The 45,197-nt window shown below is 73.7% G+C and carries 40 protein-coding genes; 15 read left to right on the plus strand and 25 right to left on the minus strand.

Going from position 1 to position 45,197, the window contains the following annotated elements; genetic code table 11:
• Positions 1-70: 70 nt before the first annotated feature.
• Together tmk and topA are read right to left on the minus strand one after the other, a co-directional pair.
• A complete protein-coding gene (gene tmk / locus VE546_RS04895) occupies positions 71-3,226 on the minus strand; it encodes a dTMP kinase (RefSeq protein WP_324918845.1) in 3,156 nt (1,051 codons plus the stop codon).
• Positions 3,227-3,364: 138 nt separating this feature from the next.
• Positions 3,365-6,175 carry a type I DNA topoisomerase gene (gene topA, locus VE546_RS04900; protein WP_324918848.1) on the minus strand — a complete coding sequence of 937 codons (2,811 nt, stop codon included), beginning with the start codon at positions 6,173-6,175 and terminating at the stop codon, positions 3,365-3,367.
• Positions 6,176-6,415: 240 nt separating this feature from the next.
• Here topA and VE546_RS04905 point away from each other — a divergent pair, with 240 nt between their 5' ends.
• The 3 genes from VE546_RS04905 to VE546_RS04915 all read left to right on the plus strand — a co-directional run bounded on the left by VE546_RS04905 (position 6,416) and on the right by VE546_RS04915 (position 7,708).
• Positions 6,416-6,817, plus strand: coding sequence for a TM2 domain-containing protein (locus VE546_RS04905; RefSeq protein ID WP_324918851.1), 402 nt, complete (start codon positions 6,416-6,418; stop codon positions 6,815-6,817).
• Positions 6,818-6,875: 58 nt separating this feature from the next.
• Positions 6,876-7,280: a DUF2752 domain-containing protein gene (locus VE546_RS04910; protein WP_324918854.1), complete on the plus strand. Its 405-nt coding sequence runs from the start codon at positions 6,876-6,878 to the stop codon at positions 7,278-7,280.
• 182 nt (positions 7,281-7,462) lie between these two features.
• Positions 7,463-7,708 (plus strand): TM2 domain-containing protein, encoded by a 246-nt coding sequence (locus VE546_RS04915; RefSeq protein WP_324918856.1) that lies wholly within the window; start codon positions 7,463-7,465, stop codon positions 7,706-7,708.
• Between the two features lie 100 nt (positions 7,709-7,808).
• Here the strand turns inward: VE546_RS04915 and VE546_RS04920 are convergent, their stop codons facing one another.
• From VE546_RS04920 to bldG, 6 genes are all read right to left on the minus strand, one after another.
• Positions 7,809-8,006, minus strand: a complete 198-nt coding sequence (locus VE546_RS04920; RefSeq protein ID WP_324918859.1) for a hypothetical protein — start codon at positions 8,004-8,006, stop codon at positions 7,809-7,811.
• 123 nt (positions 8,007-8,129) lie between these two features.
• The gene (locus VE546_RS04925; protein ID WP_324918862.1) at positions 8,130-9,743 is read right to left on the minus strand and encodes a class I SAM-dependent methyltransferase; all 1,614 of its coding nucleotides are present in this window, start codon (positions 9,741-9,743) and stop codon (positions 8,130-8,132) included.
• Between the two features lie 73 nt (positions 9,744-9,816).
• Positions 9,817-10,383, minus strand: coding sequence for a small secreted protein (locus VE546_RS04930; RefSeq protein WP_324918865.1), 567 nt, complete (start codon positions 10,381-10,383; stop codon positions 9,817-9,819).
• A gap of 251 nt (positions 10,384-10,634) precedes the next feature.
• The gene (locus VE546_RS04935; protein WP_324918868.1) at positions 10,635-13,103 is read right to left on the minus strand and encodes a sodium-translocating pyrophosphatase; all 2,469 of its coding nucleotides are present in this window, start codon (positions 13,101-13,103) and stop codon (positions 10,635-10,637) included.
• A 397-nt stretch (positions 13,104-13,500) separates the two neighbouring features.
• Complete coding sequence (locus tag VE546_RS04940) at positions 13,501-13,935, minus strand: ATP-binding protein (protein WP_324918871.1); 435 nt, start codon at positions 13,933-13,935, stop codon at positions 13,501-13,503.
• 165 nt (positions 13,936-14,100) lie between these two features.
• On the minus strand, positions 14,101-14,442 hold the full coding sequence (gene bldG, locus VE546_RS04945; protein WP_093657489.1) for an anti-sigma factor antagonist BldG: 342 nt from the start codon (positions 14,440-14,442) through the stop codon (positions 14,101-14,103).
• A gap of 186 nt (positions 14,443-14,628) precedes the next feature.
• On the opposite strand from bldG, the gene VE546_RS04950 reads away from it, so the two are divergent.
• Positions 14,629-17,094 (plus strand): DEAD/DEAH box helicase, encoded by a 2,466-nt coding sequence (locus VE546_RS04950; RefSeq protein WP_324918943.1) that lies wholly within the window; start codon positions 14,629-14,631, stop codon positions 17,092-17,094.
• On the opposite strand, the gene VE546_RS04955 is transcribed toward VE546_RS04950, so the two are convergent.
• The 7 genes from VE546_RS04955 to ssd all read right to left on the minus strand — a co-directional run bounded on the left by VE546_RS04955 (position 17,018) and on the right by ssd (position 22,217).
• The gene (locus VE546_RS04955) at positions 17,018-17,395 is read right to left on the minus strand and encodes an Rv3654c family TadE-like protein (protein WP_324918876.1); all 378 of its coding nucleotides are present in this window, start codon (positions 17,393-17,395) and stop codon (positions 17,018-17,020) included. The genes VE546_RS04950 and VE546_RS04955 overlap by 77 nt on opposite strands.
• The gene (locus tag VE546_RS04960; RefSeq protein ID WP_324918879.1) at positions 17,376-17,675 is read right to left on the minus strand and encodes a TadE family type IV pilus minor pilin; all 300 of its coding nucleotides are present in this window, start codon (positions 17,673-17,675) and stop codon (positions 17,376-17,378) included. The genes VE546_RS04955 and VE546_RS04960 overlap by 20 nt, the downstream gene beginning before the upstream one ends.
• 118 nt (positions 17,676-17,793) lie before the next feature.
• Positions 17,794-18,003 carry a DUF4244 domain-containing protein gene (locus tag VE546_RS04965; RefSeq protein WP_324918882.1) on the minus strand — a complete coding sequence of 70 codons (210 nt, stop codon included), beginning with the start codon at positions 18,001-18,003 and terminating at the stop codon, positions 17,794-17,796.
• Positions 18,004-18,089: 86 nt separating this feature from the next.
• A complete protein-coding gene (locus VE546_RS04970; protein WP_324918885.1) occupies positions 18,090-18,887 on the minus strand; it encodes a type II secretion system F family protein in 798 nt (265 codons plus the stop codon).
• A gap of 38 nt (positions 18,888-18,925) precedes the next feature.
• Positions 18,926-19,804 (minus strand): type II secretion system F family protein, encoded by an 879-nt coding sequence (locus VE546_RS04975; protein WP_324918888.1) that lies wholly within the window; start codon positions 19,802-19,804, stop codon positions 18,926-18,928.
• Positions 19,805-19,830: 26 nt separating this feature from the next.
• Positions 19,831-21,072, minus strand: coding sequence for a TadA family conjugal transfer-associated ATPase (locus VE546_RS04980; RefSeq protein ID WP_324918891.1), 1,242 nt, complete (start codon positions 21,070-21,072; stop codon positions 19,831-19,833).
• The gene (ssd, locus tag VE546_RS04985; protein ID WP_324918894.1) at positions 21,069-22,217 is read right to left on the minus strand and encodes a septum site-determining protein Ssd; all 1,149 of its coding nucleotides are present in this window, start codon (positions 22,215-22,217) and stop codon (positions 21,069-21,071) included. The genes VE546_RS04980 and ssd overlap by 4 nt, the downstream gene beginning before the upstream one ends.
• A gap of 407 nt (positions 22,218-22,624) precedes the next feature.
• On the opposite strand from ssd, the gene VE546_RS04990 reads away from it, so the two are divergent.
• Positions 22,625-23,461: an HAD family hydrolase gene (locus VE546_RS04990; protein WP_324918897.1), complete on the plus strand. Its 837-nt coding sequence runs from the start codon at positions 22,625-22,627 to the stop codon at positions 23,459-23,461.
• A gap of 459 nt (positions 23,462-23,920) precedes the next feature.
• Here the strand turns inward: VE546_RS04990 and VE546_RS04995 are convergent, their stop codons facing one another.
• Positions 23,921-24,769, minus strand: coding sequence for an oxidoreductase (locus VE546_RS04995; RefSeq protein ID WP_324918899.1), 849 nt, complete (start codon positions 24,767-24,769; stop codon positions 23,921-23,923).
• Positions 24,770-24,874: 105 nt separating this feature from the next.
• Between VE546_RS04995 and VE546_RS05000 the strand changes: the two genes are divergently transcribed.
• Positions 24,875-25,876: an ATP-binding protein gene (locus VE546_RS05000; protein ID WP_324918902.1), complete on the plus strand. Its 1,002-nt coding sequence runs from the start codon at positions 24,875-24,877 to the stop codon at positions 25,874-25,876.
• 108 nt (positions 25,877-25,984) lie between these two features.
• Here VE546_RS05000 and VE546_RS05005 read toward each other — a convergent pair whose 3' ends face one another.
• Positions 25,985-27,277 carry a hypothetical protein gene (locus tag VE546_RS05005; protein ID WP_324918905.1) on the minus strand — a complete coding sequence of 431 codons (1,293 nt, stop codon included), beginning with the start codon at positions 27,275-27,277 and terminating at the stop codon, positions 25,985-25,987.
• A 256-nt stretch (positions 27,278-27,533) separates the two neighbouring features.
• Here VE546_RS05005 and VE546_RS05010 point away from each other — a divergent pair, with 256 nt between their 5' ends.
• The 5 genes from VE546_RS05010 (at position 27,534) to VE546_RS05030 (ending at position 34,166) form a co-directional block, all read left to right on the plus strand.
• Positions 27,534-29,990: a SulP family inorganic anion transporter gene (locus VE546_RS05010; RefSeq protein WP_324918946.1), complete on the plus strand. Its 2,457-nt coding sequence runs from the start codon at positions 27,534-27,536 to the stop codon at positions 29,988-29,990.
• 238 nt (positions 29,991-30,228) lie between these two features.
• Complete coding sequence (gene acs / locus VE546_RS05015) at positions 30,229-32,193, plus strand: acetate--CoA ligase (protein WP_324918908.1); 1,965 nt, start codon at positions 30,229-30,231, stop codon at positions 32,191-32,193.
• A 275-nt stretch (positions 32,194-32,468) separates the two neighbouring features.
• Complete coding sequence (locus tag VE546_RS05020; protein WP_324918911.1) at positions 32,469-32,930, plus strand: phage holin family protein; 462 nt, start codon at positions 32,469-32,471, stop codon at positions 32,928-32,930.
• A 5-nt stretch (positions 32,931-32,935) separates the two neighbouring features.
• Complete coding sequence (locus tag VE546_RS05025; protein WP_414720405.1) at positions 32,936-33,889, plus strand: alpha/beta fold hydrolase; 954 nt, start codon at positions 32,936-32,938, stop codon at positions 33,887-33,889.
• Positions 33,890-33,971: 82 nt separating this feature from the next.
• Positions 33,972-34,166: a hypothetical protein gene (locus tag VE546_RS05030; protein WP_324918914.1), complete on the plus strand. Its 195-nt coding sequence runs from the start codon at positions 33,972-33,974 to the stop codon at positions 34,164-34,166.
• Positions 34,167-34,219: 53 nt separating this feature from the next.
• On the opposite strand, the gene VE546_RS05035 is transcribed toward VE546_RS05030, so the two are convergent.
• Genes VE546_RS05035 through nth form a run of 3 tightly spaced genes read right to left on the minus strand, consistent with a single transcriptional unit; the run spans position 34,220 to position 36,916 of the window.
• Positions 34,220-35,419: a MarP family serine protease gene (locus tag VE546_RS05035; protein WP_324918952.1), complete on the minus strand. Its 1,200-nt coding sequence runs from the start codon at positions 35,417-35,419 to the stop codon at positions 34,220-34,222.
• Between the two features lie 13 nt (positions 35,420-35,432).
• Entirely contained in the window at positions 35,433-36,164 is a 732-nt protein-coding gene (locus VE546_RS05040) for a CoA pyrophosphatase (protein ID WP_324918917.1), read from the minus strand.
• A gap of 5 nt (positions 36,165-36,169) precedes the next feature.
• Positions 36,170-36,916 carry an endonuclease III gene (gene nth, locus VE546_RS05045; protein WP_324918955.1) on the minus strand — a complete coding sequence of 249 codons (747 nt, stop codon included), beginning with the start codon at positions 36,914-36,916 and terminating at the stop codon, positions 36,170-36,172.
• A 360-nt stretch (positions 36,917-37,276) separates the two neighbouring features.
• Here nth and VE546_RS05050 point away from each other — a divergent pair, with 360 nt between their 5' ends.
• Entirely contained in the window at positions 37,277-37,951 is a 675-nt protein-coding gene (locus VE546_RS05050; protein WP_324918920.1) for a Crp/Fnr family transcriptional regulator, read from the plus strand.
• A 141-nt stretch (positions 37,952-38,092) separates the two neighbouring features.
• Here VE546_RS05050 and VE546_RS05055 read toward each other — a convergent pair whose 3' ends face one another.
• The 4 genes from VE546_RS05055 to VE546_RS05070 form a co-directional block, all read right to left on the minus strand.
• Positions 38,093-38,923, minus strand: coding sequence for an MBL fold metallo-hydrolase (locus tag VE546_RS05055; protein WP_324918923.1), 831 nt, complete (start codon positions 38,921-38,923; stop codon positions 38,093-38,095).
• Positions 38,920-39,885, minus strand: coding sequence for an NUDIX hydrolase (locus tag VE546_RS05060; protein ID WP_324918926.1), 966 nt, complete (start codon positions 39,883-39,885; stop codon positions 38,920-38,922). The genes VE546_RS05055 and VE546_RS05060 overlap by 4 nt, the downstream gene beginning before the upstream one ends.
• 93 nt (positions 39,886-39,978) lie before the next feature.
• Positions 39,979-40,446, minus strand: coding sequence for a RidA family protein (locus VE546_RS05065; RefSeq protein WP_324918929.1), 468 nt, complete (start codon positions 40,444-40,446; stop codon positions 39,979-39,981).
• Positions 40,443-40,598 carry a DUF4177 domain-containing protein gene (locus VE546_RS05070; RefSeq protein WP_100202903.1) on the minus strand — a complete coding sequence of 52 codons (156 nt, stop codon included), beginning with the start codon at positions 40,596-40,598 and terminating at the stop codon, positions 40,443-40,445. The genes VE546_RS05065 and VE546_RS05070 overlap by 4 nt, the downstream gene beginning before the upstream one ends.
• Positions 40,599-40,750: 152 nt before the next feature.
• Between VE546_RS05070 and VE546_RS05075 the strand changes: the two genes are divergently transcribed.
• Positions 40,751-41,728 (plus strand): ArsA-related P-loop ATPase, encoded by a 978-nt coding sequence (locus VE546_RS05075; protein ID WP_324918934.1) that lies wholly within the window; start codon positions 40,751-40,753, stop codon positions 41,726-41,728.
• Positions 41,729-41,805: 77 nt separating this feature from the next.
• Entirely contained in the window at positions 41,806-43,119 is a 1,314-nt protein-coding gene (locus VE546_RS05080; protein WP_414720406.1) for an ArsA family ATPase, read from the plus strand.
• Between the two features lie 199 nt (positions 43,120-43,318).
• Here VE546_RS05080 and VE546_RS05085 read toward each other — a convergent pair whose 3' ends face one another.
• A complete protein-coding gene (locus VE546_RS05085) occupies positions 43,319-43,663 on the minus strand; it encodes a WhiB family transcriptional regulator (RefSeq protein ID WP_324918937.1) in 345 nt (114 codons plus the stop codon).
• A gap of 395 nt (positions 43,664-44,058) precedes the next feature.
• Here VE546_RS05085 and VE546_RS05090 point away from each other — a divergent pair.
• The coding region (locus VE546_RS05090; RefSeq protein ID WP_324918940.1) for a transglycosylase domain-containing protein at positions 44,059-45,197 on the plus strand (1,139 nt) is incomplete at its 3' end.

Raw genomic sequence — 45,197 nt, forward strand, 5'->3', positions numbered from 1 at the left:
GTGGTGGACGGCCGTGGACCGCCGGGGACGGGGCGCGGCGGAGGCCGCCGGGGTGCGGGGGCGGCGGGCCTCAGCCCCGGCGTCCCCGCCCGCCGCGGCGCCGGCCGCTCCCGTCCTCGTCCTCGTCCCCGACGGTGCCGCCGGTGTCCCCGGTCAATTCCTGGTGAGGACCGAGCAGTTCGTCGGCGAGGGTGGGCAGGTCGTCCATCGGCGTCTCCTCCGCCCAGGCGGGACGGCGCCGGGGGCGGCCCTGCTCGTCGACCTGCGGCAGCTCCCGCGTGCGCTCCTCGCCGCCCGGCGCGCCGGCGCCGGGCTCCTCCGGCCGGAACGCCCACGACGGCCCCCGGTCCGCCGGCGGCCGGGCGGGCGGCTGCGCCTGCGGCAGGACGGCGGTCTCCTCGGCGTCGGGCCCGCCGCCGGGCGCGCCGGACGGCGGAACCGGCGGCTGGGGGTGCGGCAGGACGACCGTCTCCTCCGCGTCCGGCGAGACCTGCGGCAGGACCCTGGTCTCCTCCTCGTCGCCGGTCCCCTCGTCCTTGCGCAGCGAGTGCCGGTGCCCCGGTCCGTCCTCGTCCTTGCGCAGCGAGTGCCGGCGCTGCTGCTCCTCCTCGGCCAGGCGGCGGGCCTGCTCGGCGCGGAGCAGCGCCTCCTCGGCCCTGCGCTGCTTCTCCAGGCGGCGCTCCTCGGCCTCGGCCCGCAGCCGGGCCTCCTCCTCGGCGAGGCGGCGACGGCGTTCCTCCTCCTCGCGGCGGGCACGCTCCTCCGCCTCGCGGCGGGCGCGCTCCTCCTCCGCCAGGCGGCGGGCCTCCTCGGCGCGTCGGCGGGCCTCCTCGGCCAGGCGCAGCTCCTCGCGCCGGCGGGCCTCCTCTTCCTCGCGCCGCCTGCGTTCCTCCTCCTCGGCGCGCAGCCGGGCGAGCTGCTCCTGGCGTTCGCGCTCCAGGCGCTCCTCCTCGGCCTTGCGCGCGGCCTCCTCCTCCGCGCGCCGCCGGGCCTCCTCCTCGGCGCGGCGCCGGGCCTCCTCGCGGGCCGCGATCTCGGCCTCGGACAGCGGCAGCATCTGGTCGAGCCGGTGCCGTACGACCGTGGTGATCGCCTCCGGCTCCAGGCCGGCGTCCACCACCAGGTAGCGCGTCGGGTCGGCGGCGGCCAGGGCGAGGAAGCCGGAGCGGACCCGCCGGTGGAACTCCGCCGACTCCGACTCCAGCCGGTCGGGCGCCTCGGTGAACCGCTCGCGGGCGACCTCCGGGGAGATGTCCAGCAGCACGGTCAGGTGCGGTACGAGCCCGTCGGTGGCCCAGCGGGAGATCCGCGCGACCTCCGTCGGCGACAGGTCGCGGCCGGCGCCCTGGTAGGCGACGGAGGAGTCGATGTAGCGGTCGGAGATGACGACCGCGCCGCGCTCCAGGGCGGGCCGCACCACCGAGTCGACGTGCTCGGCGCGGTCGGCGGCGTAGAGCAGCGCCTCGGCGCGGTGCGACAGGCCGGCCGAGGAGACGTCGAGCAGGATCGAGCGCAGCCGCTTGCCGATCGGGGTCGCGCCCGGCTCGCGGGTGACCACGACCTCGTGGCCCTTGGCGCGGATCCACTCGGCCAGCGCCTCCACCTGCGTGGACTTCCCCGCGCCGTCGCCGCCCTCCAGGGCGATGAAGAAGCCGGTCGGCGAGGGGGCCTGCCGCGGCTCGGCGCCGCCGCCGAACGCCTCGCGCAGGTCGTGCCGGAGCGTCACGCCCTGCCGGTCGTCGAGGCGGACCAGGACCAGCGCGGCCACCGGCAGCAGCAGCGCGCCGACGATCATCAGCGTGAAGGCGGCGCCGCCGTGGGCGAAGACGAAGTCGCCGTTTTCGACGCGGTGCGGGCCGATGAGGCCCGCCAGCACGGGCGCGACGACGGCGGCGAGCGCGATGCCGAGCCGTACGACCGCGTGCAGGTGGTCGGTCATCCGGGCGCGGCGGGACTCCTCGGTCTCCTCGTCCAGCAGGGTGTGGCCGGTGTTCGCGGCGATCCCGGCGGCCAGGCCCGCGAGCAGGAGCAGCAGCAGGACGGTGGTGGTGTCGGGGGTCAGCCCGGCGGCGAGCAGCGCCAGGCCGGTCAGGGCCACGGCCAGGGCGAGCAGCCGGCGCCGGGACAGGGCGGGCAGCACGCGCGGCGCCCGGCGGATGCCGGCGCCGGTGCCGCCGGTCAGCGCCAGGACGAACAGCCCGAAGAGGACCGGGCCGCCGCCGAGGTCGGCGGCGTGCAGGGCGGCCAGGGCCACGGCCGCGGCGATGGCGGCGGCGACGCAGGCGCAGGCGAGGACGAGCAGCGGGGCGGCGCCGGTGCGGCCCTTGTCCACCGCCTTGCGCGCGCCCTTGTCGCCCTTCTCCACCTTGCCGAGCCGGGGCCGGCGCAGGCCCTCCAGCGGGGAGCGGGGGCGCGGGGTGTCGCCGGCGGGGAGGCGGAGGAAGTACAGCAGGACGGCCGACGCGGCGGACAGGCCCGCGGCGGCGTACGACGCCAGCGCCGCCTGGTGGGTGGTGAACCACTCCACGCCCGCGCCCAGCAGGTTGCTGACCAGGGTGACCGCGACCAGCGCCGCGGCGGCCAGCGGGACGGCGGCGAAGCCCGTCCGCAGCCACAGGCGGCGCAGCGCGTCGTGGTGGTCCGGCAGGGGGCGCACGGCGGCGCCCTCGGGCGGCGGGGCGGGCAGGAGCGTGGGGGCGGCGCTGTCCTTGGCCACGGCCCGGAAGCGCTCGGCGACCCCGACGAGGAAGACGGTGACCAGCACGAACGCGAACGCCTGGTCGGGGGTCCACTCGATCCACAGCGGCGCGACGACCATCAGCGCCAGCCGCACGCCGTCCGCGCCGATCATGGTCCAGCGGCGGTCGAGCGCGCCGGAGGAGTTCGCGGTGAGGGAGGACAGCGGACCCAGCAGGACGGCGCCGAACAGCAGCGTGGCCAGCAGCCGGGTGCCGAGGACGGCGGCGACGGAGAGCGCCACGCCCCGGTAGCCGCCGCCGAGGACCGGTTCGCCGCCCGTGGCGGGCACGACGACGGCCGCCTGCAGGGCGAGGAGGACCAGGACGAGCAGGGCGAGGGCGTCACCGACGGCACTGGCGAGCTGTGCACCCCACAGCCGCCGCAGGGGAGCATGCCTCAGCAGGGCCCGCACGGCGCGCTCGCGGGAGTCCGCGGCCAGGGCGTCGGAGGTGGGGTTCACGACCGGTGGCTGCTCTGCACGCGTCATTCCGCCAGCCTAGCGGGCGAAGGCGCGGGGGTGACGGACCGCTCCGAACAGGCGAGCGATGTCGCCCGTACGGAGCGGTCCGCGGGGCGTCCGCCGGGCGGTCCGCTCCCGTCCGCCCAGCGGATCACCCCCCGCGGTTCACTCCGCCGCCTTCCGGGCGGCGGTCTTCGCCGCCGTCTTCTTCGCGGCCGTCTTCTTGGCCGCGGTCTTCTTCGCGGCGGTCTTCTTGGCCGCCGCCTTCTTGGCGGTCTTCTTCGCCGGGCCCTTCGCGCGCTTCTCCGCGAGCAGCTCGTACCCGCGCTCCGGCGTGATCGTCTCCACGTCGTCGTCGCGCCGCAGCGTGGCGTTGGTCTCCCCGTCGGTGACGTACGGCCCGAAGCGACCGTCCTTCACCACCACCGGCCGCCCGCTCACCGGGTCGGTGCCCAGCTCCTTGAGCGGCGGCTTGGCCGCCGCCCGGCCGCGCTGCTTGGGCTGGGCGTAGATCGCCAGGGCCTCGTCGAGGGTGACCGTGAAGATCTGGTCCTCGCTCTGCAGCGACCGCGAGTCGGTCCCCTTCTTCAGGTAGGGGCCGTAGCGGCCGTTCTGCGCGGTGATCTCCTGGCCGGTCTCGGGGTCGGTGCCGACCACGCGCGGCAGGGAGAGCAGCTTCAGGGCGTCGTCGAGGGTGACGGTCTCCAGGGACATCGACTTGAACAGGGAGGCGGTGCGCGGCTTCACCGCGTTCTTCCCCGTCTTGGGCGTGCCCTCGGGCAGCACCTCGGTGACGTACGGCCCGTAGCGGCCCGCCTTGGCGACGATGGTGTGGCCCGTCTCCGGGTCGGTGCCCAGTTCGAGCTCGCCGCTGGGCTTGGCCAGCAGCTCCCTGGCGTACTCCACCGTCAGCTCGTCCGGCGGCAGGTCGGCGGGTACGTCGGCGCGGCGGCCGGGCTCGCCGTCGGGGCCGGGCGGCTCCTCGACGTAGGGGCCGTAGCGGCCGACGCGCAGCACGATGCCGTCGCCGACGGGGAAGGAGGAGACGCCGCGGGCGTCGATCGCGCCGAGGTCGGAGACCAGGTCCTTCAGGCCGCCGAGGTGGTCGCCGTCGCCGTTGCCCGCGTCGGCCGCGGAGGAGGCGCCGGAGCGCGGGTCGTCGGTGCCGAAGTAGAAGCGGCGCAGCCACGGCACGGCCTCGGCCTCGCCGGCCGCGATGCGGTCGAGGTCGTCCTCCATCTTCGCGGTGAAGTCGTAGTCGACCAAGCGGCCGAAGTGCTTCTCCAGCAGGCCGACGACGGCGAAGGAGAGGAAGGAGGGGACGAGCGCCGTGCCCTTCTTGAAGACGTAGCCGCGGTCGAGGATGGTGCCGATGATCGACGCGTACGTCGAGGGGCGCCCGATCTCGCGCTCCTCCAGCTCCTTGACCAGCGTGGCCTCGGTGTAGCGGGCCGGGGGCTTGGTGGCGTGGCCGTCCACCGACATCTCGGTGGCGGTCAGCGGGTCGCCCTCCTCGACGCGCGGCAGGCGGCGCTCGCGGTCGTCGAGGTCGGCGGCGGGGTCGTCGGCGCCCTCGACGTACGCCTTGAGGAAGCCGTGGAACGTGATGACCTTGCCGGAGGCGCTGAACTCCACGTCCCGGCCGTCCGCGCTGCGGCCGCCGACCTTCACGGTGACGGACTGGCCGGTGGCGTCCTTCATCTGGGAGGCCACCGTCCGCTTCCAGATCAGCTCGTACAGCTTGAACTGGTCGCCGGTCAGTCCCGTCTCGGCCGGGGTGCGGAAGCGGTCGCCGGAGGGGCGGATCGCCTCGTGGGCCTCCTGCGCGTTCTTGACCTTGCCGGCGTAGGTGCGGGGGCGGTCGGGCAGGTAGTCGGCGCCGTAGAGCTGGGCGACCTGGGCGCGGGCGGCGGCGACCGCGGTGTCGGACAGGGTGGTGGAGTCCGTCCGCATGTAGGTGATGAAGCCGTTCTCGTACAGCTTCTGGGCCACCTGCATGGTCATCTTCGCGCCGAAGCCCAGCTTGCGGCTCGCCTCCTGCTGGAGGGTGGTCGTGCGGAAGGGGGCGTAGGGCGAGCGGCGGTACGGCTTGGACTCCACCGAGCGGACGGTGAAGTCGGTGCCCTCCAGAGCCGCGGCCAGCGCGCGGGCGGCCTCCTCGTCCAGGTGGAGGACCTGCCCGCGCTCGCCCGTCCCGCCCTTGAGCCGCCCGTCGGGGCCGAAGTCGCGGCCCTGGGCGACGCGGCGGCCGTCCACGGCGGTCAGCCGGGCGGTGAAGGAGGACGGGTCGGCGGCGTCGGCGCCCGCGCGGCCGGCGGAGAAGGTGCCGGTCAGGTCCCAGTACTCGGCGGAGCGGAACGCGATGCGCTCGCGCTCGCGCTCGACCACCAGGCGGGTGGCGACGGACTGCACGCGGCCCGCCGAGAGCCGCGGCATGACCTTCTTCCACAGCACCGGCGAGACCTCGTAGCCGTAGAGCCGGTCGAGGATGCGGCGGGTCTCCTGGGCGTCGACCAGGCGCTGGTTCAGCTCGCGGGTGTTGGAGACGGCGGCCCGGATGGCGTCCTTGGTGATCTCGTTGAAGACCATCCGGCGGACCGGGACCTTGGGCTTGAGCACCTCCTGGAGGTGCCAGGCGATGGCCTCGCCCTCGCGGTCCTCGTCGGTGGCCAGGAACAGCTCGTCGGACTCCGCCAGGAGCTGCTTGAGCTTCTTGACCTGGTCCTTCTTGTCGCTGTTGACGACGTACAGCGGCTCGAAGTCGTGGTCGACGTTGACGCCGAGCCGGGCCCACGGCTCGCTCTTGTACTTGGCGGGGACCTCGGCGGCGCCGTTCGGCAGGTCGCGGATGTGCCCGACGCTGGCCTCGACCACGTAGCCAGGACCGAGGTAGCCCTTGATCGTCTTGGCCTTGGCCGGCGACTCGACGATCACGAGTCGGCGCCCGCCGCGTGCGGTCTTGCTGGTCGGGGACAACTTCTTCTCGCTCTTCTCTCCGGTTCCGTGAATTCCCTGGGTCCCGGTCCGTGGTCGGCTCTGGGTGCACTTGCGCTCTCGCTGCGGAGTGTGACGGTACCTCCCGCCCCCGTGTCAAACGGGAAAAGTCCACAACGCCACTCGAACGGTAACCCGACAACCACCATTCCTGCCGCCCGGTGGTGACTGGCAAGATGAGGCGTCTGTCCGTCCCAGCCATCCGCTCCGGGGGAACCGCCGATGTCCGATCCTTACCAGAACCCGTACGGCCAGCCGCAACAGCCGCAGCAGCCGCCGCAGCACAACCCCTACGCCCAGTCCCAGCCGGGCCAGCCCGCGTACGGCTACCCGCAGCAGGTCCCGCCGCCGGCCCCGGGGGGATACACCGGGGATCCGAACGCTCCGTACGGCTACGACCCCTACGGCCGCCCCTACTCGGACAAGTCCAAGGTCGTGGCGGGTGTGCTCTCGCTCTTCCTGGGGAGCTTCGGCGTCGGACGCTTCTACACCGGCCACACCGGCCTGGCCCTCGGCCAGCTCTTCACCTGCGGCGGCTGCGGCATCTGGGCGCTGGTCGACGCGATCATCCTGTTCACCCAGGACGGCGCCACGGACGCACAGGGCCGCGTGCTGCGGAGCTGAGCCGGACGGCGGGAGGACGGCGGTGAACGGTGGGACGGGTGCGGCCAGAGCGGCCGCAGTGCTCTCGCGGCTCCGCGCCGCCCGGGCCCACCCGGCCGCGCCGCCGCTGACCGCGCTCGCCGCCGCGCTGGCCGGGGCCGCCTACCTGTGGGGGACCGACCCGCACCGGCCCGGGCAGTTGCTGCCGCGCTGCCCGTTCAACTGGGTCACGGGACTGCTGTGCCCGGCGTGCGGCGGCACGCGCATGGCGTACGACCTGATGCACGGGGACGTCGTCGCCGCCTTCCACGACAACGCCCTGCTGCTGACGGCGGGCGTCCCGGCGGCCGCGTACCTCGGCGGACGGTGGCTCGTGGCGGGTCTGCGCGGACGCCGCTACCGGCCGTCGCCGGGGAGGTGGGGCACGGCGGTGGTGCTGGGCGCCGCCGTGGCGTGGGCCCTGGTGCGGAACCTGGTGGGCTGAATTCCCCCCTGCCCCTTCCGTCCCTCTTTCCTCATCAGCCTCTCGGATAACCGTTCGATCACGACTCCGGGCAGCGGCACAACCCCCGGCGATCGACGGCGGTCAGGGTCTTCGCCGCACCACGACGGGCATGTTCCAAAGGGCTGCGGTCTATCCCCGATGACGCATCTGAGGAGCCAACCATGGCGTTCACCGGCACCGCGCCCAACGGCCAGCCGTACTCCGACAAGTCCAAGATCACCGCTGGTCTGCTGCAGATCCTCCTGGGCGGCCTGGGAGCCGGCCGCTTCTACACCGGTCACACCGGCATGGCGATCGCCCAGCTCCTGACCTGCGGCGGCCTGGGTTTCTGGGCGCTGATCGACGGAATCCTCTTCCTCACCAGCAGCGACCGCACCGACAAGCAGGGCCGCGTCCTGCGCGGCTGACGACCGGTCCGCCCCGGCAACCGTACGACGGCCCGCGTCCCCCGGCCGGGGGACGCGGGCCGTCCGGGTTCCCGGAGCTCCAGGTGCCGCGCCGGAGGACTCACGGGCGCGTGAACACCCAGGCGCCGACGGCCAGGAAGGCCACGCCGAACAGGGAGGTGAGCACCGTCGCCACGACCGGATTCGTCCCCTCCGCCACGGGCTCGCGCAACCGTACGCGCAGCGAGGTCCACAGCAGCAGTCCGGCGCCGAACAGTGTGAAGGCCGCCCCGGCGAAGGCGGCGGGTCCGCTTTCCATGCGGAGCACGGTGGCACCCCCGGAGGACCGGCGGGCGAACGCCGGGTGAACGCCACCGGGACACCTCCCCGGGCCGCCCCCCCGTACGCCCCCGCTCTCCGCCGCGCACCCCGGCGCCGTCCGTCACGCCTCCCGGACGGGCAGCAGGAAGCCCTGCTCGACCAGCAGCCGGATCGACTGCGGGGTGCGGTCGCGCAGCTCCACCGGCTCCTCGCCGAGGAGTTGGGCGATGGCGTCGACGATGCGGCCCGCCGGCAGCGAACCGTCGCACACGCCCGCGAAGCCCGCGCCGACCGTGTCCACCGTCGTCGCCCGCCGCATGCCGCGGTTCTGACGCAGCACCACGTACTCCGGGTCGTCCGCGCCGGGCCTGCCGATCTGCTCCTGCACCACCTCGTCGGCCAGCCGGAAGCGGGTGGCGAGCAGGGCCGCGTCGTCCACGGCGCGCAGGAAGTCCCGGCGCTCGAAGTGGGCGCGGACCTCCTCGCCCAGCGGCTGCTCGACCGGGTGCGGCCACTCCTCGACGGTGACGGACGGCCGTTCGGCGCCCGACTTGCGCAGGGTGATCCAGCCGAAGCCGACGGCCGTGGTCCCGCGCGCCTCGAACTCCTCCAGCCAGGCGTCGTAGTGGGCGGCGTACGCCGCCGGGTCGCCCAGGTGCTCACCGCCGTCGCGCAGCCACAGCTCGGCGTACTGCGCGACGTCCTGCACCTCGCGCTGCACGATCCAGGCGTCGCACCCCGGCGGCACCCAGGAGGCCAGCCGCTCGCGCCAGTCCTGGCCGTCGACGTGCTGCCAGTTGGCCAGGAGCTGGCAGTAGCCGCCGTCGGCGAGGTGCTCGGCGGAGCGCTGGACGAGGGTGCGGCACAGGTCGTCGCCGCCCATGCCGCCGTCCCGGTAGGTGAGCCGGGCCCCGTCGGCGGCACGGGGGGAGATGACGAAGGGCGGGTTGGAGACGATCAGGTCGTAGGGCGCCTCGCCCTCGACCGGCTCGAAGAGGGAGCCCTCGCGCAGCTCGGGCTCGGGCGCCCCGGAGAGGGCCAGGGTCAGGCGGGTGAAGCGCAGGGCGCGGGGGTTGAGGTCGGTGGCGGTGACGGAGGTGGCGTGCTGAGCGGCGTGCAGGGCCTGGATGCCCGAACCGCTGCCGAGGTCCAGGGCACGGGCCACCGGGGTCCGCACGGTGATGCCCGCCAGGGTGGTGGAGGCGCCGCCGACGCCGAGGACGAGCCGCGAGCGGTCGGCCGCGCCCGCGGCCGGACCGGCTTCCGCGTCCACCGCGGCGGCCGTGCCCGTGTCCTTGGCGGTGCGGATGCCGCCGGCGCCGCCGACCGCGCAGCCGAGGTCGGAGACGATCCACCAGTTCTGTCCCTCGGGCCCGCCGTACGGCCGCACGTCCACGGTCGCCCGTACGGCGTCGCCGCTCCCACCGCCCTCGCCGCCGTCGTCCCCGGTGCGGCGCAGCCAGCCGTCGGCGAGCGCGTCGTCCACCGGGAGCGCGGCGCGGGCCCGCCCGTACGGGACGGGGCGCTGCAGCAGGAACAGCCGCACCAGCGTCTCCAGCGGTCCGTCGCCCCGCGTGGCGCGCAGCGCGGGGACGGTCTCGCTGCGGGCGAGGGCGGCGTAGGCGGGGGCGCCGAGCAGCTCCAGCAGTCCGTCGGGGGTGAAGCCGGCGGCGAGGAAGGCGTCGCGCAGCCGGGGCAGGGCGGGGCCGGGGGCGGGGAGGCGATCCGTACTCACCTCCCCATTGTCCCGTGCGGAGTTGCCCCGTGGGGACTCCCGCGGGGACGCCCGGTGCCTCGGGCGTCCTCCGTCAGGCGGCCGAGGCGGACGGCGACGACGGCTTCCGGCAGCCCTCCTGCTCGGCCATGGCGGCGCCGAGTTCGCCCTCCTGGAGCTTGTCCAGCGCCCGGTCGCCGCTCTTGCCGAGCTTGCCCAGCTCGTCGGCGATGTCCTTCAGGCCGTCGGCGAACTTCGCCTGGTCACCGGTGTCCAGTTCCCCGGCCTGCTTCCTGAGGTCGGCGTACTTCCCGGACATGCCCTCGAGCTGGGCGACCGCGTCCTTCTGGAGCTTGGCGCCGTCCTCGACGGGCGGGGCGCCCGCCTCGTCCACGGCGTCGGCCAGCGCCCCGTACGCCTGGGAGATGTCCTGGAAGGCCTTGGTGTCGATCTCCTTTATCTCCTCCGAGGCCCGGTCGCCCTGGGTGGCCTGGGTGATGGCGGTGTTGGCCTGCTGGATCTTCTTCACCTGGGGCTGGACCTGGTCGCAGACCTTCTTGGCCCACGCGGCGGTCTTCTCCTCGCCGTCGTCGCCGCATCCGCTGAGGACGAGGACGAGTGCCGCGCTGCCGGCCAGCGCGGCCGCAAGCTTCTTCTTCACTCCGGATCGGTCCCTTCGTGGCTTCCGGGCCGGAACATACACGCAGATGGCCCAACGGCCATGCGTCGGGCGCTCCTTGTGCCCTGGTTTCAGCCGCTATGGGATGGCCCACGACACGCGTATCTCACACACCGCCCCCGGGCGTCCGGGGTGGCGCGAGCCCGGCGGGGGCGCACACGGCCGCGGGCGGGCGGCGCGCCCGGATGCGCGCCGCCCGCCCGCGGCGGGATTCCCGGAGTTCCGGCGCCGTCCTAGGGGGCCACCACCGGGGCCCCGGACTCCGACGACCCCGAGGACGTGCCGGTGGCGCCCGGCGCACGACCGGCCGTGCCGCCCCCCGCACCGCCCCCGTCGCTCTCGCCGCCCTCGTCGCCGACCTCATCGCCGACTGCGATGCCGCGCCGCTTGGAGGCGTAGACCGCGCCGACGATGACGACGAGGGCCAGGGTGGCGACGAGGGCCCGTGCCCAGGCGCTGGCGTCGTCGCCGTAGCTGAACTGCACCACCGCGGGCGCGATCAGCAGCGCCACCAGGTTCATCACCTTCAGCAGCGGGTTGATCGCGGGTCCGGCGGTGTCCTTGAACGGGTCGCCGACGGTGTCGCCGATCACGGTGGCCGCATGGGCCTCGCTGCCCTTGCCGCCGTGGTGGCCGTCCTCGACGAGCTTCTTGGCGTTGTCCCAGGCCCCGCCGGAGTTGGCGAGGAAGACCGCCATCAGCGTGCCCGCGCCGATGGCACCGGCGAGGAAGGAGCCGAGCGCGCCGACGCCGAGGGTGAAGCCGACGGCGATGGGCGCCATGACGGCCAGCAGGCCGGGGGTGGCCAGCTCGCGCAGCGCGTCCTTGGTGCAGATGTCCACGACGCGGCCGTACTCGGGCTTCTCGGTGTAGTCCATGATCCCCGGGTGCTCGCGGAACTGGCGCCGCACCTCGAAGACCACCGAGCCCGCCGACCGGGACACCGCGTTGATCGCCAGCCCGGAGAAGAGGAAGACCACGGAGGCGCCGAGGATCAGGCCGACCAGGTTGTTCGGCTGCGAGATGTCCAGGCTCAGGCCCAGTTCCCCGGCCCGGGCGCGCACGTCCGCCACGGCGGTGGCGATCGCGTCGCGGTAGGAGCCGAAGAGGGCGGCGGCGGCCAGCACCGCGGTGGCGATGGCGATGCCCTTGGTGATGGCCTTGGTGGTGTTGCCCACGGCGTCGAGGTCGGTGAGCACCTGGGCGCCCGCGCCCTCGACGTCGCCGGACATCTCGGCGATGCCCTGCGCGTTGTCGGAGACCGGGCCGAAGGTGTCCATGGCGACGATGACACCGACGGTGGTGAGCAGGCCGGTGCCCGCCAGGGCGACGGCGAACAGCGCCAGCATGATGGAGGCGCCGCCCAGCAGGAACGCGCCGTAGACGCCGAGGGCGATCAGCAGCGCCGTGTAGACCGCGGACTCCAGGCCGATGGAGATGCCGGAGAGGACCACGGTGGCGGGACCGGTCAGCGACGTCTTGCCGATGTCGCGGACGGGCTTGCGGCTCGGCTCGGTGAAGTAGCCGGTGAGCTGCTGGATCAGCGCGGCGAGCACGATGCCGATGGCGACCGCGACCAGCGCGAAGACGCGCGGGTCGCCGTCGTGGCCGGCGATGCCGGGGTCGGTGACGCCGTCGAGCTCGCCGAAGCTGGAGGGCAGGTAGATGAACGCGGCGACGGCGACGAGGCCCAGCGAGATCACCGCGGAGATGAAGAATCCGCGGTTGATGGCGGTCATGCCGCTGCGGTCGGCCCGGCGCGGCGCGACCGCGAAGATGCCGATCATGGCGGTGACGACGCCGATCGCCGGGACGAGCAGGGGGAAGGCCAGGCCGAAGTCGCCGAAGGCGACCGTGCCCAGGATGAGCGCGGCCACCAGGGTGACGGCGTAGGACTCGAAGAGGTCGGCCGCCATGCCCGCGCAGTCGCCCACGTTGTCGCCGACGTTGTCCGCGATGGTGGCGGCGTTGCGCGGGTCGTCCTCGGGGATGCCCTGTTCGACCTTGCCCACGAGGTCGGCGCCCACGTCGGCGGCCTTGGTGAAGATGCCGCCGCCGACCCGCATGAACATCGCGATCAGGGCGGCGCCCAGGCCGAAGCCCTCCAGCACCTTGGGGGCGTCGGCGGCGTAGACGAGCACCACGACGGCGGCGCCGAGGAGGCCGAGGCCGACGGTGAACATGCCGACGACCCCGCCCGTGCGGAAAGCGATCTTCATCGCCCGGTGGGACACCTCGGTCAGGTCCTTCGCGGGCTCTCCCGCACCGGGAGTGGCCTCCCGCGCGGCAGCGGCGACCCGTACGTTGCTGCGCACCGCGAGCCACATGCCGATATAGCCGGTGGCCGCCGAGAAACCGGCGCCGACCAGGAAGAACACCGAGCGGCCAATTCGCTGCCCCATACCGTCCGCCGGGAGCAACATCAACAGGAAGAAGACCACGACGGCGAATACGCCGAGAGTGCGCAACTGCCGCGCGAGGTAGGCATTGGCGCCTTCCTGCACGGCAGCGGCGATCTTCTTCATGCCGTCGGTGCCCTCACCGGCCGCGAGCACTTGACGTACCAGCACCACGGCGACCGCCAGGGCTGCCGCGGCGACGAGCGCGATCACCAGCACCAGGCCGCGATTGCCGCTGGTGAGCACGGCTTCGGCCAACTGCGGACGGTACTGGGAAGAGATGTGGGTGTAGTGCCCCGCCATTCGTCCTCCTTGACGTTTGGCACATGGGCGCGCGCAAGCACGCTCAGGCGTCCTGCTGCAAAGATGTGGACGGATTGTAGGAGCCGCTCCGGCTTACAACTAGAGTGCGGTATTCGCCATTAATCCGCACCCGCAAAGATCGAATAGCGGGCACCAAAATAATTCCCCCGGACAGCGGAAACATTCCTCTCCCCACTGCCGGAGAAATGATCTCCAAATGAAGAACGGCCCCTGCTCGGGGCCGGTTCTCGGGGTGTCGGGAGCTCAGGGCTCCGGGGTCTTGGGGAGGGCCGGGGTCCTGAGGGCCGGGATCTCGGGACCTCGGGTCTCGGGGGCCGGATGTTCTCGGGCCCGGTGTCCGGGGGACGGGCCTCGGGCCCGGTGCCGGAGCGGGGCGTCAGGATTCGACGGACGCCGAGCTGGTCGGCCAGCTCATCCGGATGAGGCCGCCGTGTCCGTCGGCCGACACCTCCAGGTCGTCCACCAGTCCGCTGATCACCGCGAGTCCCAGGTCGCTCTCGTCGTCGCCTTCGGCCCCGTCCCCCTCGGCGGAGGAGCCGTGCGCCGGGCTGTGGGCCACCTGCGGGACGTCGTCGCCGACCTCGATGCGGAACACCTTCTCGTCCTCGGTCAGCGCCACCCGGACGGGTGTGTCGAGACCGTGGCCGATGTGGAGGCCCACCGCCCTGCTGCACGCCTCACCGACCGCGAGCCGCACCTCGTCGAGTACGGCCTCGTCGACGCCGGCCCGGCGCGCCACGGCGGCCGCCACCAGGCGCGCCGTTCTCACGTGCTCGGGCAGCGGGCTGAAACGCAGTTCGACGGTGGCCATGCCATTCCCCTCGGTCCATACGTGCGGTCACCTGGTGATCCGACGCCCCGGGCGTCGAGCCCATGATCATCCAGAGGTACCGGGCCGGCGTGCGCCGGTCCGGTACCCCTGATCTCCGCCTCGTGCGGGCTCGTCAGGGCTCGACTTCCCGTCGGCGGGCCGGCTTCAGTCGGTGGCCGCCACGGCCTCGTCGACCGAGGTGTGAATGGGGAACACCTTGGTCAGGCCGGTGATACGGAAGATCTTGAGAATGCGCTCCTGGTTGCAGACCAGACGCAGCGAGCCCTCGTGGGCGCGCACTCGCTTCAGTCCGCCGACGAGCACCCCCAGGCCGGTGGAGTCGAGGAAGTCAACGCCCTCCATGTCCACGACCAGGTGGTAGCTGCCGTCGTTCACCAGCTCGACCAGTTGCTCACGCAACTTGGGCGCGGTGTATACATCGATCTCGCCACCCACCGAGACGATCGTGCGATCGCCGACGGTACGGGTCGACAGGGACAGGTCCACGGATCCTCCAGCACCTTGCTATCGAGCGGTCCGCCCCCCTGGGTTCCCCCCGCCGAGGGCGGGTGTGGGGCCTCCCCACCGAAGACGGGGAGAGCCTCTCCCCACCGGAGGTGGGACGGGGCCTCCCCACCGAAGGTAGGGGACGGATCGGCAGCCGCAGAAGCATTCAATCACTTACCCGGGGGCCTGCACGACGCCTTGCGACCATTGTCCGTCGCGCCGGTGACACACTCGGTCCCGATGGCCAGCAACCACCGCGCGGCGTCGGCAGACGCACGTCCCTCGTCCCCGTCTCCCCGAGCGGTCCTCCAAAGCCTTGCCGCTGGGGCGGACCGGGCCATGCGCATCACCCATACGGAGCACTTGCCCCCACGTAACGGTCGTCATGCGGACTGGCCTGGCCAGATTCGGCCGGAAGTGGTCGACGCGATCCGCGAGGCGGGCATCGACCGTCCGTGGGAGCACCAGGCGCGCACCGTCGAACACGCCCTGCGCGGGGAGTCGGTGGTCGTCGCCACCGGCACGGCGTCGGGCAAGTCCCTGGCCTATCTGACGCCGGTGCTCAGCGCCCTGCTGGACGGCTCCGAGGCCCCGAACGGGCGGGGCGCCACCGCCCTGTACCTCGCCCCGACCAAGGCGCTCGCCGCCGACCAGCGGCGGGCCGTGGGCGAACTGGCCGCCCCGCTGGGCACCGCGGTCCGCCCGGCCGTCTACGACGGCGACACCCCGGTCGAGGAGCGCGAGTGGGTGCGGCAGTACGCCAACCTGGTGCTCACCAACCCCGACATGCTGCACCGCGGCGTGCTCCCCGCCCATCCCCGCTGGTCCTCCTTCCTGCGCGCGCTGCGCTACGTGGTCGTCGACGAGTGCCACACCTACCGCGGGGTGTTCGGCTCCCACGTCGCCCAGGTGCTGCGCCGGCTCCGGCGCGTGTGCGCCCGCTACGGCGCCGACCCCGTCTTCCTCCTGGCCTCCGCCACCGCCGCCGAGCCCGGCGCGGCCGCGACGCGGCTCACCGGCCTGCCCGTCACCGAGATCACCGAGGACGCCTCCCCGCGCGGCGAGGTGGTCTTCGCCCTGTGGGAGCCGCCGCTGACGGAGATACGCGGCGAGCGCGGCGCCCCCGTGCGGCGGACCGCCACCGCCGAGGCCGCCGACCTGCTCACCGACCTGGCCGTACGGGGCGTGCGGACCGTCGCCTTCGTCCGCTCCCGGCGCGGCGCCGAACTGATATCGGTGATCGCCCGGGAGCGGCTGGCCGAGGTGGACCGCGCCCTGGCCGAACGGATCGCCGCCTACCGCGGCGGCTACCTGCCGGAGGAGCGCCGTGCCCTGGAGCGGGCCCTGCACTCCGGCGAGCTCCTGGGGCTGGCCGCCACCACCGCCCTCGAACTCGGCATCGACGTCTCCGGCCTCGACGCCGTCGTCCTGGCCGGTTATCCCGGCACCCGGGCCTCGCTGTGGCAGCAGGCGGGACGTGCCGGACGGGCGGGGCAGGGCGCCCTGGCCATCCTCGTCGCCCGGGACGACCCGCTGGACACCTATCTCGTCCACCACCCCGAGGCGATCTTCCGCCGCCCCGTGGAGTCCACCGTCCTGGACCCGGACAACCCCTACGTCCTCGCCCCCCACCTGTGCGCCGCCGCGGCGGAGATCCCCCTCACCGAGGACGACTTCGCGCTGTTCGGCCCGGCCGTGCCCGAGCTGGTGCCGCGGCTGGAGCGGCGCGGGCTGCTGCGCCGCCGGGGGACGGGCTGGTACTGGACCCGGCGCGAGCGGGCCACCGACCTCACCGACATCCGCGGTCAGGGCGGCCGCCCCGTCCAGGTGGTGGAGTCGGCCACCGGGCGGTTGCTGGGCACGGTCGACGCCGCGGCCGCCCACACCACCGTCCACGAGGGCGCCGTCCACCTCCACCAGGGCCGCAGCTACGTCGTCCGGCACCTCGACCTGGACGAGGCGGTCGCCCTGGTGGAGGAGGCCAACCCGCCCTGGACGACGATGGCCCGGGACACCACCGCGATCTCCGTCCTGGAGACCGACGCCGAGGTCCCCTGGGGCGAGGCGCGGCTGTGCTTCGGCTCGGTCGAGGTCACCAACCAGGTCGTCTCCTACCTGCGGCGCAGGCTCGTCACCGGCGAGGTGCTCGGCGAGACCAAGCTGGACCTGCCGCCGCGCACCCTGCGCACCCGCGCGGTGTGGTGGACGGTCACCGAGGACCAGCTCGACGCCGCCCGGGTGGGCCCGGAGGTGCTGCCCGGCGCCCTGCACGCCGCCGAGCACGCCGCCATCGGCATGCTGCCGCTGTTCGCCACCTGCGACCGCTGGGACATCGGCGGCGTCTCCGTCCCCCTGCACCCGGACACCCTGCTGCCGACGGTCTTCGTCTACGACGGCCACCCCGGCGGCGCCGGCTTCGCCGAGCGGGCCTTCCACACCGCCCGCGACTGGCTGACCGCCACCCGCCGGGCCATCGCCGCGTGCGAGTGCGACAGCGGCTGCCCGTCGTGCATCCAGTCGCCCAAGTGCGGCAACGGCAACGACCCGCTGCACAAGCGCGGCGCCGTCCGGCTCCTCACGGAGTTGCTGCGGCAGGCCCCGCCCGGGCCCGCACCCCGGCGGCGTACGGACCCGCCCGCACCCGCACCGTGAGGTCGGCGATCCGGTCCCGCACCCGGCAGCGCACCACCCGCGCCCGCTGTGCGGCAGCCACCCGCCGGGCCGCGGCACACGCCGCCTCCTCGCCCCGTACGGCGTGGTCGGCCGCCGCGAGGGCCGCCGTGTCCGCCGCCGCACCGGCCCGGTGGCGCGCCGCCACGGCCTGCCCCAGTCCCAGGACGCCCACCGCCAGCACGCACAGCGCCAGTCCGCACAGGGTCGCCCACACCGTGGCCGAGCCCCGGTCGCGGTGGCGGCGGTGCCCGCCCCGGCGGTCACCCGGATGGTTCCGCATGTGCCACCGCCTCCGCTCCCAGATCCACGCCCAGCGGTCCCGGGCCGGCCGCCCTCGCCGTCACCCGCACCCGTACCAGGTCGCCCTCCCGCGACATCTCCACCCCGGCCCCGCGCGGCGCGATCGCCCGTACGGCCCGCCGGATCCTCTCCGGCGGCTCGTCCCGGGCCGCCGCCCGCGCCCCGGCGCCCGCCGCGTCCACGCACCGGACCTGCGCGACCGCCGCCGCCACGCCCCACAGCAGCATCCCCAGCAGCGCCACCAGGGACGGCACCACCACGGCGGTCTCCGCGGTGACATAGCCCCGTTCCCGCGAAGCCCGTTCCCGCGGATCCCGTTCCCATGGCCCCGGCTCCCCCGCCTTCCGCGCGTTCGCCGCGACGGCGCCGGGGGGCCGCTCAGAGGCCCGCATCGAGCGCCCGCTCGATCAGGCCCTGCATCGCCGCACTGACCGGGCCGCTGGTGACGATCTTGTAGAGCACCGCCGCGAAGCCCGCCGCAGCGATCGTGCCCACCGCGTACTCCGCGGTGCTCATCCCGGCCTGCGCGTCCCGGCTCCGTGCCCTGCGCACGATCCCGCCGGCCCACGTCCGCGTCCGTCCCCACATGACTCTCTCCTCACCCCTCGTCGTTCTCGATTCGCCGTCCGGCCGCCCATCGGCCGGACGGCCACCCGTGGTCCGCCCCGCCCGGCTCACAGCAGTGACCGCGCCAGGCCGATGACCACCGGAACCACGCCCGCCAGCAGGAAGGCGGGCAGGAAGCACAGCCCCAGGGGCCCCGTGACCAGGACCGCCGCCCGCCGGGCCCGTTCCATGGCCGTCCGCGCACGGCGGGCCCGGCACTCGGCCGCCAGTCGGCCCACCGGTTCCACCGCGGGCACCCCGGTCGTTCCCGCGCGTTCCAGGCACCGCGCCAGCGCCGCCGTCCCCGGCAGTTCGGCCAGCCGTCCCCAGACGGCCGCCGGGTCACCGCCGAGCCGCAGTTCGGCCGAGGCCCGTACCAGCCGCTCGCCGAGCGGCCCGCCCACCGAGCCGCCCACGGCCCCGGCCGCCTCGCACGGCCCCGAACCCGCCGCCAGACAGGCGGCCAGCAACTCCGCGATGATGGGCAACTGCTCGGTCACCCGGGAGTCGGCATCCGAATGACCAGGTTTGAGACATTTGTTCCTATATGATCGCCGGACCTGATCCGCTCGGCCCCCACGGGCGCTCAGGAAGCGCCACAGGCCGTACGCCGCGGCCAGCCCGAGCAGCCAGCCGACCGGACCACCGACCAGCACGGCCCCCAGGGCCACCGTCCCGGCCGCCACCCCGGCCCTCACCGCCGCGTCCCGCACCGGCAGCCGGCGCACCGCCCGGACCGCCCGCCACGGCACCCGCCCGCCGACCCCGGCGGCCGACAGGGCCGCCAGTCGCCGCCGCCGTCGCAGCCGCCGCACCGCCGGCGCCGCGTCCGCCAGACACACGGCGGTGATCGTCACGGGGAACACGGCCGACACTGTCCACAGCCTGTGGACGAATTCGCCGCTCACCTCCGATCGCCCCTCTCCGCCGTCCGGACGATCCGGGAGACCCAGGCCAGTCCGGCCCACTCCAGCAGCCCGGCCGCCGTCAGACAGCCCCATCCGGCCGGGCTGTGCAGCAGGACCCGCAGCGGCTGCGCCCCCATGGCGCCGCCCAGCAGCAGGCCGAAGACCGGCAGCAGCGCCAGCACCAGCGCCGTGGACCGCGGGCCCGCGAGCTGGGCGCGCAGTTCCTCCCGCTGGTCGCGTTCCGCCCGCAGCGCCCCGGCCACCCGGTCCAGGCCGTCCGCGAGTCCCGCGCCCCCGTCCACCGCCACCTGCCAGCACGCGGCCACCCCGATCAGTCCGTCCGCCCCTTCCTGCCGGGCCGCCTGCCGCAGTGCCTCCGGCACGTCCCCGCCGAAGCGGGCGGCCGCGAGCACCGCCGCCCCGCCGTCCCCGAAGCCGGACATCCCCACCGTCAGCAGGGCCCGCTCCGGAGTGCGGCCCGCCCGCAGCTCACCGGCGACCGCCGAGCACAGGTCGATGACGGCCGCCTCCCGCGCCTCCCCCGCACGCCGTCGCTCCCGTCTCCGCAGCCGGCGTCCGAGCAGCGGCACCGCCGCGGCACCGGCCAGCAGCGGCAGTACCGACTCCCCCCACAGCGCCAGCACCGCACCGCCCACCAGGCACCACCCCGCACGCCCCACCCGGGCCGCGAGCCTGCGCACCGTCCGGACGACCGCCTCCACCACCGGCCCCCCGGCCTCGCCCCGCCGCGGCACCGCGCCGGTGCCGCCCGCGCACAGCAGCCGCGCCCGGCGCACTCCTTCTCCCGGTCCGCCCGTCAGCCAGGCCAGCGCGCCCAGGCACACCGCCGCCGCGCACACCGATCCCGTGTACACCGCGTCCGGTTGCGTTCCGCCCGCCGTCACAGCGCACCACCGCCCCGTGCGCACAGCCGCTCCAGCCGCGGCCAGCCCCGCTCCCGCACGAAGCCCTCCGGGGCCCAGGAGGCGGCGGGCACCGTCCTCACCAGGCCGTACCGGTCCTGTTCGAACACATGGACCTCGGCGATCCTCCGGCGTCCCCGGCGGTCCCGCGCCAGATGGAGCACGACCGACAGCGCCGCCGCGAGCTGACTGTGCAGCGCGGCCCGGTCGAGCCCGGCCGTGGTGCCCAGCGCCTCCAGCCGAGCGGGCACGTCGGCCGCCGCGTTGGCGTGCACCGTCCCGCAGCCGCCCTCGTGGCCGGTGTTCAGCGCGGCCAGCAGGTCCGTCACCTCACCGCCGCGGACCTCGCCGACCACGAGCCTGTCCGGCCGCATCCGCAGTGCCTGCCGCACCAGGTCCCGCAGGGAGACCCGGCCCGCGCCCTCCTGGTTGGCCGGACGGGTCTCCAGCCGCACCACGTGCGGATGGTCGGGTCGCAACTCGGCCGAGTCCTCGGCCAGGACGATCCGTTCCCGCGGCCCCACCAGCCCCAGCAAGGTCGACAGCAGGGTCGTCTTGCCCGTGCCGGTGCCCCCGCTGACCAGGAACGACAGCCGGGCCTCCAGGAGCGCCCGCAGCAGCCGGTCGCCACCGCGCGGCACCGTCCCGGCCGTCACCAGCTCCGGCAGTGCGAAGGCCCGCGGCCGCACCACCCGCAGGGACAGGCACGTGCAGCCGACCGCCACCGGCGGCAGCACCGCGTGCAGCCGCGTGCCGTCCGGGAGCCGGGCGTCCACCCAGGGGCGGGCGTCGTCCAGCCGCCGTCCCGCCGAGGTGGCCAGCCGCTGGGCCAGCCGACGGACCGCCGCCGCGTCCGGGAAGCGGACCGCGGTGCGCTCCACCCCGCTCCCCCGGTCCACCCAGACCTCGTCCGGCGCCGTCACCAGCACGTCCGTCACGTCCGGCTCGGCCAGCAGCGGTTCGAGCGGTCCGGCGCCGATCATCTCCGACCGGAGGGCCTCCACCACGCCCAGCACCGCGCTGTCCCCGAGCAACCGCCCCTGGGCCCGCAGCGCCGCCGCGACCCCGGCGGGCGTGGGGTCGGCGCCGGTCTCGGCCAGCCGCAGCCGCACCGCGTCCACCAGCGTCCGCGAGGCCCCCGCCCCCCTTCGCGCGTCCGTCCCGGCCCGTACGTCCGTCCCGGCGCGCACATCCGCCTCCGCGCCCGTACGCGCGCTCATACGGCCACGCTCCCCCGGCCGCCGGCGGGCGGCACCGCACCGGAGGCGGGAAGCACACGGTCCCAGAACTCCGCGCAGAACCGGGCCAGCGGACCACGGGCGTCCGCACCGGGCGGCCGACCGCCGTCCACCGCCGCCGACAGCCCCCCTTCGGTGGGGAGTTCGCCGGCGAGCCGCAGCCCGAGCAGCCGGGCGATCTCCCCGCCGTCCAGCCCGGAGCCGGAGGAGCCGCGCACCACCGCCCGCAGGTCCCGCAGCACCATGCCCGCCCGGGAGGCCACCCGGTGCGCCGCCGCGACCGCCCGCAGCTCGGCGGGGACGACCAGCAGCCCCAGGTCGAGCTGGACCAGCACCTCGGCCGCCGCCTCGTCCAGCCGCCGCGGCAGGTCCACCACGACCACCCCGCCGCGGCGCCTGGCCGCGCCCAGGACCGCGCGCACCGCCTCCGGCGGGACGGCCACGCTGTCCCCGCGATCCCAGCTGAGCACCCGCAGACCGTGCAGCACGGGCAGGGACTCCTCCAGCGCCACACCGCCGACCCGGCCGCGCGACTCGGCGAACGCCGGCCAGCGCAGGCCCTCCGCCCGCTCCCCGCCGAGCAGGATGTCCAGCCCGCCGCCGAGCGGGTCGCCGTCGACGAGCATCGTGCGGTGCCCGGCGCGCGCCGCCGTGACCGCCAGCGCGCAGGCCAGGGTGGAGGCCCCGGCCCCACCGCGGCCGCCCATCACCCCGACGGTCAGCGCCTGCCGGCCGACGCCCTCGGCCGCATCGGCGATCCGCCCCGTCAGCCAGGACTCGCCGTCCGGCAGGAGGACCACGTGCTCGGCGCCGATCCCCACGCCACGCTGCCAGACGCCGGGATCGTCCGGATCCCGGCCGACCAGCAGCACCCCCGCCCGGCGTGCGGGCGCGCGCGCCGAGCGGGACAGCGGCCCGGCCCGGTCGTCGCCGACCAGCACCAGCGGGGCGCTCTCCCAGACCTCCGGACCCGGCGGCGCCCCGTGCGCCACCTCCGCCTCGGCCCCGGCCGCCGCACACAGCCGCAACAGGTCGTCCAGCAGTTTCTCGTCCTCCGTGACGATGAGGATGCTTCCGGTCACTGTCCGATCTCCTTCCGGATTCGCACTCTCCAGTTCGCGGGACATCCGCGAGCGCCGTGCGCAATCACCGTGCCGGGGATCGGAAAAAGGAGATGATCTTGGTCCAAATACGGGGACAACTCAGCAGTTGTGAATAACCCGCTCACCCAAACGAGTGACCTCCCGTGAGCATCCTGACGGACACGGAGAGTGACGGATCATGAAGAGCGGAAGAGAGGCGCCATTGAAGATCGAAAAAGCCCCCGGAAAGCGCCGGACGACACGACATGTGCCCGGACATGCGACGACCCCCGCCGGGGGGGAGAGCGGGGGTCGTCCCCACGGCCGACTCGGGGGGGGAGGAGCCGGACCGGGGTAGCACGGTCGCGAACGATCCGTGACTTCCATGGTGTACCCGAGAGGCTTCTCAGGCAAACCCACGCGCCCCACCTTACGCCGAATGGTGGGCGCATATGCTCACCCCCGTGGAAAACCACTCGCTGCCGCGCACCGCCGCCTTCTTCGACCTGGACAAGACGGTCATTGCGAAGTCGAGCACGCTCACCTTCGGCAAGTCCTTCTACCAGGGCGGTCTGATCAATCGGCGCGCCGCGCTGCGCACCGCGTACACGCAGTTCGTGTACCTCGTGGGCGGCGCCGACCACGACCAGATGGAACGGATGCGCGCCTACCTGTCCGCGCTGTGCCGCGGCTGGAACGTCCAGCAGGTCAAGGAGATCGTCGCCGAGACGATCCACGACCTCATCGACCCGATCATCTACGACGAGGCCGCGTCCCTCATCGAGGAGCACCACCTCGCCGGACGCGACGTCGTGATCGTCAGCGCCTCCGGCGCCGAGGTCGTCGAGCCGATCGGCGAGCTGCTCGGCGCGGACCGCGTCGTGGCGACCCGCATGGTCGTCGAGGACGGCTGCTACACGGGCGAGGTGGAGTACTACGCGTACGGCCCGGCCAAGGCCGAGGCGGTGCGCGAGCTGGCGGAGTCCGAGGGGTACGACCTCTCCCGCTGCTACGCCTACAGCGACTCGATCACCGACGTCCCGATGCTGGAGGAGGTCGGCCACCCGCACGCCGTCAACCCGGACCGGGCGCTGCGCCGGGAGGCGGTGGCCCGGGACTGGCCGATCCTCACCTTCCAGCGCCCCGTCCGTCTCAAGCAGCGGTTCTCCTCGTTCACCATGCCCCAGCGGCCCGTCCTGGCCGCCGCGGTGGCGGTCGGTGCGGCGGCGGCCACCGCCGGCCTGGTGTGGTACACGAACCGGCGTCGCGCCCGATTCGGCAACGTATAGCGGCGTTTGAAGGGGAAAGTAAATATCCGGGGTGAAGGGTTCCGCTTCACCTCCCGGCAGGGTACAAAGGAGTTGACGGCCCGCGAGACCTGAACCGAAGTGCATCCGAGAGGAAGTTCGGTACAGACAAAGGCCCCACGGACCGAACATGGACGTCGGGAACCCACGCGCAGCCGACCCGCGATAGGGCCAGCCGCACCGGGGTAGGGCGACATCCCCCCTGGTCCGGCATACACCGTGCACGCCTGGTACCCCGGCGGACATGCCAGCGGCGACACCGACTCCATGCCGGTGCCGCCGCATGCGTCCGTCCGCGGTGTGCACGGTGTCCATGCGTCCGTGCGGTCCATGTGTTCCGCACGCCCGCTCCCGTGCCGGCCCCGCCGCTTCCGCGGCCATCTCCGGCGGACCGTCAGGTTCCTGAAAGCGCGGGCCGGGAAGGGCCGCGGGACCGGACGGTCAGGCCGCCCCGCGCTGCAGCGCCTCGCAGACCGCCGTGCTCTCGCGCGCGCCCAGCTCAACCGCCCGGCCGCAGTGGGCGATCCACTCCGCCATGCCCTCCGGGGTGCCCGACACGTATCCCTCGAGCGCGCGGACGTAGGCGTCGCCGCCCTGCTCGGCGTGGCCGACCTCCGCCGGGCAGACGGACTTGGGGTCCAGACCGCCGCCGATCAGGACGATCCTCTCCGCCGCCCGGGCGACCAGGCCGTTGTACGTGCCGAAGGGGCGCAGGGCCATCAGCTCGCCGTGCACCACCGCCGCCACCACCAGCGCGGGCGCGGAGGTGCCCGCCACGACGAGCTGGGCCAGGGCGTCCAGCCGGGCCGACACCTCGGCGGCGTCCAGCAGTGGAAACCCTTCGAGCAGCGGCTCCGTCACCGGCTCGCCCGCCAGCCGGGGCCGCCCCACCGGGTCGCCGCCGGACCGCACCGAGGCGGAGTCCCGTACGTCGCCGCCCGCCGCCACCAGGTGCAGCCGGGCCAGCACCCGCAGCGGCGACTGCCGCCACACGTCCAGCAGTTGCCCGGCCTCCGCCGTCGCCCGCAGCGCCGCGCCGACCGTACGCGCCTCGGCGTCCGCCCCGAAGTCGCTGCGCCGGCGCACCTCCTCCAGCGGCCAGTCGGCCCCGCCGAGCGCCGCGGAGGCCCGCGCCCCGCGCAGCACCGCCTCGGCGGTGACCTCGCTGCTGCGGCGCCGCATCACGCGGTGCCCGTACACCCGGTCCACGGCCCGGCGCACCGAGTCGACGGAGTCGGCCACGCCGGGCAGCGCGCCCAGCGCGGCGAGGGGATCGGCAGTCGTAGGCATGTGTAGACCCTACGCACCCGCGACCGGAGGCCACGCCCCACGATCGAGTGGTCTTCTTCACGTGATCGCGCTGCGGGCCCCGGGCGCCCGACTACGCTTCCGGTTATGAAAATCGCTTTCGTTGGAAAGGGCGGCAGCGGCAAGACGACGCTGTCCTCACTGTTCATCCGCCACCTCGCCGCCCACCGCGTCCCCGTCGTCGCCGTGGACGCCGACATCAACCAGCACCTGGGCGTCGCGCTGGGACTGGACGAGGCGGAGGCCGCGGCCCTGCCCGCGATGGGCGCCCACCTGCCGCTGATCAAGGACTACCTGCGCGGCACCAATCCGCGGATCGCCTCCGCCGAGACGATGATCAAGACGACCCCGCCGGGCGAGGGTTCCCGGCTGCTGCGGATCACCGAGGACAACCCCGTCCACGACGCCTGCGCCCGCCGCGTCCGGCTCGCCGGCGTTCCCGGCGGCGGGGACGTACGGCTGCTGGCCACCGGCCCCTTCACCGAGGCGGACCTGGGCGTGGCCTGCTACCACTCCAAGGTCGGCGCCGTGGAGCTGTACCTGAACCACCTGGTCGACGGGCGCGGGGAGTACGTGGTCGTCGACATGACGGCCGGCTCCGACTCCTTCGCCTCCGGGATGTTCACGCGCTTCGACATGACGTTCCTGGTGGCCGAGCCGACCCGCAAGGGCGTGGCGGTCTACCGGCAGTACAAGGAGTACGCCCGCGACTACGGCGTCGCGCTGCGCGTGGTCGGCAACAAGGTGCAGGGCGAGGACGACCTGGACTTCCTGCGCTCCGAGGCCGGGGACGACCTGCTGGTGGCCTTCGGGCACTCCGACTGGGTGCGCGCGCTGGAGAAGGGCCGCCCCAGGCCCTTCCCGGAACTGGAGGACGCCAACCACGCGGCGCTGCGCGTGCTGTACGAGACGGCCGACGCCTCCTACGAGCGGCGCGACTGGGAGCGCTACACCCGGCAGATGGTGCACTTCCACCTGAGGAACGCCGAGAGCTGGGGCAACGCGAGGACGGGTGCCGATCTGGCGGCCCAGGTCGACCCCTCCTTCGTGCTGGGCGAGGAGGCGGTTCCCGCGCCTCAGCCCGTCTGACCCCGTAGGCCGCCGCACGGGCCCCGGCGCGGCGCGCGGTGGACGGCCACGGCGGCGGACCGGAGCAGCCGCACCGATCGGACCGGCCGAACCGGTCAGCCGGACCGGTCAGCCGGACCGGTCGGACCGGCGGTCGGACGGCGGGGAGGAGGCCGGCGCGGAGGGGGCGGCGGCCAGGAAGGTCTCCCAGCCGTCCTCAGGCGCCTGTCCCACGCCCAGCGTGCGCAGCTTCTCCAGGACCGCCGGGTCCTGCGCGTCGAGCCAGTCCACGAGCTGCCGGAAGGAGACGCAGTGCACGTCCTCCATGGGACACACCTTCTTCACGACGTCCTCGACGGCCTTCATGTAGACGCCGCCGTTCCAGTCCTCGAAGTGGTTCCCGATGACCATGGGCGCACGGTTGCCGTCGTACGCCCGGTCGAAGCCCTCCAGCAGGCCGTCGCGCATCTGGCGCCCCCACGCGGCGCGCCGTGACGGGTCGCCGTTGACCGTCCCCGACTGGTTGGCCAGGAAGTTGTAGTCCATCGAGAGCGTCTCGAAGGAGCGGCCGGGCATCGGGACCTGCTGGAGCGGCAGGTTCCACAGGCCACCCTCCTTGTCCGGCCAGACCTGGGTGCCGTTGCCGGAGGAGTCGTAGCGGAAACCCATCTCCTTCGCGGCGGGGAGCAGGTTCGCGCGGCCCTCCAGGCAGGGGGCGCGGCCGCCGACCAGTTCGCGGTCGTAGTCGAAGGGCAGCGGCTCCAGGTCCTTCCAGCCGGTCGTGGTCTTCCAGTTCTTCACGAACCACTTGGCCTGCTCGATCTCGCTCCTCCACTGCTCCGGCGACCAACTGCCGACGCCGCCCGGTCCGCAGAAGTGCCCGTTGAAGTGGGTGCCTATCTCGTTGCCGTCCAGCCAGGCGCCGCGGAGCTGTTCCAGCGTGGCCCTGACGTTCTCGTCCTTGAGGTAGCCGATGTCGGAGGCGCCGCGCGCGCGGCCGGGCGGACGGTAGCGGTGGGCCTCCGACTCGGGGAGGACGTAGACGCCGCTGAGGAAGTACGTCATGTGGGCGTCGTACTTCCTGCCGATCTCGCGGAAGCGGGAGAAGAGCTTCTTGCCGTCCTCGCCCGCGCCGTCCCAGGAGAAGACGACGAACTGCGGGGGCTTGCGGCCGGGTTCGAGCCTTCCGGGCTCGGGCTGGTCCGGCTGGGGGCCCGTGTACGCGGTGGAACCGTCGCCCACCAGCTCCGTCCTGGGTGCCTGCTTCCCCTGTTGCCCGTCCCTGTTCCCCCGTTCCCGCTCACCCTGCCCGCCGTTCACGCCGTTCCCGGGCGCGGCCGGGACGCTCGAACAACCGACTGCCAGCACGGCCAGCGCGGCCGCTCCCGCGACGCCCCTGGTCAATCTCCCCGCAGCTCCCATGAGCTCCACCTCACCACGTGCCTGTCCGTGCGCGTACGGCCGCTGCGTTCGGCCCGCGGCCGACTCCGCGCGCACTGTGAGAGGCGCAACCGCCGGAAGCGGTTCCCTCGGTTCCTTCACCCCCAGGCGTGAATAAGGGGCCCGTTTGCCCGACCCCCCTTCCTCGAGCCTTTACGCGACATTACGATTCGTTTACCGAAACTTTGTGTAGTCAGGCCCATACGGATCGTGATGGACCCTCGTGACGGAGACGGAAATGTCCGCCTGCGCCCCTCCTCGTTCCCCTGACGCCGACCACACCGGCCGTACCGGCCGGTCCGACCTCTCCGCCCGCGCCTCCCGGCTGGGCGACCTCCTGCGCCGCTCCTGGTACGGGGGCGGCAGCCCGAAAGGCGTTCTGTCGGCCGACCTCTCGGCCTCCGTGTCCGTGTTCCTCATCGCCCTGCCGCTCTCCCTGGGCATCGCCCTGGCCACCGGGGCGCCCCTCCAGGCGGGGCTGGTCGCCGCGGCCGTCGGCGGCATCGTCGCCGGACGGTTCGGCGGTGCACCCCTCCAGGTCAGCGGGCCGACCGCGGGTCTGACGGTGGTCGTCGCCGAACTGATCCAGCGCCACGGATGGCGCACCACGTGCGCCATCACGGTGCTCGCCGGGCTCGCCCAGCTCGGCCTGTCCGCGCTGCGCACGGCCCGCTCGGCGCTGGCGATCAGTCCGGCGATCGTGCACGGCATGGTCGCCGGCATCGGCGTGACGATCGCCCTGGCCCAGCTGCACATCGTGCTCGGCGGGAGCCCGGAGAGCTCCGCCGTCGCCAATGTGCTGGCCCTGCCCGGCCAGTTGGCCGACCCCCGTCCCGCCGCGCTGTCCGTCGGCGCCGTCACGGTGGCCGTCCTCCTGCTGTGGCCGCGGCTGCGCGGCCGGGCGGGCGAGCTGACGCGCAGGGCGTTCCCCGCCGCGCTGGCCGCGGTGACGCCGGCGACGCCGGCGACGGCGGTGACGGCGCTCGCCGGTCTGCGGCTGCCGCGCGTGGACCTGCCGTCCTGGCACAGTCACGCCCTGCCCTCGCTGCCCGAGGGGCCCGTTCTGGGACTGCTCGCCGCCGTGCTCACCGTCACCCTGGTCGCCAGCGTGGAGTCGCTGCTGACCGCGGTGGCCTCCGACAAGCTGGCCCTCGCCCGTACGCTTCCGGAGCACCTGTCGGGCGTCCGGATCCCCCGCCCCGACCTGGACAGGGAGCTGCGCGGCCAGGGCCTGGCCAACATGGTCTCCGGAGCCCTGGGCGGGTTGCCGGTCACCGGCGTCGCGGTGCGCACCGCGACGAACGTGCAGGCCGGTGCGGTCAGCCGCAACTCCGCCGTTCTCCACGGGGTGTGGGTGCTGTTCGCCGCCGGTGCGCTGGTCGGCCTGCTGGAGCTGATCCCGCTGGCCGCCCTCGCCGCGCTGGTGATGGTGGTCGGCGTGCAGATGGTCAAGATCGTCCACATCCGCGGCGTCACCCGGCACCGCGAGGTGCTGGTGTACGCCGCGACGGCGGCGGGCGTGGTGCTGTTCGGCGTGCTCGAAGGGGTGGGCATCGGCATCGCCGTCGCCGTCGCCGTCGCCCTGCACCGCCTGGCCCGCACCCGGATCACCTGCGAGACCGTGCGGGAGACCGGGCCGCACGGGGCGGAGGAGGTGGTCCACCGGGTACGGGTGCGCGGCCAGCTGACGTTCCTGGCGGTGCCGCGGCTGAGCCGGACGCTGGGCCGGTTGCCCGAGGGGAGCCGGGTGGTGGTGGAGCTGGGAGGCTCCTTCATGGACCACGCGGCGTACGAGACCCTGCGGGACTGGGAGACCTCCCACACGGTGCACGGCGGCAGCGTGGAGATCACCGGCCGCTCCGCGCCCTGCGTGCAGGAACCCGCCGCCCCGCACGGCTGCAGGCCGTGGACGCCCTGGCGCAACCACCAGTGCACCAGGCCGTTCCCCGGCCCGGCCTCCGGCGAGACCTCCGGCAAGGGCCTCGACAGGAGTCAGCTCCTCGGCGGGGTGCGCAACTTCCAGCGCACCACCGCACCGCTGGTCCGCGAGGAGCTGGCCCGGCTGGCACGGGAGGGGCAGCGGCCCTCCCAGCTCTTCCTCACCTGCGCCGACTCACGACTGGTCACCAGCATGATCACCTCCAGCGGGCCGGGGGACCTCTTCACCGTGCGCAACGTCGGCAACCTGGTGCCGCCGCCCGGCGCCGAGGGGAACGACGACTCGGTGGCGGCGGCCATCGAGTACGCCGTGGAGGTGCTGCGCGTGAAGTCGATCACCGTCTGCGGGCACTCGGGCTGCGGCGCGATGCAGGCGCTGTACGACTCCGGGCCGGACGCCGTCGCCACGTCCCTGAGCCGCTGGCTGAGCCACGGCCGTCCCAGCCTGGAGCGACTGGCCTCGTGGCGCGGCTCCGGCCCGCGCATCGCGGACGGGGACGAGGGGGACACGGCGCCGCGCGAGTCGGACGGGCTGGAGGCGCTCTGCCTGACCAACGTGGTGCAGCAGCTCGACCACCTGCGGGCCCACCCCTGCGTGGCCCGGCGCCTGGCCGAGGGCTCACTGGAGCTGCACGGGATGTACTTCCACGTCGGCGAGGCACAGGCGTACGTACTGGACGGCACGGGTGACGCGGGCCGTGACGGCGGGGAGGGGCCGGTGTTCACACCCGTACGGCCCGACGTCGTGGTGGCCTGAGCAACGCCCGGGGGCGGCGGCCGGAGGCGATGCCCGGAGACGGCGGCCGGTGGCGGTCGGCGGGCGGCGGAGCGTGCGGAAACACGCCGCTCGACCGCTCGTCGGCCGCTCGCCGACGGGCACGAACCCCTGGGCGCAAGAGGTCTACACCACTTGGCAGACAACTCTTGTCAGGCGGCACACAGGCTGATGAGCTATGACCTGGGACACAGCAGACACCCTGGGAAAGGGAGATGTCGTGAGCAACGAAAGCCTGGCCAACCTGCTCAAGGAGGAACGGAGGTTCGCGCCGCCCGCCGAGCTGGCAGCGAACGCCAACGTCACGGCGGAGGCGTACGAACGGGCGAAGGCGGACCGGCTGGGCTTCTGGGCCGAGCAGGCCCGTCGGCTGACCTGGGAGACCGAGCCGACCGAGACACTGGACTGGACCAACCCGCCGTTCGCCAAGTGGTTCAAGGACGGCAGGCTCAACGTGGCCTACAACTGCGTCGACCGCCACGTCGAGGCGGGCCTCGGCGACCGGGTCGCCATCCACTTCGAGGGCGAGCCCGGCGACACCCGCGCCATCACCTACGCCGATCTGCTGCGGGAGGTCTCCAAGGCCGCCAACGCCCTCACCGAGCTGGGCGTCCAGGCCGGCGACCGGGTCGCGATCTACATGCCGATGATCCCCGAGACCGTCGTGGCGATGCTGGCCTGCGCCCGCATCGGCGCCCCGCACTCGCTGGTCTTCGGCGGCTTCTCCGCCGACGCGCTCGCCACCCGCATCCAGGACGCCGACGCCCGCGTCGTCATCACCGCCGACGGCGGCTACCGGCGCGGCAAGCCCAGCGCCCTCAAGCCCGCGGTGGACGAGGCCCTGACCCGGCCGGGCACCGAGAACGTGCGCAGCGTCCTGGTCGTACGCCGCACCGGCGAGGACACCGCCTGGACCGAGGGCCGGGACGTGTGGTGGCACGAGCTGGTGGACCGCCAGTCCGAGGAGCACACCCCGCAGGCGTTCGAGGCCGAGCACCCGCTGTTCATCCTCTACACCTCCGGCACGACGGGTAAGCCCAAGGGCATCCTGCACACCTCCGGCGGCTACCTCACCCAGGCGGCCTACACCCACCACGCCGTCTTCGACCTCAAGCCGGAGACGGACGTCTACTGGTGCACGGCCGACGTCGGCTGGGTCACCGGCCACTCGTACATCGTCTACGGGCCGCTGGCCAACGGCGTCACCCAGGTGATGTACGAGGGCACTCCCGACACCCCGCACAAGGGCCGCTGGTGGGAGATCGTGGAGAAGTACAAGGTCACGATCCTCTACACCGCCCCGACCGCCATCCGCACCTGCATGAAGTGGGGCGACGACATCCCGGCGGGGTTCGACATGTCCTCGCTGCGCGTGCTGGGCTCGGTCGGCGAACCGATCAACCCCGAGGCGTGGATCTGGTACCGCCACCACATCGGCGGCGACCGCACCCCGGTCGTGGACACCTGGTGGCAGACCGAGACCGGCGCCATCATGATCAGCCCGCTGCCGGGCGTCACCGAGGCCAAGCCCGGCTCGGCGCAGGTGCCGCTGCCCGGCATCTCCGCGACCGTCGTGGACGACGACGGCAACGAGGTGCCCGACGGCTCGGGCGGCTACCTGGTCCTGACCGAGCCGTGGCCGTCGATGCTGCGGACGATCTGGGGCGACGACCAGCGCTACCTGGACACCTACTGGTCGCGCTTCAAGGACCGCTACTTCGCGGGGGACGGCGCCAAGAAGGACGACGACGGCGACATCTGGCTGCTGGGCCGGGTGGACGACGTGATGCTGGTCTCCGGCCACAACATCTCCACCACCGAGGTCGAGTCCGCGCTCGTCTCCCACCCGAAGGTCGCCGAGGCGGCGGTCGTGGGCGCCACCGACCCGCAGACCACCCAGGCCATCTGCGCCTTCGTCATCCTGCGCGGCAACGCCGCGGAGGACGAGGGCCTGGTCGAGGAGCTGCGCGCCCATGTCGCCAAGCACCTGGGCCCGATCGCCAAGCCCAAGCGCATCCTTCCGGTCGACGAGCTGCCCAAGACCCGATCCGGCAAGATCATGCGGCGTCTGCTGCGCGACGTCGCCGAGAACCGGGCACTGGGCGACGTCACCACCCTCACCGACTCCACGGTGATGGACCTGATCCAGGCCAAGCTGCCGGGCGCCTCCTCCGCCGAGGACTGAGACGGCACAAACGATCCGGAACGAACAGAACAGCGGCGCGACCGGAGCGATTGACACATAGAGGGGTACAACCGCATACCGCGGCCGACACCGCGACCAGGGGCGTCCGGTCGCCGCCGACACGGCGGCGCCCGGACGCCCCCGTCCGTCACGCGCCGGGGTGAGATACGTCTCGGCCGGGCACCGGCGGCTCGCCGCACCAACGCGCGACGCCGGGGACCGCATTCCGGCATGATCTGACCCGTTCGGTAGCCGATGACGGGAGGAAGCAAGCGATGAGCGCAGCCGACGACGGCCGCAGCATCGGCCAGTTGGTCGCCGCGGCCACGACCGAGCTGTCCGCGCTGGTGCACGAGGAGATCGCACTGGCCAAGGCCGAACTGCGGCAGGACGTCAAACGGGGTGTGATCGGCAGCGGCGCCGCCATCGCGGCGGGGGTGCTGGCACTCTTCTCACTGCCCGTGCTCAGCTTCGCCGCGGCGTACGGCATCCACAACCTGGGGCTCGGGCTCGCCTGGTCCTTCACCGTCGTGGGTGCCGCCTACCTGCTGGTCGCGGCCGTGCTCCTGCTGCTGGCCAAGGTCAAGCTGTCCAAGGTCAAGCCGCCGCGGCGCTCGATCGCCTCGGCCAAGCAGTCGGCGGCCGTACTGTCCAGCGTCAAGCCGCACCCGCGCGCCGTTCCGAGGGGGAGGACGGAACCCCAGGCCGTCGAGCGCATGTCACGCTCGTCCGCATGACCGACATGACGGGCACGACAGGCATGACAGGCGCGACGCCCCCCGCCTCCCCCTCGTCCATCGTCCGGATGGACGGCCCCTGGACGCACCGGGACGTCGCCGCCAACGGCGCGCGCTTCCACATCGCCGAGATGGGCGACGGCCCGCTGGTGCTGCTGCTGCACGGTTTCCCGCAGTTCTGGTGGACCTGGCGGCACCAGTTGCCCGCCCTGGCGGAGGCGGGCTACCGCGCGGTCGCCATGGACCTGCGGGGCGTGGGCGGCAGCGACCGCACGCCCCGGGGTTACGACCCGGCGAACCTCGCGCTCGACGTCACCGGCGTGATCCGCTCACTGGGCGAGCCGGACGCGGCGCTGGTCGGTCACGACCTGGGCGGCTACCTGGCCTGGACGGCGGCGGTGATGCGCCCGAAGTTGATCCGGCGCCTGGCCGTGGCCTCGATGCCCCACCCGCGCCGCTGGCGCGCGGCCATGCTGGGCGACCTGCGGCAGACGGCGGCCGGCTCGTACATCTGGGGCTTCCAGAGCCCCTGGATCCCCGAGCGGCGGCTGGTGGCGGACGGCGGGGCGCTGGTCGGCCGCCTGGTGCGGGAGTGGTCCGGGCCGCGGCTGCCGGACGACGGCGCGGTGGAGGTCTACCGGCAGGCGATGTGCATCCCCTCCACGGCGCACTGCTCGATCGAGCCGTACCGCTGGATGGTCCGGTCGCTGGCCCGCCTGGACGGCTTCCAGTTCAACCGCCGCATGAAGCGCCCGGTCCGCGTCCCCACCCTCCACCTCCACGGCTCCCTGGACCCGGTGCTGCGCACCCGCAGCGCGGCGGGCTCGGGCCAGTACGTGGAGGCCCCCTACCGCTGGCGCCTCTTCGACGGGCTCGGCCACTTCCCGCACGAGGAGGACCCGAAGGCCTTCACCACCGAGCTGATCGACTGGCTCAAGGACCCCGAACCGGACCGATGATATGGGCACGTGACGCCCGCATAGGCCAATTGACGGACCATTGGGCGATTACCGACCATGGGGCACGGGCAGAGTCCGGGGTATGGGCTGGACGCACGACTACCGTGACGTGTCACGCGACATCCGTGAACAGAGCACCGCGCAGGGCGCGCCCCCGCGCTCCCCGCGCTCTCCCGGGGACCACCGCGATCTCCGCGACCCCCAACTCGGCATCCCCCACATCCTGCGCCGGCGCGCCCGCTGGGTCGGCGCGCGGCTGCGGCATACGCGCGGCTGACGCCGCCCGCGGGCCCACCGCCGGTTCCCCGCCGACCCACCGCCTCCGCCGCGTCACATCGCGCAGCCCTGGCTGTCCACCGGACCGCGGGCCGCGCGTCCGTGCAGGATGTCCTGGCGCACCTCGTCGTTGGTGAGCGCGTAGCCGGTGTTGGCGTCCTCCCGGGACTTGGCGAAGATGACGCCGTACACCCTGCCGTCGGGCGTGAGCAGGGGGCCGCCGGAGTTGCCCTGCCGGACCATGGCGTGCAGCGAGTACACGTCGCGGCGCACCGTGCCGCGGTGGTAGATGTCCGGGCCGCTGGCCTCGACGCGGCCGCGCACGCGGGCGGAGCGGACGTCGAACGCGCCGTTCTCCGGGAAGCCCGCGACGATCGCGTCGTCACCGGTCTCCGCGTCGTCCCCCACGAACCGGAGCGCCGGCGCGTCGAGTGACGGCACGTCGAGCACGGCGATGTCGCGCTCCCAGTCGTAGAGGACGACCGTGGCGTCGTGGAGTCTGCCCTCGCCGCCGACCTGCACCGTCGGCTCGTCGACGCCGCCGACCACGTGCGCATTGGTCATCACGCGCCCGTCGGCGAAGACGAAGCCCGTGCCCTCCAGCACCTTGCCGCAGCTCGGTGCGGTGCCCATCACCTTGACGATGGAGCGCTTGGCGCGGGCGACGGCGGGGCTGTCGACGAGCGCCGGGTCCGGCGGTGCCACGGAGGTGATGGGCTCGTTGGCGAACGGCGAGAAGACCTGCGGGTAGCCGTTGCGCGCGAGCACCGAGGTGAAGTCCGCGAACCAGGTGTTGGCGCCCTCCGGCAGCGTTCCGGACACCCCTTGCAGCACCGCGGATCCGCGGACCTCCCGGGCGAGGGTGGGCAGGGTCGTGCCGGCCAGCGCCGAGCCGATCAGCCAGGCGACGAGCAGCATGGCCACGACGTTCACCAGCGCGCCGCCGGTCGCGTCCAGGGCCCGCGCCGGCGACCAGGTGATGTGGCGGCGGAGCCGGTTGCCCAGGTGCGTGGTGAACGCCTGCCCCACCGAGGCGCACACGATCACCACGACCACCGCCGCGACCGCGCCCAGCGTGCCCGGTGACGACCCGTCGGCGACCTCGTTCCAGATGACCGGCAGCAGGTAGACCGCCAGGAGTCCGCCGCCGAGGAACCCGATCACCGAGAGCACGCCCACCACGAAGCCCTGGCGGTAGCCGACGATCGCGAACCACACGGCGGCGATCAGCAACAGTACGTCCAGCACGTTCACGTCGCCCACCGTCTCATGCGTGCCAGTCGAGGGGGACGCACCGCTCGGTGTCCCACGGTCGCTCCCATCCGGAGAAGTGCAGGATCCGGTCGATGATCCCGGCCGTGAACCCCCACACCAGCGCGCCGCCGACGAGGAAGCACGGGCCGCGGTAGCCGCTGGGGTGCACCACGGTGGCGCGGTTCGCCGGGTCGGTGAGGTCGTCCACCGGCACGGTGAACACCCGGGCCGTCTCGGCCGGGTCCACCGGCGCCACCGGGCTCGGCTCCCTCCACCACCCCAGTACGGGCGTGACGACGAATCCGCTCACGGGGATGTAGACGCGCGGCAGCCGGGCGAAGACCTGCACCCCGGACGGATCGAGCCCGGTCTCCTCCTCGGCCTCCCGCAGCGCGGCCCGCAGCGGCCCGTCACCCTCCGGGTCCCCGTCCTCCGGGTCGAGGGCGCCCCCGGGGAAGGACGGCTGCCCGGCGTGCGAGCGCAGGCTGGAGGCCCGCTCGATCAGCAGCAGCTCGGGGCCCGCGCCGTCCCCTCCCTCGCCGGATCCCTCGCCGAAGAGCACCAGCACGGCCGACTGCCGGCCGCCCCCGTCCCGCGGCGGCAGGAACCGGCTGAGCTGCCGCGGCCGTACGGTCGCCGCCGCCCCGGCCACCGGGCGCAGCCACTGTGGCAGCCCGCGGTCGCTGACGGTGACGGGGCGGCCGTGCGCCTCTTGCGCGTCGTGCGCCTCCTGCGCGTTGCCCATGCGCCTCACTCCGCGCCCAGCGGCGGCGCGGGCCGGCCGGGGTAGCCCGCCGGGGGCTTGAGGCGCTGTCCGGGCAGCCCTCCCATCTCGTACTTCAGCAGCTTCTTCGCCTTCTCCGGGTCCGTCTCGCCCTCTCCGTAGGAGGGGCACAGCGGGGCGATCGGGCAGGCGCCGCAGGCGGGCTTGCGGGAGTGGCAGATGCGGCGGCCGTGGAAGATCACCCGGTGCGAGAACATCGTCCACTCGCTCCTGGGGATGATCTCGGCGATCTCGGCCTCGACCTTCTCCGGGTCCGTCTGCTCGGTCAGCCGCCAGCGGCGCACCAGCCGCCCGAAGTGCGTGTCCACGGTGATGCCCGGCCTGCCGAAGGCGTTCCCCAGCACCACATGGGCGGTCTTGCGGCCGACGCCGGGCAGGGACACCAGGTCCTCCAGGCTGTCCGGCACCTCGCCGCCGAAGCGGTCGCGCAGCGCCGCGGAGAGCCCGAGCAGCGCCTTGGCCTTGTTGCGGAAGAACCCGGTGGGCCGGATCAGCTCCTCCAGCCGCTCGGGGTCGGCCGCGGCCATCTCCTCGGGGGTGGGGTAGGCGGCGAAGAGGGCGGGGGTGGTCTGGTTCACCCGCAGGTCGGTGGTCTGGGCGGAGAGGACGGTGGCGACCAGCAACTGGAACGGATTCTCGAAGTCCAGTTCGGGATGGGCGTAGTAGTACACCTCGGCCAGCTCGCGGTTGATGCGCCGGGCACGGCGGACCATGGCGAGCCGCGTCTCGGGTTTGCCGCCGCCCCTCGCCGTTCCCGCCGTCCTCGCCGTCCCCGCCGCCGTGACCCGCTCGGCGGCCTTCTGTTCGCCCACAGCGGAATCGCGGGCCGACCCACGGGAAGCCATCACCCGTACGCCCCCTTCCCATCCGTTCTCACCGGGGTGTTGGACCCCCGGCCAGCGTACGGGTGAGCGGCGGCGTTCGCCCCGCTCACCGCCGATTCGGAGACCAATCGGGCCCCTGGCGCATCCCCCGGGCTCCGGGTACGTCAAACTTGTGATTGATCGCACTGTTTTACCGTCCGGCATCATGGGGGCGACAGTCCCGTGGGCAGGTCGACAAGGAGAGAACTCGTGGACGACGTTCTGCGGCGCGCACCGCTCTTCGCGGCGCTTGACGATGAGCAGGCTGCCGAGCTGCGTGCCTCCATGACAGAGGTGACGCTCGCCCGGGGCGAGGCCCTGTTCCACGAGGGCGAACCCGGTGACCGGCTCTACGTGGTGATCGAGGGCAAGGTCAAGCTCCACCGGACCTCCCCCGACGGCCGCGAGAACATGCTGGCCGTGCTCGGCCCCGGCGAGCTGATCGGCGAGCTGTCCCTGTTCGACCCCGGCCCCCGTACGGCCACGGCCACGGCGCTGACCGAGGTCAAGCTGCTCGGCCTGGGCCACGGCGACCTCCAGCCCTGGCTGAACGCCCGCCCCGAGGTCGCCACCGCGCTGCTGCGCGCCGTCGCCCGCCGGCTGCGCCGCACCAACGACTCGATGTCCGACCTGGTCTTCTCCGACGTACCCGGCCGCGTCGCCAAGGCGCTGCTGGACCTGTCGCGCCGCTTCGGCGTGCAGTCGGAGGAGGGCATCCACGTGGTGCACGACCTCACCCAGGAGGAGCTGGCCCAGCTCGTCGGCGCCTCCCGCGAGACGGTCAACAAGGCCCTCGCCGACTTCGCGAGCCGCGGCTGGCTCCGCCTGGAGGCGCGTGCGGTCATCCTGCTGGACGTGGAGCGCCTGGCGAAGCGGTCCCGCTGAGCCTCCGCGGACCGGGGGACGCGCCGCACCCGGCCGGGCGCGGTGCGTGACGCGCCCGTCACCCCGTCGCGTCCGGCGCACCTGTTGTCTCCGGCGGCGTCCGCCGTGCCTGCCGTGTCCGGTACGTCCGGCGCACCGGGGTCATATCAGGCCGTGCTCCTCCAGGTACTCCAGTTGCGCCCGCACCGACAGCTCGGCGGCGGGCCACAGCGTGCGGTCCACGTCCGCGTAGACGTGCGCCACGACCTCCGCCGCCGTGCGGTGGCCGTTCTCCACGGCCGTCTCCACCTGCGCCAGCCGCTTGGCGCGGTGGGCCAGGTAGTACTCGACGGCCCCCTGCGCGTCGTCCAGCACCGGACCGTGCCCCGGCAGCACCGTGTGCACGCCGTCGTCCACGGTCAGTGAGCGCAGCCGCCGCAGCGAGTCCAGGTAGTCGCCCAGCCGCCCGTCGGGGTGGGCCACCACCGTCGTGCCGCGGCCCAGGACCGTGTCGCCGGTGAGCACCGCGGCGTCGGCGGGCAGGTGGAAGCTGAGCGAGTCCGCGGTGTGCCCCGGCGTCGGCACCACCCGCAGCTCCAGCCCCCCGGTGGTGATCACGTCCCCGGCCGTCAGGCCCTCCTCCCCCAGCCGCAGCGCCGGGTCGAGCGCGCGGACGGCCGTGCCCGTCAGCTCCGCGAAGCGCGCGGCGCCCTCGGCGTGGTCCGCGTGGCCGTGGGTCAGGAGCGTCAGCGCCACCCTCCGGCCCGCCCGCTCGACGGTGTCGATCACCCTGCGCAGGTGCCCCTCGTCCAGCGGCCCGGGGTCGATGACGACCGCCAGCGGCGAGTCCGGCTCGGCGACGATCCAGGTGTTGGTGCCGTCCAGCGTCATCGGCGAGGGGTTCGGCGCGAGCACGCACACCGCGCGGGCGGTGCCCGTCCCGTCGATCGCGCCGCCGCGCGGCTGTCCGGGGAGGGCTGCGGCGTCGGTCATGCGGTGCGTCCCCCTGCCCCGGGCTCCCCCGCGGGTACGTGCTGGGTGAATTCCTCGTGCCCCGGCCAGCTCAGCACGACACGCCGGCCGCCGGTCCCGTCCTCCTCCAGCCGCGCCCGGGCCAGCACGGGCGTCAGGTCCCGCTCCCGGGAGGCGGCCAGCGCCGCGGCGGCGTCGGCGTACGGCTGGAGCTGCCGCAGGGTGGCGATGGTCGGCGGCATCATCGTCAGCTCGCCCCGGTCGTAGGCGGCGGCCGCCTCGGCCGGGCGGATCCACAGCGTGCGGTCCGCCTCGGTGGAGGCGTTGCGGGTGCGCTGGCCCTCGGGCAGCGCGGCCACGAAGAACCAGGTGTCGTAGCGGCGCGCCTCGAACTCCGGGGTGATCCAGCGCGCCCAGGCGCCCAGCAGGTCGCTGCGCAGCACCAGTTCACGGCGGGTGAGGAAGTCGGCGAAGGACAGTTCGCGGGCCACCAGGGCCGCCCGGTCCGCCTCCCAGTCCTCGCCCGTGGTGTCGGCGACGACCGTGTCCGGGTCCGGGCCGGCCAGCAGGACGCCCGCCTCCTCGAAGGTCTCGCGCACGGCCGCGCACACCACGGCCTGCGCGACCGTCTCCTCCACCCCGAGCCGCCGCGCCCACTCCTCGCGCGCCGGGCCGGCCCACGCCACCGCGTGCTGGTCGCTCTCGTCGCGCGGGTCCACCCCGCCGCCGGGGTAGGCGTACGCGCCCCCGGCGAAGGCCATGGAGGCACGGCGGCGCAGCAGGTGGACGACCGGGCCGCCGTCGGGGGTGTCCCGCAGCAGCATCACGGTCGCCGCCCGGCGCGGCGGTACGGGCGTGAGCCGCCCCTCGGCCAGGGCGCGGATGCGGTCGGGCCACTCGGGCGGCCACCACTGCCCGTTCCGCCCGCTCCCGGCCGGGGACGGCTGCTGCGGCGACTGCGGCACCTGCGGCGTTGACGACATGGCCGGATCGTACGGCCGTGAGCTGTGATGTTCGAGAGGGAGTCTCGAACATCACAGTCGTCCGGCCGCCTCGGCCGCCCGGTCGGGACCGGCTCAGTCCGCCAGCTCGACCAGGAGCTCGACCTCGACCGGCGCGTCGATCGGCAGCACCGTGACACCCACCGCGCTGCGGGCGTGCACGCCCTTGTCCCCCAGCACCTCGCCCAGCAGCTCGCTGGCGCCGTTGACCACGCCGGGCTGGCCGGTGAAGTCCGGGGCGGAGGCGACGAAGCCGGTGACCTTCACCACACGGGCGATCCGGTCCAGGTCCCCGATGACCGACTTCACCGCCGCCAGGGCGTTCAGCGCGCAGATGCCGGCCAGCCGCTTGGCCTCCTCCGCCGTCACCTCGGCGCCGACCTTGCCGGTCACCGGCAGCTTGCCGTCGACCGTCGGGAGCTGCCCGGAGGTCTGGACGTAGGAGCCGGAGCGCACCGCCGGGACGTACGACGCCAGGGGTGCCGCCACCTGCGGCAGGGTCAGCCCCAGTTCGGCCAGCCTCGCCTCGACGGATCCGCTCACTGCTTCTCCCGCTTGAGGTACGCCACGAGCTGTTCCGGGTTCGGGCCGGGGACGACCTGGACCAGTTCCCAGCCGTCCTCGCCCCAGGTGTCCAGAATCTGCTTGGTCGCGTGCACGAGCAGCGGTACGGTCGCGTATTCCCACTTGGTCATGGGGGTGACCTTAGTCCCTCGCCGCGCCTTCCCCCCACCGCTGTGGACAGCGTCACGGACACCGCCGAGGACACCGCCGCGGCGTGCCCCGCGTACCTGCCACGGCCCATCCCCACGCGTGGCCCGCCGGCCCGGTGGTTAGGCTCCGAAGGGTGAGCAGGCTGCATGTGGTGACCGGCAAGGGCGGGACCGGTAAGACGACGGTCGCCGCCGCACTCGCGCTCGCCCTGGCCGAGGAGGGAAGGCGCACGCTCCTGGTCGAGGTGGAGGGCCGGCAGGGCATCGCCCAGCTCTTCGAGACCGAGGCGCTGCCGTACGAGGAACGGAAGATCGCCGTCGCACCGGGCGGTGGCGAGGTGTACGCGCTGGCCGTCGACGCGGAACGGGCCCTGCTGGACTACCTGCAGATGTTCTACAAGCTCGGCGGCGCCGGGCGGGCCCTGAAGAAGATCGGGGCGATCGACTTCGCCACCACCATCGCGCCCGGCGTGCGCGACGTCCTGCTCACCGGCAAGGTCTGCGAGGCGGTGCGCCGGCGCAGCCGCAGCGGCGGCTTCGTCTACGACGCGGTGGTCATGGACGCGCCGCCCACCGGCCGGATCGCCCGCTTCCTCGCCGTCAACGACGAGGTGGCCGGGCTGGCCAGGGTCGGGCCGATCCACAACCAGGCGCAGGCCGTGATGCGGGTCATCAAGTCCCCCGAGACCGCCGTGCACCTGGTGACCCTCCTGGAGGAGATGCCGGTCCAGGAGACGGTGGACGGCGTCGCCGACCTGCGCGCCGCCGGCCTGCCGGTCGGCTGCGTGTTCGTCAACATGACGCGCCCGGCCCTGCTGGACCGGGCGTCCGTACGGGCCGCCGGGGAGTCCCGCACCGAGATCGCCAAGGCGCTGTCCCGGGCGGGCCTGGGCGGCGCGCGGCGCGGCGGACGGGCGGAGCAGCTCGTCGAGCCGCTGCTCCGCCAGGCCCACGAGCACGCCGAGCGGGTGGCCCTGGAGGGCGAGCTGCGCTCGGAGATAGCCCGGCTGGAGCTGCCCACGTACGAGTTGGAGCTGCTGGCCGAGGGCGCCGACCTGCCCGGCGTCTACCGGCTGGCCGGGGAACTGCGCGAACAGGGGGTGGCGGTGTGACGGCACGCACGACGCGGGCGGCGCGGACGACTCACACGTCCCGGACGGCCGAACCGGCGGCCGGGGCGGCCGGCACGCTGCCGGTGCTGGAGATCGACCCGCTGATCGACGACCCCGGGACCCGGATCGTGGTCTGCTGCGGCGCGGGCGGCGTCGGCAAGACGACGACGGCCGCGGCCCTGGGCATACGGGCGGCCGAGCGCGGCCGGAAGGTCGTCGTCCTCACCATCGACCCGGCCCGCCGGCTGGCCCAGTCGATGGGCCTGACCGAGCTGGACAACACGCCGCGCCGGGTGGCGGGCGTGGACGGCTCGGCGGGCGGCGAACTGCACGCCATGATGCTGGACATGAAGCGGACCTTCGACGAGATCGTCGAGTCCCACGCCGACCCCGCGCGGGCCCGCGCCATCCTGGACAACCCCTTCTACCAGTCGCTGTCGGCGGGTTTCGCGGGGACGCAGGAGTACATGGCGATGGAGAAGCTCGGCCAGCTCCGCGCGGGCGACACCTGGGACCTCATCGTCGTCGACACCCCGCCGAGCCGGTCCGCGCTGGACTTCCTGGACGCCCCCAAGCGCCTGGGGTCGTTCCTGGACGGGCGGTTCATCCGGGTGCTCACGGCCCCGGCGAAGATGGGCGGCCGGGCGGGGCTGCGGTTCGTCAACCTGGGGATGTCCGGGCTGTCGATGTTCACCGGTCTGCTCAACAAGCTGCTGGGCTCCGGGCTGCTGCGCGACATGCAGACCTTCGTGGCCGCCATGGACACGATGTTCGGCGGCTTCCGCACCCGGGCCGACGCCACGTACCGGCTGCTGCAGGCGCCGGGGACGGCGTTCCTGGTGGTGGCGGCCCCGGAGCGGGACGCGCTGCGCGAGGCGGCGTACTTCGTCGAGCGGCTGGCCGCGGACCGGATGCCGCTGGCCGGGCTGGTGCTGAACCGGATGCACGGCAGCGAGGCGGCCCACCTCAGCGCGGAGCGCGCGCTGGCCGCCGCGGAGAATCTTGAGGACGAGGGCATTGTCGATCATCCCACCGGGAAGGGTGGTGAGGGACGGCCCGCGCAGCGGTCCGCCTCCGACGACGATCCCTCCCCCGGCGATCCTCCCGGCGATCCCCGCGACGGCTCTCCCGAAGCCCCCGGGAACGGCTCCCCCACCGTCCCCACCACGACCGAGCGGCTGGCCGCGGGCATGCTGAGGCTGCACGCCGAGCGGATGCACGTGCTCGCGCGCGAGCGGCGCATGCGGGATCGTTTCGCCGCGCTGCACCCCGAGGTGCCGGTGGCCGAGGTCGCCGCGCTGCCCGGTGACGTCCACGACCTGGAAGGGCTGCGGGCGATCGGCGAACGGCTCGCGGCACAGCCCGGCGGGGCCGCCGGGACGCAGGGGTGAGCGGCCGTACGGCCTGACGTGGCGGCGGCCGTACGACTCGCCGCGCGCCGGCTCGGCACGCGGCGGTACGGCGACCGGGGCCCGTCACGACCGACGGCCGTCCCACGGCGTCCGGCGCCCACGGGCACCGCGCCGCCGGGCCGGTCGTCCTTTCGGGCGTCGTCCTCCGGGACGGTCCGTGGACGGGCCCGCGCCCGGGTCAGCCCGCGGCGGCGTAGTCGCCGTCGTACTGCCGCGCGTCGACGTCCACGGGCAGCAGACCCGCGCTGCGCTCGTACTCGGTGCGCGCGGTCTCCAGGAGTCTCCGCCAGGAAGTGACCGTCGGGCGGCGGCGCAGCAGCGCTCTCCGCTCCCGCTCGGTCATCCCGCCCCACACTCCGAACTCCACCCGGTTGTCGAGGGCGTCGGCCAGGCACTCCGTGCGCACCGGGCATCCGGTGCAGACCGCCTTGGCGCGGTTCTGAGCCGCCCCTTGTACGAACAGTTCATCCGGATCGGTAGTGCGGCAGGCCGCCTGCGCACTCCAGTCGGTTACCCAGCTCATGCCGGCGCCGTCCTCTCCCGAATCGAGGCTCCCCCACGGCGGCAACGGCATATTCACCGCTGCCAGTGCAGGACGTTACGGAAGGCGAGCAGGGTGCAACACCCCCGACGGGCCCAATCTTGAATGGCCCGAACGGACTATGGGTACGTGGCAGATCACCCAACGGAGTGACCGAGGATCGAGTCCGACTTTCCGCCCATAGAGGGGCATTCCGCCCGACATTCAGCGGACTTCAACGGGGAGACTCTCGACACAGAAGTGCAATTCGGTCACAACTCAACACCCGATGGAGTGACTTGGGAGTTGACAAGGAACCGCGAAACCGTGCCAGACGTGTTACAGCGTAGGCGAACACATGCTCACCTGTCCGGCGATTGAGAACGTAGGCTGCCCACATGGCAAACAAGCGCTCGGGTGGCGGGCTGACCGGGACCCAGCAGGCCGCCAAGTTCCTCGGTGTCAGCGTGCTCGCGGGAGCCGTGCTGGCGGGCATCGCGCTGCCCGTGGCCGGCGGTCTCGGGCTGGCCGCCAAGGGGACCGTCGAGAGCTTCGACGAGATACCCATTGACTTCAAGCGCCCCCCGCTGAGCCAGAAGACGCGGATCCTCGACTCCGAGGGCGGCCTGATCGCCGACGTCTACTCCCGCAACCGCACGGTCGTCCCGCTGGAGAAGGTCGCCCCGGAGATGCGGAAGGCGATCGTCGCGATCGAGGACTCCCGCTTCTACCAGCACGGTGCGATCGACCTCAAGGCGCTGCTGCGCGCGCTCAACAGGAACGCGCAGCAGGGCGGGGTCGCCGAGGGCGGCTCCACCCTCACCCAGCAGTACGTCAAGAACGTCTTCGTCGAGCAGGCGGGCGACGACCAGGAGAAGGTCGCGCAGGCCACCCAGCAGACCCTGGGCCGCAAGATCCAGGAGCTGAAGTACGCGATCAAGGTCGAGGAGGAGCTGAGCAAGAAGCAGATCCTGGAGAACTACCTCAACATCACGTTCTTCGGGCAGCAGGCGTACGGCATCGAGGCCGCCGCCCAGCGCTACTTCTCCAAGCCCGCCGCCGACCTCGAACTCCACGAGGCCGCGACCCTCGCCGGGCTCGTCCAGTCCCCGACCTACTACGACCCCGTCAACTACCCGGAACGGGCCCTGGAGCGCCGCAACGTGGTGCTCAAGCGCATGGCCGAGACGGGCGCCGCCGGCCGTGCGGAGGTCGACGCGGCCCGGAAGAAGGGCCTCGGCCTGAAGATCAGCAGGCCCAAGAACGGCTGCATCACCGCCACCAACGAGGCGGGCTTCTTCTGCGACTACGTCCGCAAGGTCTTCCTGACCGACCCGGCCTTCGGCAAGACGAAGGAGGACCGTCAGAAGCGCTGGGACCGGGGCGGCCTGACGATCCGCACCACGCTCTCGCCCAAGGCGCAGAAGGCCGCGGCCGAGGCCGCCACCAGCAAGGTCTACAAGGACGACCCCGTGGCCGCCTCGGTGGTCCAGGTGGAGCCGGGCACCGGCAAGATCCTCTCGATGGCCCAGAGCCG

This window comes from Streptomyces sp. (assembly GCF_035644915.1).
Lineage (GTDB): Bacteria > Actinomycetota > Actinomycetes > Streptomycetales > Streptomycetaceae > Streptomyces.

Excerpts from the sequence above, each read along its gene's own strand:
- VE546_RS04990 (WP_324918897.1), top strand. The coding sequence starts at position 22,625 with ATGCTCACCCCCGTGGAAAACCACTCGCTGCCGCGCACCGCCGCCTTC.
- VE546_RS04940 (WP_324918871.1), bottom strand. The coding sequence starts at position 13,935 with ATGGCCACCGTCGAACTGCGTTTCAGCCCGCTGCCCGAGCACGTGAGA.
- VE546_RS04915 (WP_324918856.1), top strand. The coding sequence starts at position 7,463 with ATGGCGTTCACCGGCACCGCGCCCAACGGCCAGCCGTACTCCGACAAG.
- VE546_RS05060 (WP_324918926.1), bottom strand. The coding sequence starts at position 39,885 with ATGTCGTCAACGCCGCAGGTGCCGCAGTCGCCGCAGCAGCCGTCCCCG.
- VE546_RS05005 (WP_324918905.1), bottom strand. The coding sequence starts at position 27,277 with ATGGGAGCTGCGGGGAGATTGACCAGGGGCGTCGCGGGAGCGGCCGCG.
- tmk (WP_324918845.1), bottom strand. The coding sequence starts at position 3,226 with ATGACGCGTGCAGAGCAGCCACCGGTCGTGAACCCCACCTCCGACGCC.
- VE546_RS05040 (WP_324918917.1), bottom strand. The coding sequence starts at position 36,164 with ATGGGCAACGCGCAGGAGGCGCACGACGCGCAAGAGGCGCACGGCCGC.
- VE546_RS04955 (WP_324918876.1), bottom strand. The coding sequence starts at position 17,395 with ATGCGGAACCATCCGGGTGACCGCCGGGGCGGGCACCGCCGCCACCGC.
- VE546_RS05030 (WP_324918914.1), top strand. The coding sequence starts at position 33,972 with ATGGGCTGGACGCACGACTACCGTGACGTGTCACGCGACATCCGTGAA.
- nth (WP_324918955.1), bottom strand. The coding sequence starts at position 36,916 with ATGGTCCGCCGTGCCCGGCGCATCAACCGCGAGCTGGCCGAGGTGTAC.
- VE546_RS04920 (WP_324918859.1), bottom strand. The coding sequence starts at position 8,006 with ATGGAAAGCGGACCCGCCGCCTTCGCCGGGGCGGCCTTCACACTGTTC.
- VE546_RS04980 (WP_324918891.1), bottom strand. The coding sequence starts at position 21,072 with ATGAGCGCGCGTACGGGCGCGGAGGCGGATGTGCGCGCCGGGACGGAC.
- VE546_RS04935 (WP_324918868.1), bottom strand. The coding sequence starts at position 13,103 with ATGGCGGGGCACTACACCCACATCTCTTCCCAGTACCGTCCGCAGTTG.
- VE546_RS05010 (WP_324918946.1), top strand. The coding sequence starts at position 27,534 with ATGTCCGCCTGCGCCCCTCCTCGTTCCCCTGACGCCGACCACACCGGC.
- VE546_RS05055 (WP_324918923.1), bottom strand. The coding sequence starts at position 38,923 with ATGACCGACGCCGCAGCCCTCCCCGGACAGCCGCGCGGCGGCGCGATC.
- VE546_RS05025 (WP_414720405.1), top strand. The coding sequence starts at position 32,936 with ATGACGGGCACGACAGGCATGACAGGCGCGACGCCCCCCGCCTCCCCC.
- ssd (WP_324918894.1), bottom strand. The coding sequence starts at position 22,217 with ATGTCCCGCGAACTGGAGAGTGCGAATCCGGAAGGAGATCGGACAGTG.
- VE546_RS04995 (WP_324918899.1), bottom strand. The coding sequence starts at position 24,769 with ATGCCTACGACTGCCGATCCCCTCGCCGCGCTGGGCGCGCTGCCCGGC.
- VE546_RS05070 (WP_100202903.1), bottom strand. The coding sequence starts at position 40,598 with ATGACCAAGTGGGAATACGCGACCGTACCGCTGCTCGTGCACGCGACC.
- VE546_RS04905 (WP_324918851.1), top strand. The coding sequence starts at position 6,416 with ATGTCCGATCCTTACCAGAACCCGTACGGCCAGCCGCAACAGCCGCAG.
- VE546_RS05020 (WP_324918911.1), top strand. The coding sequence starts at position 32,469 with ATGAGCGCAGCCGACGACGGCCGCAGCATCGGCCAGTTGGTCGCCGCG.
- VE546_RS04965 (WP_324918882.1), bottom strand. The coding sequence starts at position 18,003 with ATGTGGGGACGGACGCGGACGTGGGCCGGCGGGATCGTGCGCAGGGCA.
- VE546_RS05000 (WP_324918902.1), top strand. The coding sequence starts at position 24,875 with ATGAAAATCGCTTTCGTTGGAAAGGGCGGCAGCGGCAAGACGACGCTG.
- VE546_RS05085 (WP_324918937.1), bottom strand. The coding sequence starts at position 43,663 with ATGAGCTGGGTAACCGACTGGAGTGCGCAGGCGGCCTGCCGCACTACC.